A 55,376-nucleotide genomic window follows, 5' to 3' on the forward strand; every position below is an offset into this window, starting at 1 on the left:
CGCGTCGAAGCCGGGCACTCCCGATGGAGGCCCGGCTTCGACGCGTGGTCTGCTCGGGCAGGGCGGAGCCCGCGCGTCACGGGCTCGCGGAGGTCGGCTGCCGGGAAGTCGTACGCATCTGTGTCAGACACCAGGGCCGTCGTGCCGGCCGGCTCTCACCACGTCGGTCACACGTCGGTCTGGGGCCTTCAGGTCAGAAGGTGTAAGGGGCGAACCGCCGGACGGGTTTGACGATGCGGGCGAGGTGGCGATTGAGCTCGGCTCGTTCGTCATCGTTCATCAGATCGACGGCGTTGCCGAGGGTCTTCACTGAAAGCCGCTCCATGAACGGGGCGAGGAAGCGCTCCAGATCTGCAGGTGCATCCATCACCGTGCGCACGTACGCCTGGTATCGCACGGACTGTGACCGCATCTCTTCCAACTCGACAGGATCGGCGTTTTCGGCGCGCTCCCGCTCCTCCTCGCTGAACGGGCGACCGTCGAGGTGATACCACCTCTTGGTCTCGCGCAGACGCTTGTAGTCCGCGTCGCAGAGCAGGACGACGACTTCCGGTCGGGCTTGGGTCGTAGGCATACGAGTGCTCCTCACAGGAGTGGGGTGGGTGGAAACATCAATGGTCCGGAGAAGCGCCGGTTTGCCCAACCGGCGATCACCGGCTATGTTGCGCTGCTTTCCGGTCAGCGGCGGCGGCTGGAATCCTTCACGGGGCTATGCACCAGCGGTGTGCTGGGTGCCGACGACCTTTGGCGCCCAGTGCCTCGGCTGGATGCGCCGGAGCGACTTTCAGGCAGAGCAGGCAGGTGTGCTCTGCGTCGCAGCCGCCAGACGAGGACGTCGCTGACGGAGGTTGCAGTGCCCAGCTCGCGTCGCCGGGCGGCGTCGGTCAGCAGAGCCGCCGGGTCATGACCGGCCCTGCGGGCCTCGTCGAGGGTGGAGGCCAGGGCGGGCCAGCCCGATTCTTCCTGGACCCTGGTGGCCAGGTCCGGCAGCACCTGGTGGAGAAGGTCGGCTTGCCGTTGCCGGACGCGCGGGGCCAGGCGTTGGCCTCGCTGGCGGAGGACGGACATGGGGTGGGCTGCGGCGGCTTGGTAGGCGACGCGGAGGTGTTCACTGGCCTTCCGGGCTGCGTCGGCTTGTTGACTGTGGCGCTTCTTGGCGTGCCAGTTCGACGCGGCAACGGCGAGGAAGAACGCCATGTCGATGAGCATGGCGGTGGTAGCACCGTCCTCCCCCCGACCGAGGGCTGGCCCGCTGTGGACGAGATCGCGGGCCGCTTGGCGCAGGGCGTGGTCGCCCCCGCGTACGGCCTTGACATGGGAGCGGCTGGCCCGCTCGAACGTGAAGGCGGCCTCCCGGAGTTCGGCGCGGGTGCGAGCGGCGGAGGTCTTGGCGAGCGCGTCCAGGATCTCACCCGCCGCGGCGATCTGAGCCGCCGCTGTGCCGTCCTCACCGCGATCGATGATCAACAGGGCCTGCCAGGCGGCCGCAGAGGCCCTGCGCCGCGCGAACGCGGGGCCTGTCACGTCCGGCAGGGCCGGCTGCCCCGGCCGGGCGCCATCCGCGGAGGCGGCAGCCTCCCTGGGCGGGATCCAGCGTTCACGGATGCGGGGCAGGGATAGATCGGGTGCGAGAGTGGAGCCCGCGTAGAACACCGGCTCCCTGTCACCATTGCGGTCATGGGGCAGCGCGACCTTGTAGCCGAGCAGGTCGCCCGAGGGCGCGATGCGCTTGCGGATCAGCAGTCCGGCGGCGGCCAGCCGGTCGAAGAACTCTTCATCGCCCGCAGCGCCGGCCACGGCGCGCCGTACGTTCTCCCGCAGCTCGTCGCGTGCCGGACGGTCCCGCCCCTCGCGTTCGGCCTTGTGCCGCTCGGCGCTGGTGGCCCGCTTGGCAGCGGTGCCGTCCCCGGGCGCGACCTGGTGCAGGCCGAGTTCCTTCTCGACCAGGCGGCACTCGGCTTGGGCGCGTTTACCTGAGCGGTGGTGGCTGGGGCGGAGGCCGTCTTCGCGGACCAGGGTGGCGATGATGTGGATGTGGTCGTCGGCGTGCCGGACAGCTGCCCAGCGGCAGCCGGCACCGTCGCCGGGGTCAATGCCGGTGGCGGCGACCACACGGCGGGCGATGTCGCCCCACTGCTCGTCGGACAGCAGCGGGTCGTCCGGGGCAGCGCGTACCGAACAGTGCCAGACGTGCTTGTCGGGCCGCTGGCCTGCGTCGAGCAGGGACAGGGGCTGGTCGAGGAGGTGCTGAAGGTCCCTCTTCGTGACGGACGCGTCGCGGCCGGGGTCGGGGGCCATGCCGTCGAAGGAGGCGGCCAGGTGCGGGTCGACGTGCTCCTCGCGGGTGCCCTTGCCGTACAGGTAGTGAAGAAGCCCGAGGGTGTTGCTGCCCTGCTGGTGGATCCGGGGAATCAAGCCGCCTGTACCTCCTGCCCGCCGGTGATCCTGTCGGCTGCCCGTTGGACGGCCCGTGCGGCGTCCTGCAGGTTGGTCAGGGCGGCGGCGAAGTGAGGTGCCTCGGCACCGGAGTTGAGTGCCTTGGCCACCTGGTTGACGTTGCTGCCCGCCCAGCCGAGCTGACGGCGCACACCGAACAGGGCAGTCAGGACGTCCCGCTCGGTGGCGATGACTGCCGCGGTGCGGGACTGGTCGCGGGCAGCGGCCAGGGCGGAGTGAGCCAGGAACCCGGCCACGCTCATGCCGACGTGGTCGGCGCCGGACTGGATGATGGCGAGTTCCTGGTCGTTTAGGCGGACGCTGTGGGCAGGACGCTGCTTCTTGTCACGCCGACGCGACTTACCTCTTCTGGCCGTTTCCTTCGGGCTGACCTTGCCTGGTTGCGGTCCGCCCTCGGTCGCAGCCTTCCCGCCCGGAGCCCCCTGGCGCCGGACGGGACCCGCAGCCTCCGGCGCGGGGTCGGGTTCGGGCGCTTCCCCTGCGGGGGAGTGTCCGGACCTCCAACTTGCTCCCGACGGGGCGGGGGCGGTCGGCAGGGATTCCTCGCGGGACGTGGGGTCATCGTGGTGCGGGGTGTGCATGGGGCCCTTCGGTCGGGGTCTGGTTGGGAGTGCTGGTGCTGCGGGGATCAGCGGGACGGAGCACCGGCTGCTGCTTTGAGCTGGGCCTTGAACTCGCGGACGACTCGTCCGACGCCGTCGCTGGAGACGGTGTAGCCGACGGTGCGCAGGGCGTCTTCGACCCGGTCGCGGCCGACGCTGCCGGTCTCCTCGTAGATGCGGCGAGCGTGTTTGAGGATGACCTCGTCAGAGGCGCGGGCTTTGCTGGCGTCGCCGTTCTTCCGGGCAGCCGCCTTCCGATCACGCTTGCCCGACACGCTGCCCGCGCTGGTGCCCGTGAGCGCCGGGCTGTCTTCGGCTTCTGCCCGTGTGGGCAGCCCGGGCACCGGGCGGGCAGCCGGAGGCATCTCCTCGTCACCCGGATCTGATGGGTGCTGGCGGGCAGCGTCCTCTGCCCGCGGCAGGGCTTCCGGGCGGCCGGAGCGCGGGCGGCTGTGCCCGGACTCACGGGCGGGGGACGAGGCCGGAATCTGCCAGCGCGGCGGCAGCGTGATGGAGGCGAGGCCGAGAGCCTGCTTGCGGGTGGCGAGCTTGCGCAGCAGTAGCTCGTCCTGGCGCGGATCCCCGTCGACGCCGGCCCGCTCCAGCGCCTCGTGCAGGCGTTCCGTCAGACGCCGCTCCCGCCGCTTTCCGCGCTGTCGGTCGGTCATCGACTCGGCGCGCAGGATCAGGGCGACGGCTTCGCTCAGCGCGCGCTCGCGGATGAGCCGGGCGGCATCGGCGTCCTGGTCGGCGATGCCGAGCCGGGCCAGGAGGCGTTCGCGTGCCTGACGGACGAGGACGGCAGCCAGGCCGCGTGAGGCGGCGTCGGGGGCGCGGTGGCGCAGCTCGATGCCCATGGCTAGGTGCCACAGCATCGCGGCCATGACCGGGCCGACGAAGGCCCGCACGGTGCCGCCGACCAGCCCGGACTCGGCGTAGGCGGGCAGAACCTGTACTGCGGTGATGACCCAGGTGAGGGTACCGGGCAGGCCGGGAGCCTGCTTCGGGCCGTTGAGGTTCTGCCGGGCCATCAGGGCGGTGGCGAACAGGGCCAGCTCGGCGGCGGCGAACATCGCGACGCGCTCGGCAGTGCCGCCCATGTCGAGGTAGTCGGCGGCGAACCGCCAGCTGGTGTCCGCGCTGTACGCGGTGCAGCCGAGGGCGGCCACGGCCGCGACCGGCACTGCGACAGTCCCGCGCCAGCGATTGGTCTGATGCTGCCGGCGGCGCTGCTGGCGGATCAGCCACCCGGCGAGCAGGACGAGCAGCACGGGCGGGATGAGGAGCGCCACGGTCATCACCGGGGAGGTGGCCCAGTCGGGGAGGAGCGGCGGGCCGCTGATCCGTATGGCGAGGGGGACGGGGCTGTGAGGAGGCAGGAGAGGGCTCCAAGGCGTCGAGGATTGAGGGCGAAGGGCGAAGGGCGAATCGACGGAGCGCTGAGCAACCGCCTATGCGAGAGGCTGGCGCGGGTAGGGCTGGTGTCAGCGCGGGTGACGCGGCGGGCCCGGCCAAGAGAGGGCGCTGAGGCGGCCAGTCAGGCGGCGGGGACTGTGCGGCGTCGTCGGTCGGGGCCGTCGAGGATGACGCGCTCCGTCATCTCGGCGAGGCGGGAGGCGACGCGGTCACCGAGGGTGACGCGCAGCTGCTCCATAGGAAGGTTGGTGGTGACGAGGGTGGGGAGCATGTGCTCGTACCGGTGGTTGATGAGCCGGTAGGTCAGCTCCTCGGTCCATTCGCTGGTCTTGGCCGCGCCGAGGTCGTCCAGGAACAGCAGCGGGCAGCGCGCCAGGGTCTGCAGGTCACGCTCGGCGTCGTGGCCGGCGCGGGGGCGCAGACGCGCGTGGAAGTCGGCGGTGGTGGTCGCTTCCCAGCGCAGACGGACCCCTTGGGCGAGCAGGGTTCGGATGGCGCCGTACGCCTGGTACGTCTTGCCGGTGCCTGTGGGGCCGGCGATCAGCAGCGACGGGCCTTCGGCGATGCCCGGCCCGCCGGGGCCGGGGCGTCCGGCGCGGGCGATCTCGTCGGCCCAGGCGGTGACCTTCGGGTGGTCGGCCAGGGCTCGGCGGTAGCGGGCGGGGATCCTGGCGTCGGCGAGTTCCAGCGCGGTGACGGGCTCGGCGTGCCCTTCCTCGACGGCGGCGGTGGCGAGGTCGATGCCGCGACTGGCAAGGATGCCGTTGAGCCGGTCGGCCAGCGGGCCGACCCGGTGGGGCTCGCGGGTGAGGGTGGCGGTCAGAGGTCACCTCCGTAGGCGGCTTCGACATCGGCGGGGTTTGTCCACGCCCTGTGGACAACCAGCGCGGTGGGGGCCGCGTTCATGGCCTCGTGCACGAGGCTCGGCAGAGTGCTGGGATGCAGGCCCTTGGCGCGGTGCCGTTCCAGGCCGGCCCGGATGTGGGCGGGGGCGATGCCCTCGCCGAGCAGCTTGCGCACCTCACGAGCGAGATGGCTCAGGACGTCCTTGGGCGGACGGTGTGTGCAAGCGGCGGCGTACTCGGCGATGAGCTCGTTGGCCGAGACGGCGTGGGGTGCGGGGGCGCTCGCGCCCCCCGAAGGGGTATTTCCTAGATCCATGATCCTAGGTCCTAGATCCGGATGCTGAGGCGTCACCGCTCCCTCACTGAGCCCTCCTCGCTGCCTCACGGAGGGCTCACTGAAATTGCTCTGACCTGCTATTTCTTCATCGGTGACCGGATTCACCGCAGGCTCGCGTATTCGCCCGGAGCCCTCACGGAGGGCTCCGTGAGGCTGCGGTGCGGGCTCCGTGACGCCCACTCCCGCAGCCGACGCATCGACGCTAGGCGCGGTGCGAGCCTGCGTGTCGTGGTGCGTGCAGGCTGGAAGACGGCTCGCGCTGGGGCGATTGATCTTCTGATGCTGCCGCCAGGTGACGATGTGCAGGTAGCGCTTGTCGCCCGGACCCTTGTAGCGGCATATCAGCCCCGCGTCGGCGAGCTGGGCGAGGTCGTGCTCGACAGCGCCAGGCGTATGTTCCGGGCGCAGGACCCACAACTGCCCGGCGATGATCGCGGCGTGGTCGCGGTGGCGCCCCTGATCGTCAGCCTGGGTGAGCAGGCCGAAGAAGGTGCGCTCTGCGGTCAACGAGACGGCGGCCAGAGACTCGGAGACGAAGGCTTCCGGCTTGATGGTGCGGATTCGTGCCAAGAGGGGCGGTCCTCACTCGGTGGCCGGTGGACTGGGTCCCACCGTTCACCGTCGGTCGGGGGCGGGTCGGGCGTGAAGCGCCCTGGAATGCCTGGCCGTTGACGCGGGAGCGTTGATGGCCGCTCGCGCTTTCCGGGGTGTCGTCAACATAGCCACACCCAGGTCACGCAAGTCCAGCCCTATCCGGCGCAATCTCTCACGGCAGAAACGCCGCTGGAAATCGCGTCGGCGAGGGCGGTGCGAAAAAGGTAGGGCACGATCGGCGGTTGACCAAATAGTTGCCCCGCATCCCAAGCCAGAAGGGTCACATCGGCAAGCCGTTGACGTCCTGCGAGCGACGAAGCTACAACACAACACCCCACGTCAGAGAGGCTCTCTGGTGTCGGGGCCCGTTCGGGGGTCCGACCTAGCGCAGCACCCCGACCACCGCGCTCACCGATTGAGCGCGGCGCAACATAGCCGACGATCGCCGGTTAACCAAACCGGCGAATGCGCGCTACAACTGGAGTCATGGCAGCACGATCGCTGGAAATAGGGCCCGCAGGAATGCTGGCGGCTCGCACCATCGAAATTCTTCGCGCGGAACGCGACCTTGGGAAGTGCCAACTCGCCGCACGGTATACCGATTTGGGGCGTCCTATGTCCAACACGATGCTGTCCCGCATCGAACTCGCCAAGCGGCGATGCGATATCGACGACCTCGTCGCCATCGCCGCAGCCCTGCAGGTGTCACCCGCTGCCCTCCTCAGGGGCCGGGTGCCGCCTGAGCCGCCCACGCAGCCCTCCCCAACCTCCCGACCAGGAGCCGCCCTCTTGCACCGATCCACGCCCGCGCCCGTGCCCCACAGGCCGTCTGACGCCCCTCCGCCCCGCCTCTACCGCCCTGAGGAGATCGCCGACACCCTCGGCTGCTCGGCCTGGTGGGTCAAGGACCGCGCGCGACGGCGCCTGATACCGCATATCCGGGTCAGCCGCGCCTACCGCTTCACCGCCGAGCACCTCGCCGAGATCATCCACCTCTACGAGGAGCGGCCGGCCCAGCCTGCGCAGGCAGTCGCATGGGTGACCGAGCCGCTCTCCGAGCCCGGTGCGCAGACCGGCTCCGGGCAACCTCGCCGCCCTGTCGTTGCGCCGGCGACTCGTCTGCGGGCCCGCCCGCCGCGTCGACAGCAGCAATACGGCACTGTCGCGTGACCCGATCGAATCTGCCGTAGCCGAAGAAAGGAAGAGAGGGGCAGCGGAACTTGGGTTTCGCGGAGAAGCGCGGAAACTACTGGCGCGGCCGCTACAAGGTCGCGCCCGGCAAGCACAACACGGTCGTTGACGAGAACGGCAAGGCGATCAGGTTCGCCACCAAGGGCGAAGCCCAACGGGCAGCGGCCGAGGCCGAGAACAAGTTCCGGCGCGGCGACTGGCGCGACCCGGCCCTCGGCCAGGAGACCTTCGGAGAGTACGCGAACCGCTGGTACGAGGCCCAGGACCTGGCGGCCTCGACCATGCAGAACTACAAGCGCCACATCGAGGAGCACCTGCTCCCCGACTTCGAGGACAAGGCGCTCGCCGGCATCCTGCGCACGGACGTCGACCTGTGGGAGAAGAAGGAGAAGGCCCTCTATGCCGCCTCCAGCGTCAAGACCTGGCGCTCGACGCTCCACCTGATCTTCGAGGACGCGATCGACGAGGGCTTGATCACGTCCAACCCGGCTGCTCGCCGGCGCGGGCGGGGTAAGCGCGCGGGCCGCTCCCGAGACCGTGGTCCGGAGAAGGTGGTCACCGACGCGCTCGGCCTCCTGCTGACCGCCGAGCGCGCTGCCCTGCTCTCCGGCCGCGACGACGAGTTCGTCGCCGTGGTCCTCAAGGGGTACACGGGCATGCGCTGGGGCGAGATCGTCGGCTTGGAGACCGCGTTCGTCCGCCCTGGAGCCGTCCGGGTCGAGTGGCAGCTGTACGAGCTCGACACGGGGGAGCTGGTGCGCTGCCCGCCGAAGGACGACAGCTACCGCACCATCGACTCGATGGACTGGCTGTCGGCGCTGGTCGCCAACCACATCGCCCGCACGAAGCCCAAGCCATGCCCCTGCCACGGCAAGACCTACGTCTTCCGAGGACAGGGCGCGGCCCGTACCGGGGGCCACCAGGGCGCGAAGCTCGTCGACGTCGCCCGCCGTGCCGACGTCTCGACCGGCACGGTGTCCAACGTGCTCAACCACCCCAAACGCGTCACCGAGGCCACGCGAGAGAAGGTCGAGCAGGCCATCGCGGACCTGGGGTTCGTGCTGGGCGGCGTCGTGCCGGAGCATGCCGCCCACTGGCGCAGGAATGGCTTCGCGACCTGGCTGTTCACCCCGGCGGTCTCCGGCTGGTACCCGAAGAAGGCACCACAAGAGCCGCGGCCCGTGCCCCTACTCGGCGAGCCTTGGCCCGGTGTCCCGGCACGCGGTCGGGGGGCCAGCGAACGGGCCGACGCCTGCTGGCTCCCGATAGCCAAGGGACTCACGCCCCACGGCCTCCGCCACACCCACCGGACGATGATGGAGGATCTGGGAACCGAGAAGGTGCTCATGGACGAACGCATGGGACACATCGACGGCTCGGTCTCGGCGCGCTACGCCCACGTCACCCCAGGCATGCGCAAGCGCCTCAAGCTGGGGCTGACCGAGCAGTGGGAGGCAGCACTCGACGCGCGTTTGGCCATGAGCGCCACGTCACCAGTGCGCGTACTGAGTGCTCTCCTGCGGGCACATGAGGTGTCACGGGTGTCCGTCAAGTCGTAGCGAGCAAAGACCTGTGCCTTCCGGCGACCCCTTCCGGAGGGCACGTCCATGTCCATGATGCCTCCGCGAGGAAGCATCGTCACCGCGCGGCAGCCGCCCTCCTCCAGACTCTGCTGTGTCTCACGAGACACAGCAGAGCCGCTCTGGCTTGGTCATCGTGAGACGGGGGCGATGTGCTGAGCGCTGACACGCCTGCGTCATGAGCTGAGTTTGGATACTCAGGACGAACGGAGCCAACGGCGCTATCAATGAGCCATGCGAGCATCACGCCCCGGTCCTGCTTCACCGTCCGCTGACCCTGAGCAACTCCCCGACCTTGTCATCCTCGTTCATGGCACCTTCTCCACCGCCGACGGTGAAAGGGGGGACCGGTGGTGGCAGCGAGACAGCCCAAACTGGCGATGGCTCCAAGAACACCTACCGGCGGACATCGCTCTGCCCGACGAATCTGTCCGACTGTTCCGATGGGACGGCGCGAATAGCCAGGTTAGCCGACTGCATGCAGCTAATAGATTGCTGGCGCTCATGCTGAAACTTGAAAATGAAGGACGCAATTACCACCTGGTCGGCCATAGTCATGGCGGTTCGGTAATCTGGGAGGCTCTGGTCAGTGCCGAAGTTACACGTAATCACGGCAAGGTTTATGCGGAACTGCGCCGGGCCTTGAACGATCCTGAAGTCTTATCAGGTGGCCAACCGATCATCCCGCCCCGGCGCGACGAGTACGACCCTTGGTGGGTGAGGTACAAGACTCGGGATCTTCCTGACTCGGCCGAGTATGAAGCCATTCGGTCGGCGATAAAATTGCAAGGTTTGCGAAGTTGGACGACCGTCGGAACCCCATTCATGCGTTACATGCCGGTGCGCCGAGGGCTGCTTTCCCGTTGTCTGTCCCTCCAATCATCATCAGCCTGGCGCATCTTGGGCAAAGAGTACGTTGCTCTGATTCCGATGTTGCTGACGGCGCTTCCACTAGTACCTCTCGCTGCTGCTCTTTTCGGGGGGAACTGGGGCAGGGCGGTGCTAACTAGCGACACCGCCAATGCGTGGAGTGTTCCTTACGTCTTGTGCTGGCTGGTGACTTTCCGCTCGATGAGAGTCAGCGACTATAGTGATTCATTGTTAGTTCGCGAGCGGGCTGTACCTGGTGTCTTTCGTCGGTTCTCCGGGCGCTGGCTGGGCTTATGGTCGCCATCTGATGAAGCCATTAACGTGCTCTCGGCTCTGGCTCACCACCAGGTCAGGTATGAGCTGCTGTGGTCATCGGGCGCGCTGAGCGCCCGCCGAAAATTGGCGCGTCTCCCCAATCAGGTACCGCTACCGAATTTGACTATACCGGACCCAATTCGCACGATCACCCTGGTGCCGCACGTTCGGCGCACTTCTGTATTATCCGCAACCAAGCCAGTCGTCACTTGGGTAAATCGATGCATCGCGCCGTTGTGGACACGAAAGCTCGCCCGGACCTTGGCGCGCAGTGTCCAGGGATCTGACCTTCCTCGCACTGTTGCCGCCTATGTCTCACCCTGGCCGTTACCACTGGATCACGATTGCACCCACTTGGGCCTCCCTGTTCGCACCATTCGTGAAATCGATCGGGAGGTCACTGACTGCAACGCCATGCTCGCACCAAAGGCGCGCGAGCTACTGATTATTGCAGCATTGAAAGGCGTGCCGAAAGACGGTCAAGGTTCTGGCAGGTTCCTCATGGAGAGTGGCAGTGCGTTGGTGCACACCGAATACTTCAATAATCCGGATGTGCGCAGGCTAATTCTCCATCATATCTGCCAAACGCGGACTTCGGTTGACGGCTACTCGGCACCGGCAGACGACGAGTTAGAAATTTGGCTCACGCGGCACCTGGAGAGTACCCGAACCTGCTTCGCGGGTCTTTTGCAGCAGTCAATAGAGGCGCTGCGTGCGGATACGTTCCCAGTTGATGATTCAGTCATATGAGACACAGCAGAGCGTCCGGAGAACCGTCTCACTTCAGCAGTTACGACGATTGCCCAGTAGCGGGGCCAACGGGCCTGGCTCAATAGGTGCATGGAGACTGGTGAGCACTGGGCATACCGCGCGAGGCCGAAAGAGCTAGGCAACTCTGTCAGGCAGGTGGAGATCGTCCGGGTGGGCGGTCGCGGCAGGTCTGATTGGATTTATTGGTGGGCTCCCCTGGGACGTCGGCAGTGCTCGCCGATGAGGCGCAGGATCGTGTGCCGCACCTTGCGCAGGGCCAGGTAGCGGTGATGTTCCCTTTGGTGGGCGGGGTCGTTGCCAGGGGCTGGGGTGAAGGGAGCTGGAGGTAGGCGCACAGGAGGTCGCTGCAGGTCTGGCGCAGGCTGTTGTAGGGGGGGCGTCGTCGGCGAGGCCGGCCAAGGCGTGGACGCCACCGAGCCGGGCGGCAGGGGAGTCCGAGCCGAGTGTGGCGACGGCCACGGAGAAACGTTCGGTGTGGAGCCGGGTTGCTTCCCGGTGAGCACCGGCTTCGTCGACGCGCTGACGGCGGTAAGCAGCGACCAGGGCGACGAGTGCGCCGGCCCCGGCAACCGCGCCGAAGGAAAGCTCCACCAGGTCGAGCGCCTTGGCGTCGAGCTTTGCGGTGGTGTCGATCTCCTGGAATTGCAGCAGGTACACCCAGCCGTAGAAGACGCCGCCGGCCACCAGGACCGCGGTGACGCAGGTGACGACCGGGGCCGGCCGAGCCTCCACAGCCGTAACTCCCGATTATCCGATGCCGAGTGCGGTCGCCGGTTGATTGTCATGAAGATGGAGACAAAGCATGGAGGTCCATGGCTGCGGGCTGACGCGACCGTACGGGGATCCGTGTGAAGCCGGGCCCGGGACAGCAGCGTAGGGGTTGAAGACCAGACGGCAGGCGCGACGGCCGATGGTATGGCGGGGCCAGGGGATGCGGCTCAGCGCAGATCAGGAACGTAGAGGCCAGCCGCCCGCCCGACGGTCACAAAGTCCATCCTCGACTGCAGCGGTGCTGGCTTCCACCCGGTCGCCTCCTGGATGAAGCCGCCCTTGTCTGCACCCGTGTCGTTCCATGCCTTGTCCATCACGAGCAGCCGAGCCCAGTTGATCGGCTCTCCGTTCTTGGCGTGCGTGGGGTGGGTGTAGTGGGTGAGGAAGTCTTCGGAGAGGACGTTCGGGGCGTGGGGTGCGGCCTCGAAGACCCCGCCGAAGGAGGGCTTGGTGACTGCCCAGAAGATGGGCACCTCACCCAGGCGGTACTTGTCGGGGTAGCGCTGGTGGTAGGTGACGGCGTACTGGTTGACCCACTTCCGCCACAGCGTGGCTGCGTCGGCCTCGTCGGGGAGGTAGTCGTCGGACATGGCGCTGCCGTCGGGTTCGGGGTAGAGAACGAGTTGGGTGGTCTGCGTGAAAGAGGGATTGCGGCGGCTGGTGAACGTCCATTCGGTGCCGGGCGGGTAGGGCTGGGTGGTGGTCTTGGTAGCTGGCATTGCCCTAGCCTCGCCGTTTCGGTTGGGGCGATGAGGTGTCGTTGAGGGGGAACTGCCGGGTGGCTGACGCGCTTTCGGTGTTTGGACATGGTGGAGACCCGGCGCGGTGGTCGGGTTCTCCAGGGTCCTTCGGGTCGTGGGCGGTCAGGGGCCTGCCGGTCAGCCGGCGGGACGGGGCAGTGCGGCGAGGCGATGGAAGGCCGTGGCCAGTTCGGTTCTCCAGGGCCAGGTCGCCGATATCCGCAAGCGCAGGCGTCGGCCGCCGCGGGTGAGGCGGGCGGCGACGTGCAGCAGTCGGTAGCGGAGCTTCTTCGGCTCGGCAGTGGCCAGCTCCCCGTCCAGCAGCAGAACGCGCGTCCAGGCCAGCAGATCGATCGCCGCGAGGCTGAGTTCGAGCCAGACGGCGTTGACGTTGAAGTCGCGGGAGGGGAAGCGGCCGAAGCCGGTGGTCTTGCCGCACCGGATGTGGTCCTCAACGCTGGCATGCCCGCGGTGACGGACCTCCAGGAACTGGGCGGATCCGCCCCCGGAGTAGGGGGTGTCGGTGAGAAACGCCTGATGGCGCAGGCCCTCGTCCTGATCGAACAGGGACAGCTGGGCTCCGGGGTGCGGCCGCTCGCGGCGCACGATGATGCGGGTGCCGGTCGGATAGCCGGCCAGGTCGATCATGCCGGTCAGCTCGGCGACCTCGGCACCGTCACGCAGCGTCCCGTCCTGGTCCAGGGCGGGATACCAGAGGCGGTCGGGCATGGTCCGGACAGCTCGGCGGACCGGCTCGGTGATGGCGTATCCGACTGAATAGAAGGTACGGATTCCTCGTTTCCCCAGGTCGCGGACGTGAGCGAGGAAGGCTTTCGCGGATCCGGCACTGTCGGCGCGGATGAGGATGTCGGTGCCGTGCCGGTGAGCGTCGGGGATTTGCGCGAGCGCTTGGTCGAGCACCGTGATGTGATCGGCGGCAGTGTTGGCTCCGGAGTTCCCGGGCCGCAGCCGCCCCGATACGGCCTCGCCGGTGTTCGCGAGGAAACACAGCAGCGGGTGGAAGCCGAAGCCGCCCTTGTAGGTGGGTGCGGCCTGCTCCTTATCGGAGTGGCAGGTCACCAGCGTGGCGTCGAGGTCCAGAACCAGGCCGGGAAGTTCTCGTCCGCCGGCCCGAGCAGCAGGTATGCCCTCGCCGGTCTCGGCGGCCTGCATCCAGGCGACTTCCCGGGCCGAACCGCGGGCCGTCCGCAGCGCGGCGAGTACAGCCTCGTCGGTGTCGGCGAGCAACCGCCAAGCCGTGGGCGTGGAGGCGACCGGGCCGAACACCCCTGCCTGGTCCCGCAGCACGGCCAGATCCGCGATCGCCTCACCACCGTCGGCGAGCATCACCGCAAGGTCCGTGGCGACCCGGCCCGGATCATGCCCGGTCCCGCGCGGCCGAAGCGGCCTGAGAGCGGCGGAGTACGCGGCGGTCAGCCCGGTGGCATCAGCGAGATCCGCCAGCAACCGTGCCCCGGCATGCCCGACCACCCCCGAACCATCGGCACTGACATGGACCCTGGGACGCAACCCGATACCCTGCACGTAGAAAGTGCCCTCCGCCTGGACCGACAGAACCCCTCAGCAAGGTTCATCGTCCCAGGTCAGGAAGGCACTTTCGCGTTTCCGCCCCCAGGCCACGCGTACCCAAGTGAAACGGCGAGGCTAGTTTGCTGCTCTTTTGGTTCGGTCGGGGCCGGAATTGAGGGATTGGGCGCCCATGAGACGTCGCAGATCTGCGACAGATCCTTCACGTTGCCTCTACGTGGTCGCATGATGCCTCGAGAACTTCGATCACTCCTGGGGGACCCATGCGCCGCACCACTGCTGCCACCGTTCTGCTCGCCGCGCTGCTGGCCGCAGGCTGCTCGAACGGAGACGACGGCGGAGGGGACGAGAAAGTGGAAGCCACGTCGTCCGCGTCCGCGCCGTCGGCCTCGGGGAAACTGGCCGGCGTGTGGGGGCCGAAGCTCTCCGAGGCGACCGACGGCACGGACGCCGTGTGCAACGAGGTGGGCGACCAGGCGTGCGCGGAGCACCTCACGGATATCGCTCTGGTGGTCGGGGACCTGGAGCTCGCGGTGAACGAGGCGGGCGGCAGCTCCTCGTATCCGCGGACGGTGGCGGAGCTCGAGAAGGTGGATGCCGCGGTGGACGCGTACAGCGACCACGAGTGCCTGAACGACGAGAACGCGGGCATCAAAGGGTCGCCGTGTCCGGATGACGCGCAGACGATCCTGACCGGGGGTCAGACGCTGGTGCTCGCCTTGCAGGCCGACGAAGGTGTCTCGTAGCAAGTGCGGGGAAGCTCGGCTGCCGTGGGGGAGCGACCGCCCTCACCGCCTTCGTGCCTCAGTTCTCGCCTTGATGGGACCGGTCTTCGAAATCACCTCGCAGTACATCGACAACGACGTGACCGCCCACCGGGAGCGGCTCATCCAGGCCCGGATCGACTTCATCGACATGGCTTGCAAGAGCATCACCACGTGATCTAGGAAGATGTAGCTCGTCTGGCTCGACAGGGACGGTGTGATGTCTGAGGCGAGCAGCAAGGCTTCCTCTTGGCTGGTTCGCGCTCTTTGGGCCCGCTGCGCAGGGCTACGATCTATGCAGCAGCCCGTGACCGACTGGGGGTCGGATATACACATGGCCTGCTGTTGTTGGCACGAGTGAGGGGGCGCCTTGGCAACGCTGGGCCACTTGAAGGAACGCACGGTTGGCTTTTACGAGGTAGTCGTCCTCAAGGACGGCGAAGCCCGACGAATCCCCGAGCAGATGGACTGGGACGGCACCCTCTCGGATCTCGCCCAAGCACCCGTCGCAGCCCGTACTTTCGAAGCAGACTCACAAATGGTGGGAACTATCGCCACCTACGACATGCAGGACCATCTCCTCCTGCATCGCGTGAAGGATGCCGGCGAGTGGTTGTCTGTCATGAACTTCGATACGGGAACCTTGCGCGAGCTGGAGCAGTCTGCGCATGAGGGCTACCTGGACACGTCGGTGATCTGTTTCCTGCCCTTCGGCAACGTTGTAGGCATCATGCAGGGAGGCGTGTCGGCGCCTTCGCACAAGGCGCTGGAGACCTGGCTCAACGGGATCCAGATCTTCCCTGGTGCACAGCTGCAGATTCGCCCTGTGGTGACGCACTCAGAGGTGGAGAAGCTGAAGAGCGCCTCTGGCGCAAGCAGGGTGGAAGTGAAGATCATGGCCAACAAGATGGGTGCTCTGAGCGGCCGTCGCGGTGGCTTGGCCCGAACGCTCCAGGTAGCTGGAGAGTCGTACGGGGAGATCAGCGTAACCATGATCATCTCAGTCCCCAAGAAGAAAGAACTCAAGGAGCACCGCGAGCATCTTCTGGCTGACCTGGAGGAGATCTCCGATGTGGTGACCGGTGCCGAGCGCGCCCGGGCTCGACTGGTCTTCTCCGAGCCGGGCGGGCCGGAGCAAACCCGACTAGTCGAGCTGGTAGAGCACAGCATTACGGCCAAAAGGCGCGTACCGGCCACAGACGGAGAAGGTAGGTCAATCCGGATCATGTCAGCGGTGGATGCCATCCTGGGAGCAGCGGTCGAGCATGAGGATGCATTGCGACTCGCAGTGGATGCCGGGGGTTCGTGACCTGGGCATAGACGAGGGGGGCCTGTGGAGGAACGCGACACCATCGCGGATCGTTGGGCAGAACATCTTTGGATCGACTACCTCGTAGCAGCGCTCATACTGGGCGTGCATGTTCTGGTGATCCGCGCAACCGAGTCAGGAGACTGGCTGTCGTGGATCGACTCCTCGCAGCGGACCGGCCTGTACGCTGCGGCTGCTGGTGTGGTGTCAGCAATCGGCGGATTGAGTGCCATCGCGATCTCCATCTACACCGCGGCGAACGGTGAGCGCCTCCGAGCTGTGCGCCGCCATCATCAGGACGACCTTCGGCGAAGTTGGCGCAGTTTGCTGTGCAGCACTGCGTTGGTATGCACTCTGCTATTGAGCGCGCTATCACTCGACAGAGATAAGGATCCCGTATCCGCACGGTTCATCTTCGAATTCGCCATGAGCTTTGCAGCGCTGCGCTTTAGCCGTCTCATCTGGCTGTTCGACAGCATGATGCGGGTATCAGATGCGGATTCGGCTGAGCCTGACCCGGTCGCCACTCCGGTACGCGACCCTGATTGGCTGCGCCGGCGCCAGAACACGCCGTAAGCCAAAGTCTTCGTTTCCTGGTGGCGGAACCGCTCGCAGCAGCTCCCACAGCGGAGGTGATCCAGACGCCCACACAGCCAGCGTCTGGCGGTCGACGACGTGCAGTCGCTGCTACCTCGCGAAGGCCACGGCCGGGCCGGTCACCCGTCCGTTGGTGACGATGACCGCGACGTCGGCGCCGTGAACCTGGTGGGCGGTTCCGTTGAGGACCTGGAGGTCGGGTGTGCCGACTGGTGAGCCGTGGGTGCCGTTGCGGCGGTGCTTGCACTGGATCACCCAGCGCCGCCCGTACGGGTCGGTGGCTTTCACGTCGGCGTCGAGGTTGCCGCGGCCGCCGACCCTCTGGGCATCCTGGCAGCCGTCGCGTTGCATCAGGGCCAGTATGGCGTCCTCGAAGCGGCGGTGGTGCAGCGCGTCGAGCTGCGCCAGTCCAAAGCGCAGGCCCTGCGCCCACACCGCCTTCCATCGGGCCTGCTGCTGCCGGTGGTGAAGCCAGCTGGCGCCCGCGAAGACGGTGAGGCCCGGACGGCGACGAGGACCCACCAGTGAGGCGCAGCCAGTTGACCGCCATCACCGCCAGCCCGATACCGGCCGCCGTCACCGCGGCGAAGACGAGCAGCTGCGCGTCGCGCTGCTGCTGTCGTCGGATGGGCCGCTGGGTGCGCCGCTGCACCCGCCGTCGCCGGGGCACCGCTACCACCGGATTGGGTAGGACACCGTCGGACGGGGCTGCGGTGCCCGGGCGGCGGGGGCGTGATCGAAGCGGATCGGGTACTGGACCGTGGACTGCGGCCGCGGAACACCCCTCACAACGCCCCATGTTGGCACGCCGCTCTGAAAGTACGTCAAAACATCGCTACTCTCGGCGATCAAGGAAGGGGGACGGGCCAGGTCAGACGTGTTGAGGGTCATGTCGGTTGCAGGTCCGTGAGAGCGAGTCGCGGGCGGCCTGGCGGCGGCGCACCGGGCCTCAGGGTCGCGAACCGGCAGGCGAGGGGCCTCGGCGAGGTCGCCCTCGCTTGTTCGGGAGACGTTCAGGGCCGGGTGTTCTTCCCCTCGGCATTTCCGCCGCCGACGCCTGCGGGGGCTTGGCGGCGCGTTGCGGCGCCGACTTCGTCGTGGACGGAGCTGTGTCTTGCTTCTGCGGAGGAGGGGCAGGCCGTGTCCGTTGCTCGGAACGCGCCGACCGCTGCTTGCGCGACGCCGGTTCCGGCCGGTCCGGTGATGGCCGTGTTCCAGGTAGATGCGCCCCGCGTCAGTGATCTCCGCCTGCCACTTCCCATCCTGCTTGGGCATGGCGATCGTCGTACCGACTGTGATCGGCCTCGCACACCGTAGGGATGACCCTTTCCCAGCGTGAGTGGCAAAGAGCGGCTGGACGTCGGAGGGCCGCTCGCTGGGGGCCGCCGGGAGCCCGTTTCTGGAAGTTGGCTCCCAACCGGCTCCCAACACGAGGCCCCAAAGCAAATCAAGCCCGGTGCTGATCTCTCAGCACCGGGCCTGACCTGGTGTTTCTCTGTCGGGGTGGCGGGATTTGAACCCACGACCTCTTCGTCCCGAACGAAGCGCGCTACCAAGCTGCGCCACACCCCGATTGTCGCTGCTCGTCGCGGCGACGTCGTTTACTTTAGCCCACCGCTCGCCGGAGACGAAATCCGATTCAGCGGCGGCCGCGGAGCAGGGACGGGCGGATGTGGTCCAGGGCCACGAGGAGGGCGGCGAGGGCGTAGAGGGCGAGGCCGACGAGGAGGGCGTTGCCGAGGACGCTCTTGTAGCCGTGCTGGTCGACGTCCAGGAAGGGGTAGAGGTAGCGGCCCTGTGTGCCGGGCGGGAGGAGTTCGCCGCGGGCCAGGGAGAAGGCCAGGTAGGCCAGGGGGTAGAGGAGCCACGCGGGAGGCTGGCCCTGGTGCAGTCGGCCGGGGGTGGTGAAGAGGAGCCAGTCGAGGGCCGCGGCCACCGGCACCGCCGTGTGCAGGATGTGGGTCGCGGCGGTCTGCCAGCCGGTGCCGGCGCCGTCGGGGGTGGCGAAGGGGCTCGTCGGGTTGGTCAGGAGGGTGTGGTGGACGAGGGCGGCCGCGACGACGTAGAAGAGGGTCGCGCCGGTGAGGGAGGCCGGCAGGGGGTGGTGGGCGGACCATGCGCACTGGGCGGAGGCCAGCATCACCAGGGCCAGCAGGATGCCGCTCTGGGTCGTGAAGTGACTCAGGGTGTTGGTGAGTGGTCCGCCTGTGAGCAGGGCCAGTGCCACTCCGGTCAGGGCCAGCAGGGCGATGAGGGCGCGGAAGGCGGCGACCGGGCGGCGGCGTACGGGGAGCAGTACCGCCCGGGGCGGGACCACGCTCGGCAGCACGACGGCGCGGGCCGGGATCGGGGGGAGGTCCGGGAGGTCCCTGGGTATCGGTGCTGTCATGGGCTCACGGTAGACAGACCGGACATAGCGGGCTATGTGGGTGGGCTGTGTGGGTTACTCGGGCCGGTCCCGGTCTCCCTTCCGGTCGGGTCCCCTGGTCCTGGTCCTGGTCCTGGACCCGGTCCCAGGTCCCAGGTCCCAGTCCCGACCTCTTCCGCTCCTGTGGTCAGTGGTCGCGACCCACCAGGGTCAGCAGGGTTGCCTCCGGTGGGCAGGCGAAGCGGACCGGGGTGTAGCGGCTGGTGCCGCAGCCGGCCGAGACGTGGAGGTAGGACGTGCGGCCTTCCGACGTGTGCGTGGAGAGGCCCTTCACGCGGTCCGTGTCCAGGTCGCAGTTGGTGACCAGGGCGCCGTAGAAGGGGATGCACAGCTGGCCGCCGTGCGTGTGGCCGGCCAGGATCAGGGGGTAGGCGTCGGCCGCGTAGGCGTCCAGGACGCGCAGGTACGGCGCGTGGACCACGCCCATCGAGAAGTCCGCCGTGCCCGACGGGCCGCCCGCCACCTCGGCGTACCGGTCCCGCTTGATGTGCGGGTCGTCCAGTCCCGTCAGCTCGACCGACACGCCCTCGATCTTGAGGGTGCCGCGGGTGTTCGTGAGGTTCTGCCAGCCCGCGGCGTCGAAGCCGTCGCGCAGGTCCTCCCACGGGTTGTGGACGGCGTCCACGACGGGCGCGTTGCCGTTCAGGCCGTGGCGGCCCTGGACCTTCTCGAGCAGGTAGCGGGCGGGGTTGCGCGGCTTAGGGCCGTAGTAGTCGTTGGAGCCGAAGACGTAGGCACCCGGGAACTCCATGAGGGGGCCCAGGGCGTCCAGGACCTCGGGGACACCCTCCGGGTCGGACAGGTTGTCGCCGGTGTTGATCACGAAGTCGGGGCGCAGCCCGGCCAGCGAACGCAGCCAGCGCTGCTTCTTGCGCTGGCCGCCGACCATGTGGATGTCGGAGACCTGGAGCACGCGCAGCGGCCGCATACCGGGGGGCAGGACCGGGACCGTCACCCGTCGGAGGCGGAAGGAACGGGCCTCGAACCCCGCCGCGTAGGCCAGGCCGGCGGCGCCAACCGCCGTGATGGACAGGGGTACTCCGTATCGCGCGCGCATACGTCCATCGTGTCAGAAGCGGAGGGCTGGGGCCGACCGCGGTTCACCGGGGGCCGGCCGGGGCCGTCTTGCCGCGGGCCGCGCAAATCGACGGGCGCTCTGCTTCCCGTACCTGCGACAATCAGGTCCATGACCACGCTCAAGTCGAAGCTGCACGACGACCTCAATGCCGCGATCAAGGAGCGGGACGAGCTGCGCTCGTCGACGCTCCGGCTGACCCTCGCCGCGATCACCAAGGAGGAGGTCGCGGGGAAGGAGAAGCGTGAGCTCTCCGACGACGAGGTGCAGAAGGTGATCACCCGCGAGGCGAAGAAGCGCCGTGAGGCCGCCGAGGCCTTCGCCCAGGGTGGCCGGGCCGAGAGCGCGGAGCGGGAGAAGGCGGAGGGCGAGGTGCTCGCCGCCTACCTGCCGAAGCAGCTGTCGGACGAGGAGCTGACCGCGATCGTCGCCCAGGCCGTCGAGGAGGCGAAGGCGGCCGGCGCCGAGGGGCCGCGGGCCATGGGCGCCGTGATGAAGATCGTGAACCCGAAGGTGGCCGGGCAGGCCGAGGGCGGTCGGGTCGCCGCCCTGGTCAAGAAGCTGCTGGCCGGCTGAACCGCCTGCCAGGACGGTCACGACGTCCTGCACGGGGTCTCGTAGTGGTACGCGAGGGCTCGTGAACGGGAGGTTCGTGAACGGGTGAGGGCCCGCTCCGCCTGTCGTGCGGAGCGGGCCCTCACCCGTTGGTGTCGGCAGGACTGGTCGTCAGCTGTTCGTCAGCTGTTCGTCAGTCGCGTCCGCCGGGGCCGTTGCCCGCGCCCTGGAACCAGTTGCCGGGGAAGCCGCCGCCGTTGTCCGAGCCGCCGTTGCCGTTGCCGGCGCCGCCGTCGGACAGGCCGGCGATGAAGCCCTCGTCGTCGCCGTTGTCCCCGCCGCCGGGCTTGTTGTCGTCGCGGCCCTTGTCCTTGTCCTTGTTCTTGTTCTTTCCCTTGTCCTTGTTCTTGTCGCCGTCCGGGATGTCGACGAGGTTGAACGAGGGCGCGTCCTTGCCCGACAGGGCGCCGGTCATGGCGTCCTTCCAGATCGGGCCGGGGACCGCGCCACCGAAGACGAGGTCGTGGTGGACGCCGCCGATCGTGATGTTCTTCATCTCGACCTTCTGGGTGGCGCTGCCGACCCAGACGGCGCCCGACATGTTCGGCGTGTAGCCGACGAACCAGGCGTTCTTGCGCTCGTCGGTCGTACCCGTCTTGCCCGCGTTGTCGCGGTCGCTCAGACCGGCTTCCTTACCCGTACCGGAGTCGACCACGCCGCGCAGCAGGGTGTTCACGCTGTCCGCGGTCTTCTCGGACATGGCCCGCGAGCACGTCGACTTCGGGACCTCGAGCGACTTCTGCTCGCCTCCGACCTTCTGCGTGATCGACTCGATCGCGACCGGCGTGCAGTACATGCCGCGCGAGGCGAAGGTCGCGTAGGCGCTCGCCATGGTCAGCGGGGACATACCGACCGAGCCGAGGGCGAGGGCGGAGGGGTTCTGCGGCAGCTTGTCGCCGTTGCCCTGGTGGACGTGGAGCTTGTCCGCCATGGTCGAGACCGGGCACAGTCCGATGTCGGAGAGCATCTGCACGAAGTAGGTGTTGACCGACTTGGCCATCGCCTCCTTCAGCCGGTACGGGCCGACCTCCGACTCGTTCTCGTTCTCGACGCGGTAGCCCGAGTCGTTGATCCAGGGCTTGTCGCAGGTCTGGATCGGGCTCGGGTAGTCCATGTCGTACGGCGACGAGTACTCCTTCGTCGCCGGCACGTTCTCCTCCAGGGCCGCGGCCGCCAGGAACGGCTTGAACGTCGAACCCGTCGGGAATCCGTAGTTGGAGCCGCCGTAGGCCGCGTCGACCGAGTAGTTGTACTCCGTCTCGTCCTTGCCGTAGCCGTACGGCTTCGACTGGCCCATGCCGACGATCCTGCCGGTGCCCGGCTCCACCATCGTGAGCGCCGCGGCCACCGAGTCCGCCTTGTAGACGTGGTTCTTCAGGGAGTCGTTCACCGACTCCTGGGCCTGCGGGTCGAGGGTCGTACGGATGGTCAGGCCGCCCTGGTTCCAGACCTTGGACCGGTCCTTGCGGGTCTTGCCGAAGACCGGGTCGCTGAGGAACACCTCGCGCACGTAGTCGCAGAAGAAGCTCGCGCTGTTCACGGCCGTGATGCAGCCGTTGTTGGGTTTGCTGACCTTCAGGCCGAGCGGCGCCTGCTTCGCCTCGGCGGCCTCCGCCTGCGAGATGTCGCCGACCTGGGCCATGCGGGTCAGGACGGTGTTGCGCCGCTTGGTGGCCTCCGCCTCGTCGTTGACCGGGTCGTAGCGGCTGGGCGACTGGACGATGCCGGCCAGGAGGGCGGACTCCTGGATGTTGAGGTCCTTGGCGTGCTTGGAGAAGTAGCGCTGGGAGGCCGCCTCGACGCCGTAGGCCTGCTGGCCGAAGAAGGTGATGTTCAGGTAGTTCTCGAGGATCTTCTTCTTGCCCAGCTCCTCCTCGACCTGGATCGCGAGCTTCAGCTCCTGGATCTTGCGGCCGATGGTCTGCTGGGTGGCCTGCGCGACCTTGGTCGGGTCGTCGCCCGCCTCCTCCACGAAGACGTTCTTGACGTACTGCTGGGTGAGCGTGGACGCGCCCTCGGAGACCTCGCCGCTGCGTGCGTTCTTGTTGAGCGCGCGCAGGACGCCCTTGAGGTCGATCGCGCCGTGCTCGTAGAAGCGCGAGTCCTCGATCGCCACGATCGCCTTCTGCATGTACGGCGAGATGTTCTTGAGGTCGACCACCGTACGGTCGCGCGAGTAGACCGTGGCGATGGTGTCGCCCTTGGTGTCGAGGATGGTGGTGCGCTGGCTCAGCGGGGGAGTCTTCAGGTTGGCCGGCAGGGCGTCGAAGCCCTCCACCGACCCCTTGGCGGCCAGCCCCAGCGCGCCCACGGCGGGCATCGCGATGCCGGCCAGCACTGCTCCCGCGAGCACACTGACACCGAGGAACTTGGCGGCCTGCTGCGTTGGCGACAGACCGCCGCCCGAGCGCTTCTTTGGCATGGAGGCAGCCTACGTTCTCATTCGCCGGACACGCGTATATGCCTTGGCCTAAGCTGCACCCAACTGTCACAGCAGTGAGGCCACGTATCAATACGTCCGGCGACCCCGAATCGTTCCGGATCCGCTTGATTTTTTTCTGAGAGGCGCCTCGCTGGGGGCGTGATGGGAGCGCGCCGGCGCGTGCCGCGGCGTGTGGGGCGCGTGTCCGAATCCGCCTTGTGTGTCAATCGGTGTCCGTTGTGGTGCAGTGGAGATGACCGGAATGCCGGGATGGTCACGCATGTCGCCAGCTCACTCCCCCGGGTGATCTGCCGCTTACCCATAGTCCGTTCGGGCCATTCAAGATTGGGCCCGAAGGGGGTGTTGCGCTGTGCCCACCTTCCGTAACGTCCTCAACTGGCGGCGGTGAATATGCCGCTGCCGCCGTGGGGGAGCCTCGATTCGGGAGAGGACGGCGCCGGTATGGGCTGGGTAACCGACTGGAGTGCGCAGGCCGCCTGCCGCACTACCGATCCGGACGAACTGTTCGTTCAGGGAGCAGCGCAGAACAGGGCCAAGGCGGTGTGCACCGGATGTCCGGTGCGGACCGAATGCCTGGCCGACGCGCTCGACAACCGCGTCGAGTTCGGCGTGTGGGGAGGGATGACGGAGCGGGAGCGGCGCGCGCTGCTGCGCAGGCGGCCCACCGTGACCTCCTGGCGCCGACTGCTGGAGACGGCGCGGACGGAGTACGAGCGGGGGGCCGGCATCGTGGCCCTCGACGACGACGAGATCTACGAGAACTACGCGGCCGTGGGGTGAGTTCGGGGAGCCCGGAGAGCCCGGAGAGCCCGGGGAGTTCGGAGAACCTGGAGGGTCAGGAGAGTTCGGAGAGCCTGCAAGCCTTCTGAGACGGAGTCTTCCGAGCCCGGCAGCCAGGCAGCCCGTGAGTTCGTGAGCCCGTGCGCTCGTCGAGCCCGTCAGCTCGCTGCGTCCGCGGCCCTGCGAGCCGGAGCTTCCTTGCTGGCCCTTTCGAGCCGGAAGTACACGAGCCCGAAGCCTCGCAATCGCTCAGGCGCCCGGCTCGGGCAGCTCGGGCAGGCTGGTCGCCAGGCGTGTGCCGACGTCCCGCAGTCCCGCGAGGTCGTGCACGTCGCCGGGCAGCGCGGCCACCTCGGTGACCGCCACCTCGGGATGACGCGCGGTGAAGCGGTCCCGTGTGCGCTGCTCGCGGGCGAGCAGGTGCATGCGCTCCGCGTGCAGCCTCAGCAGACCGGCCGCGAGTGCGTCGACGGACCGCGCCGTCGCGGCGTCCGGTGCGCTCGCCCGTGTGCCTGCAGACGTGTCCGCCGCCGCGCCGGGAGCCTCGGGAGTGGGCGTCTCGGACGCAGCCTCGGCCCTGGGCGTCTCGGACGTAAGTGTCTCTGGCGTGGGTGCCTCGGAAGTGGTCGTCTCCGGGGAGGGTGCGGGGGCGGAGCCGGGAGCGGCGTCGGGAGTGGCGCCGGACGTGGGCTCGGCCGAATCTGAACTGCCGTACGTGTCGGGAGAGTTACGAACTCCAGCTTTCCCGCCGTCCTGATCCACAATGCGGGGATCCTCAAGATTTTCCGCGGCGGCGAGGGCACGCTCGGCCGACAGCCGGTCGGCGCCGCTGCCGTGCACCCGGTTGAGCACCAGGCCGGCGAGCGGCATGTCCTCGGCCGCCAGCCGCTGGACGAAGTACGCGGCCTCGCGCAGCGCGTCCCGCTCCGGGGCGGCGACCACCAGGAACGCCGTCCCGGGCGCCTGCAGCAGCTTGTACGTCGCGTCCGCGCGGGTACGGAAGCCGCCGAACATGGAGTCCATCGCGGCCACGAAGGTCTGCACGTCCTTCAGGAACGCTCCGCCCAGCACCTTCCCCAGGACGCCGGTCATCATCGACATCCCGACGTTCAGGAACTTCATGCCGGCGCGGCCGCCGACCTTCGCGGGGGCCAGCAGGACCCGGATCAGCTTTCCGTCGAGGAAGGAACCGAGACGCTTGGGGGCGTCCAGGAAGTCCAGCGCCGAGCGGGACGGCGGCGTGTCGACGACGATGAGGTCCCACTCGTCCTTCGACCGCAGCTGGCCCAGCTTCTCCATCGCCATGTACTCCTGCGTGCCCGCGAAGCCCGCCGAGAGAGACTGGTAGAAGGGGTTGCCCAGGATCGCCGCCGCGCGGTCGGCATCCGCGTGCGCCTCGACGATCTCGTCGAAGGTGCGCTTCATGTCGAGCATCATGGCGTGCAGCTCGCCGCCCGCCGAGTCGTCGACGCCCTTCACCCGGCGCGGCGTGTTGTCGAGCGAGTCGATGCCCATCGACTGGGCGAGCCGCCGTGCCGGGTCGATGGTGAGCACGACCACCTTGCGGCCGCGCTCGGCCGCGCGCAGACCCAGGGCCGCCGCGGTGGTCGTCTTGCCTACCCCGCCCGACCCGCAGCACACCACGATGCGCGTCTGCGGGTCGTCCAGCAGCGGATCGACGTCGAGCACCCGCGCGGGGGCCAGTCGCCGGGCGCCCTCCTGGTGCCGGGCCGGGCCACCGCTCGTGCGCTTCCCTGCTTCCGGGCTCATGCGATCCCTGCTTCCGGGCTCATGCGATCCCCTGCTTCCGCAGCTCGGTGGCGAGTTCGTACAGGCCCGCCAGGTCCATGCCCTCGGTGAGCAGCGGCAGCTCGTTGAGCGGCAGGTCCAGGTCGGTCAGGACGGTCCGCTGCTCCTGCTCCAGCGCGTACCGCTCGCCGTACTCCCCGGCCTGCGCGAGGAGCGGGTCCACCAGCCGCTCCGCGTGCCCGCCGCGCCGTGCGCCACCGAGCCCGGCACCGGACAGGGACCGGGCGAGCGCCGTACGCGGGGTGCTCCGCACGCGTTCCAGGTCGGTGGCGTCCAGCACCTGGGGCCGGACCATGTTGACGACGACCCTGCCCACCGGCAGCCGCGCCGCCCGCAGCTCGGCGATGCCGTCGGCCGTCTCCTGGACCGGCATCTCCTCCAGCAGCGTCACGAGGTGCACGGCGGTCTCCCGGGACTTCAGCACGCGCATCACGGCCTGGGCCTGATTGTGTATCGGTCCGACCTTCGCGAGCCCGGCCACCTCGTCGTTGACGTTGAGGAAGCGCGTGATGCGTCCCGTCGGCGGGGCGTCCATGACGACGTAGTCGTACGCGAACCGCCCGTGCCGGTCCTTGCGGCGCACCGCCTCGCACGCCTTGCCGGTCAGCAGCACGTCCCTGACGCCGGGCGCGACGGTGGTCGCGAAATCTATCGCCCCGAGCTTCTTCAGGGCCCGGCCGGCGCTGCCCAGCTTGTAGAACATCTGGAGGTAGTCCAGCAGGGCCAGTTCGGCGTCGATGGCGAGGGCGTACACCTCCCCGCCGCCGGGAGCGACGGCGATCTTCCGCTCCTCATAGGGCAGCGCCTCCGTCTCGAAGAGCTGCGCGATGCCCTGGCGGCCCTCGACCTCGACGAGAAGCGCACGCTTCCCCTCGGTGGCCAGGGCCAGCGCTAGGGCCGCGGCCACCGTGGTCTTGCCGGTTCCGCCCTTGCCACTGACGACCTGGAGCCTGCTCACGTATTCGAGCGTAACCAGTTCGGGCCGCGAGTACGCCGGAGGCTGTGGACAACCTCGTCACGGACGGGCCGCGGGGGCGCCCCGGGCAACGGCTAGAGTCGGCCGCATGACCAAGTGGGAATACGCAACCGTGCCGCTGCTCGTCCATGCCACGAAGCAGATTCTGGACACCTGGGGCGAGGACGGCTGGGAGCTCGTCCAGGTCGTGCCCGGGCCGAACAACCCCGAGCAGCTCGTGGCCTACCTGAAGCGGGAGAAGCAGGCATGAGCGCCGTCGACGCCAGGCTCGCCGAGCTGGGACTGACGCTGCCCGAGGTCGTCCCGCCGCTGGCCGCCTACCAGCCGGCCGTGCAGTCGGGTCCGTACGTCTACACCTCCGGCCAGCTGCCGATGGTGGAGGGCAAACTCGCGGTCACCGGCAAGGTGGGTGCCGAGGTCACGGCGGAGGAGGCCAAGGAGCTGGCACGCACCTGCGCGCTGAACGCCCTGGCCGCAGTCAAGTCCGTCGCCGGTGACCTCGACCGCGTCGCACGCGTGGTCAAGGTCGTCGGCTTTGTCGCGTCCGCGACCGACTTCACCGGTCAGCCCGGTGTGATCAACGGCGCCAGCGAACTCCTCGGCGAGGTCCTCGGCGACAAGGGCGTCCACGCCCGCAGCGCGGTCGGCGTGGCGGTTCTCCCGCTGGACGCACCGGTCGAGGTCGAGGTCCAGGTGGAGCTCGTCCAGGCCTAGGACCTGGTCAGGCGTGCCCAGAGGGCGCAGTGCAGGCGCACTGGCAGGCGCAGCCCGAGTGTGCCCGGGCGGGTACGGCGGTCTCTCGGTTGCGGGCCTGCTTCCCGCGCGCGTGGAGGCTGCGGGTGGTGGGGGCACAGGGGTGTAGGGGCATTGAGGGCCGGCGTCGCGCCGCGCGGGTGCGTTGCCGGGGCGGCAACAAACCTCGCCCCCCCCGGCCTCCGCCCCCGCAGGATCGGTGCCGGTGCCCCGTACGGCGCGGGAGCCCGGCCCTTGGCCGGAGCGGTCCCGGAGCGTCCCGGGGCCGTAGCGACCGTACGTGCCAGGAGGAGCCATGCCGCAGCCGCCCACGACCGACCGGACCGAAGCCCAGTCCGACCCCCGGGCGGGTCAGTCCGACGCCCGGGCGGGTCAGCCCGACGGCTGGTCCGCCCAGTCCGCCCCGCCCGCCTCGTCCGCCCGGTCTGCTCGGTCGGTCTCCGAGCCCGTCTCCCGGTCCGTCCACCGTCTGGTGCCCTCGCCCGCCGGCCGCGTCCACCTGGTGGAGCAGGGCAGCGGGCCGCTGGTTCTGCTCGTGCACGGCTTTCCCGAGTCCTGGTACTCCTGGCGCCGCCAGCTCCCCGCGCTGGCCGCCGCCGGTTTCCGGGCCGCCGCCATCGACGTGCGCGGATACGGGCGCTCCTCGCGGCCGGACGACGTGGCGGCGTACCGGATGCTGGACCTGGTGGCGGACAACGTCGCCGTCGTGGAGGCGCTGGGCGAGCGTTCCGCCGTGGTCGTCGGCCACGACTGGGGCGCGACCGTCGCCGCGCACTCCGCGCTGCTGCGGCCCGACGTGTTCCGCGCGGTGGGCCTGCTGAGCGTGCCGTACACCCCGCCCGGCGGTCCGCGGCCCAGCGACGTGTTCGCCGGCATGAGCGATCCCGCCGGGCCCTTCGCCGGGCAGGAGTTCTACGTCTCGTACTTCCAGGAGCCCGGCCGCGCCGAGGCGGAGATCGAGCCCGACGTACGCGGCTGGCTCGCCGGGTTCTACGCCGCGCTGTCCGCCGACACCATGCCGGCGCCCGAGGCGCCCGACCCGCACTTCGTCGCTCCCGGCGGCAGGCTGCGCGACCGCTTCCCGGCCGACGGGCGGCTGCCGGCCTGGCTCACCGAGGAGGAGCTGGACGTCTACGCGGGAGAGTTCGAGCGCACCGGCCTGACCGGCGCCCTCAACCGCTACCGCAACATGGACCGCGACTGGGCCGACCTGGCCGCACACGCGGGTGCGCCGGTCACCCAGCCCGCCCTGTTCCTCGGCGGTGCCCTGGACGCCTCCACCACCTGGCTGTCCGACGCCATCGAGGCGTACCCGACGACCCTGCCCGGTCTGAGCGCCTCGCACCTCCTCGACGGCTGCGGGCACTGGCTCCAGCAGGAGCGGCCGGAGGAGACCAACCGGCTGCTCACCGAGTGGCTGGCCACCCTGCCCGGCTGAGGTCCGCCTTCCCCCCTGTGCATCTCTCCCGTACGTCTCGTGCGTCTCTCCCGTATGTCTCTCCCGTTCGTCTCTTCCCCGGGGGCCACTCGAACATCCGCCCGTCACCGGATAGCCTCCGGCCATGGCGAGAGGTCAGGCGAACGGGCAGGCGAACCGGCACGCGGACGGCCGGTCAGGCGGTCCCGCGAACGGCCAGTGGTACCCGCCGGAGTGGCCGGACCGCATCCGCGCGCTGGCGGCCGGGACCCTCACCCCCGTCACGCCCAGGCGCGCGGCCACCGTCATGCTCCTGAAGGACACCGCCACGGGCACCCGTACCGCACCCGCCGTCCACATGCTGCGGCGCCGCACCTCGATGGCGTTCGCCGGAGGCGCGTACGCCTATCCCGGCGGCGGCGTCGACCCGCGCGACGACGACCGCGACATCGGCTGGGCGGGCCCCACGCGCGCGTGGTGGGCGGACCGGCTCGGTGTCGACGAGGCCGGCGCCCAGGCCATCGTCTGCGCGGCCGTACGGGAGACCTTCGAGGAGGCCGGAGTGCTCCTCGCCGGGCCGACCGGTGACACGGTGGCCGGCGACACGACCGGTGCCGACTGGGAGGCGGACCGCGCCGCCCTGGTCGCCCGCGAGCTGTCGTTCGCCGAGTTCCTGGACCGCCGGGGCCTCGTCCTGCGCTCCGACCTGCTGGGTGCCTGGGCCCGCTGGATCACCCCGGAGTTCGAGGCACGGCGCTACGACACGTGGTTCTTCGTGGCCGTCCTCCCCGCGGGGCAGCGCACCCGCAACGCCTCCACGGAGGCCGACCGCACGGTGTGGATCGCGCCGGCGGAGGCGGCGGCCGGGTACGACCGGGGCGAGCTGCTGATGATGCCGCCGACCGTGGCCACCCTGCGCAGCCTCGCGGCGTGCCGTACGGCGGCCGAGGCGCTGGCGGCGGCGCCGGGACGGGACCTGACGCCCGTGCTGGCACGGGCCAGTCTCTCCGGCGACGAGGTCGTCCTCTCCTGGCCGGGGCACGACGAGTTCACCAAGCACGTCCCGAACACGGCACCGGAACCGGCGATGCCGGAGACCCCGGCGACGCCTGCAGCCCCGTCCGGCTCCCCTGTCGCGCCGGATGCGGGCTCCGGTCCTGACACGGCCTCCGGTCCTGACACGGGCTCCGGTACCGGCCCCCGGTCCGTTCCGGGGGCCGACACCCGTCCCGATCGCCCCGACGGCCTCGATCGTCCCGATCGCCGTCCCGACTCCGACCCGACCGGGAGCACCTCCGCATGACGGACGCAGCAGCACTGCCCGGCCGGCCGAGGGGCGGCGTGCTCTCGGGGCCCGCCACCGCGCGCGCGGTGAACGTTCTCGCTCCGAACGCCTCGCCGATGACCCTGGACGGCACGAACACCTGGATCCTCGCCGAACCCGACTCCGACCTGGCCGTCGTCGTCGACCCGGGCCCGCTGGACGACACGCACCTGCGGCGTGTCGTCGACGCGGCCGAACGGGCGGGCAAGCGTGTCGCGCTGACCCTCCTGACGCACGGCCACCCGGACCACGCGGAGGGCGCCGCACGCTTCGCCGAGCTGACGCGCACGAAGGTACGGGCTCTGGACCCGGCGCTGCGGCTGGGGGACGAGGGGTTGGCCGCCGGTGACGTGATCGGGGTCGGCGGCCTGGAGCTGAGGGTCGTACCGACGCCCGGGCACACGGCCGACTCCCTGTGCTTCCACCTGCCCGCCGACGGGGCGGTCCTGACGGGAGACACCGTCCTGGGGCGCGGCACGACGGTGGTGGCCCACCCGGACGGCCGCCTCGGCGACTACCTGGACTCGCTGCGCAGGCTGAGGTCGCTCACGGCCGACGACGGCGTGCACACGGTGCTTCCGGGCCACGGGCCCGTCCTGGAAGACGCGCAGGGTGTCGTGGAGTACTACCTCGCTCACCGCGCCCACCGCCTGGCCCAGGTGGAGACGGCGGTGGAGGACGGCCACCGGACGCCCGAGGAGGTCGTCGCCCACGTGTACGCGGACGTCGACCGCTCCCTGTGGCCCGCGGCGGAACTCTCGGTGCGGGCGCAGCTGGAGTACCTGGGCGAGCACGGGCTCATCCAGCAGCCCGACTGACGGCTGACCGCCCGGCGGGCCTTGCCGACGGCGTGACGGCTCGACGGCGTGACGGCTCGACGGCGTGACGGCTCGACGGCCTGAGGGCTCGACGGCGTGACGGCTCGACGGGGTCCGTCAGCGGGAGCGCTTGGCCAGCCGCTCGACGTCCAGCAGGATCACCGCGCGGGCCTCCAGGCGGAGCCAGCCTCGCTGGGCGAAGTCCGCCAGCGCCTTGTTGACCGTCTCGCGGGACGCGCCGACCAACTGGGCCAGCTCCTCCTGCGTCAGGTCGTGCACGACGTGGATGCCCTCCTCGGACTGCACGCCGAAGCGGCGCGAGAGGTCAAGCAGGGCGCGGGCGACACGCCCGGGGACGTCCGAGAAGACCAGGTCCGACATGGCGTCGTTGGTCTTGCGCAGGCGGCGGGCGACGGCACGCAGCAGGGCGGTGGCCACCTCGGGGCGGACGTTCAGCCAGGGCTGGAGGTCGCCGTGGCCGAGGGCGAGGAGCTTGACCTCGGTCAGCGCCGTGCCGGTGGCGGTGCGCGGGCCCGGGTCGAAGAGCGACAGCTCGCCGATCAGCTCGCTGGGGCCGACGACGGCCAGCATGTTCTCGCGCCCGTCGGGGGACGTGCGGTGGAGCTTGACCTTGCCTTCCGTGACCACGTAGAGGCGGTCTCCGGGGTCCCCCTCGTGGAACAGGGTGTCGCCGCGGGCGAGGGTCACCTCACTCATGGAGGCGCGGAGCTCCGCGGATTGCTCGTCGTCGAGCGCCGCGAAGAGCGGGTTGCGCCGCAGAACGTCGTCCACGAGTTCTCTCCTTGTCGACCGGCTCAGAGGATCTTGTTCCCCCGGTGTACCAGGGGTCCGTGGTGCCCATTTTGCCGGACAGTCCAAACAGTGTGATCTGTCACAAGGATGCCGCACTGGTGTCCCGGGTTACGCGGCAGGGGTCCAATTGGACGCCGATCTTCGCGGTCCGGGGCGGATGTCGGTGCCGGGCCGTAGGCTGGCCGGGTGTCCAAATCGCCGGTGAGAGCACAGGCCCAGGGGGCCGTGCGAGTGACTGTACGCCGCGATTCCGCTGTGGGCGAACAGGGCCCCGATGGCGGTAGGGAACCGGCGAAAGCGACAAAGCGGTCGACACCTGCCAAGAGGGTGACCGCGGAGAAGGAAGCCGTGACGAAGAAGGCCACGACCACTGCCGGGAAAGCCGAGAGGGCCGGGAAAGCCGAGAAGGCCGAGAGGGCCGAGAAGGCGGCGCCCGCCAAGAAGGCCACCCCCACAAAGAAGACCGCCCCCGCCAAGAAGCGCGCCCCCGCGAAGAAGGCCGCGAGTGCAGGGACGGCCGCCGCGAAGACTCAGGGCAAGGCCGCCGGGAGGGCTGCGGGGAAGGCCGCGCCCCTCAAGAAGCAGGTTCCCGCCAAGAAGCCCGCCGTCGCGCCGAAGAAGGCGGCCGCGGCCGTCAAGGGCGTCGCCCCGGCGAAGACGGTGGCTGCGCGGCCGCCGCGCGGCGAGTCCCGCACCGCCCTGGTCCGCCGCGCCCGACGGATCAACCGCGAACTCGCCGAGGTCTACCCGTACGCCCACCCGGAGCTGGACTTCGAGAACCCGTTCCAGCTGGTCGTGGCGACGGTGCTGTCCGCCCAGACCACCGACCTGCGCGTCAACCAGACGACGCCGGCCCTCTTCGCCAAGTACCCCACCCCGGAGGACCTGGCCGCCGCCAACCCGGAGGAGGTCGAGGAGATCCTCCGCCCGACCGGCTTCTTCCGGGCGAAGACCAAGTCCGTCATAGGGCTGTCCAAGGCCTTGGCGGAGGACTTCGGCGGCGAGGTCCCCGGCCGCCTCGAAGACCTCGTGAAGCTGCCCGGAGTCGGCCGCAAGACCGCCTTCGTGGTGCTCGGCAACGCGTTCGGCCGTCCCGGCATCACCGTGGACACGCACTTCCAGCGCCTGGTGCGCCGCTGGCGGTGGACCGAGGCGACCGACCCGGACAAGATCGAGGCCGCCGTGGGCGCGCTCTTCCCGAAGAGCGACTGGACGGACCTCTCCCACCACGTGATCTGGCACGGCCGCCGTATCTGCCACGCCCGCAAGCCGGCCTGCGGTGCCTGCCCCGTCGCCCCGCTCTGCCCCGCCTACGGGGAGGGGGAGACGGACCCGGAGAAGGCGAAGAAGCTGCTGAAGTACGAGAAAGGCGGCTTCCCCGGCCAGCGGCTGAATCCGCCGCGGTCCTATCTGGAGGCGGGCGGCAAACCGGCGCCGCCGCTGGGGGCCGGGTGACGGAACGATCTCGGGGGGCTCGGGCGTTGGAGTCGGCAGGACGGGGGTGCGGATGACAGGGGCGAGCGGCACGCGGGGTGCGGTGCTCAGCAAGGAGGGCCTGCCCGGCTGGCTGGACCCGGTGGTGCGGGCGGTCGAGACGGTGCGGCCCACCCAGCTCAGCCGCTTCCTGCCACCGGCGGACGGCGCCGGTCGCCAGTCCGCCGTCCTGATCCTCTTCGGCGACGGCACACGCGGGGACCTCGGTGCCGGCGGCGCCGGCACTCCCGGGGGCTTCGGCGACGGTGCCCGCCGGGACCTCGGCGACGGTGCCCGCCGGGACTTCGGCGACGGCGTGGGCCGGGGCCGGGAGGAGCCGGGCCGCGGCCCGGAGCTGCTGCTGATGGAGCGCGCCGGTTCCCTGCGCTCCCATCCCGGCCAGCCGGCCTTCCCGGGCGGTGCCCTCGACCCCGAGGACGGCGACCCGTGCGGTGACGGGCCCCTGCGGGCGGCACTGCGCGAGGCCGAGGAGGAGACCGGCCTCGACCCGGCCGGCGTGCAGCTCTTCGGGGTCCTGCCCAAGCTCTACATCCCGGTCAGCGGCTTCGTCGTCACCCCGGTGCTGGCCTGGTGGCGCGAGCCCAGCCCGGTCGGTGTCGTCGATCCGGCCGAGACCGCGCGGGTCTTCACGGTCCCCGTGGCGGATCTCACGGACCCGGCCAACAGGGTGACCACCATCCACCCCAGCGGCCACCGGGGCCCGGCATTTCTGGTCGAATCGGCGCTCGTGTGGGGCTTCACGGCCGGCATCATCGACCGGCTGCTGCACTTCGCGGGCTGGGAGCAGCCCTGGGACCGGGAGAAGCAGGTCCCGCTGGACTGGCGCGCATGACAGGCTGGCCTGCGTACCGAAGACGACAAGACGAGGCCTGAATCAGTGAACGTGCTGGACATCCTGTTGCTGCTGGCCGCCGTCTGGTTCGCGATCGTCGGGTTCCGGCAGGGCTTCGTCGTCGGCATCCTGTCGGTGATCGGCTTCCTCGGCGGGGGCCTCGTCGCCGTCTACCTGCTGCCGGTCGTCTGGGACGCGCTGACGGACAACGCCGAGGTGAGCACGACCGCCGCCGTGGTCGCGGTCGTCATCGTCATCGTGTGCGCCTCCGTCGGCCAGGCCCTGACGACCCATCTGGGCAACAAGCTGCGCCGTCACATCACCTGGTCCCCGGCCCGCGCCCTGGACGCCACCGGCGGCGCCCTGGTCAACGTCCTTGCCATGCTCCTGGTCGCCTGGCTGCTGGGCACCGCCCTCGCGCGCACCACGATGCCCACGGTCGGCAAGGAGGTGCGGCAGTCCACGGTGCTCGCGGGCGTGCAGGAGGTGCTGCCGGCGGGGGCCGACACCTGGTTCGAGAGCTTCACCTCGGTCCTCGCGGAGGACGGCCTCCCGCAGGTCTTCAACCCGTTCACCGACGAGTCGAGCCCCGAGGTGCCCGCGCCCGACCCGGCGCTGGCGAGCAGTCAGGTGGCCGTCACCGCCAAGCGTTCCATCGTCAAGGTCATGGGCACCGCCCCCGACTGCGGCAAGGTCCTGGAGGGCACCGGCTTCGTCTTCGACGACCGCCGCGTCATGACCAACGCCCACGTGGTGGGCGGCGTCGACGAGCCCACGGTCCAGATAGGCGGCGAGGGCCCGAAGTACGACGCGACGGTCGTCCTCTACGACTGGCAGCGCGACATCGCCGTACTGGACGTACCGGAACTCGACGCTCCCGCGCTGCGGTTCGCGGACGACGACGCGAGCCGCAACGACGGCGCGATCGTCGCGGGGTTCCCGGAGAACGGGGCGTACGACGTCCGCGCGGCGCGTGTACGCGGGCGCATCACGGCCAACGGCCCGGACATCTACCACCGCGACTCCGTCCGCCGCGACGTCTACTCGCTGTACGCGACCGTCCGTCAGGGCAACTCCGGCGGGCCTCTGCTGACGCCCCAGGGAGAGGTCTACGGCGTGGTCTTCGCCAAGTCTCTGGACGACCCGGAGACGGGGTACGCGCTCACCGCGGACGAGATCCGCGAGGACATCGGCAAGGGCCGCACCGCCAGCCAGCAGGTGGACAGCGACAGCTGCGCCCTTTAGACGGACGGCGGCGGCCGCATACGTGCCGGACGCGCCAGGCCGCCACGGTGCATGCCTGGCGCGGGAGATCGCCACGGTGCCTGCCTGGCGCGGGAGATCGCCACGGTGCCTGCCTGGCGCGGCAGGTCACCACGGTGCCTGCCGGGCGCGGCGGCCGTGGTGCCTTGGCCGCCGCGGCGGGGCGGTAGCGGCGGTGGGCGCGGTGGGTGTCAGGTCCGTGGATGGCGCAGACGTACGGAGACCCAGCGGGCCCGGCGGCGCAGGATGTGTGGAATACCCACCCGCAGATCCGCACCCGCCAGTTGCGGGGTGCCGCCTCGTCGGTGGGTGCTGCTCACGCCGCTCGTGGAGCGGCCGTCGCGTGCTACGTCACTGTAGTCGTGCGTCCAGCCCATACCCGGACGTGTGCCCCCGCCCCAAGGTCGATAACCGCTCTCCGGGCCCCCAATTGGCGTATGCGCGGGGCAAGTGGCCGTTGACAGGACAAGCGTTCCGGTTCGGATACCGGATGCGCCCGTTCGGTCACCGGACGACACCGAACGTCACCGGACGACACCGGACGCCATGAACGTCACCGAACCATCACCTGTCGGGCTCGGGGTCCTTCAGCCAGTTGATCAGTTCCGTCGAGAAGGCGACCGGGTCCTCTTCGTGCGGGAAGTGCCCGAGGCCGTCGAACAGCCGCCAGCGGTACGGCGCTTCGACGTACTGCCCGGACCCGGCCGCGCTGCGCGTACGCATCACGGGGTCCAGGGAGCCGTGCAGGTGCAGGGTCGGCACACGGACCGGGCGCTTCATACGACGGTAGAACTGGATGCCGTCCGGGCGTGCCAGCGACCGCACCAGCCAGCGGTACGGCTCGACGGAGCAGTGCGCTGTGGAGGGGATGCACATGGCGCGGCGGTACGCCGACACCGCCTCGTCGTCCAGCAGCTTCGGCCCGGCCCAGTCGTGGAGCAGCCGGCCGACCAGCGCGCCGTCGTCCGCGGTCAGTTGACGCTCCGGGACCCACGGCCGCTGGAAGCCCCAGATGTAGGAGCCCGCCCGGCTCTGGCGCACGTCGCCGAGCATGGCCGAACGCCAGCGCCGGGGATGCGGCATGGAGGAGACCGCCAGCCGCCGCACGAGCTTGGGCCGCATCGCTGCGGCCGTCCAGGCCAGGTAGCCGCCGAGGTCGTGGCCCACCAGCGCGGCGTCCGGCTCGCCGAGCGAGCGGACCACGCCGGTGATGTCGAGCGCGAGACCGGCCGGGTCGTAACCGCGCGGGGTGCGGTCGCTGCCGCCCACGCCGCGCAGGTCCATCGCGACCGCGCGGAAACCCGCGTCGGCGAGTGCCGCCAGCTGGTGCCGCCAGGTCCACCAGTACTGCGGGAATCCGTGCAGCAGCAGCACCAGCGGCCCGTCGCCCAGCTCGGCGATGTGGAAACGGGCGCCGTTGGCCGCGACGTCCCGGTGGATCACCTCGCGCCCGCCGGGGACGTCCAGGCGCACGACCGACGTGGGGTGCTGCGCCGGGGAGGAATGCCCCGAGGGGGAGGAGGATTGGCCCGAAGGGGTGGTGGAGCCCGTCATGAGGACGAGCGTGCCACAGCCTCGATGGCTTCGGGGGACCGGTCCGCCGGCAGTTCCGGACGCGGGTGCGGCTTGGCGTTCTGCAGGACGCCCGCCGACTCCTTCACCGATGCGGCGACCTTCTGCGGGCCGCGCCCCTTCTTGGCCTTCTTCATGAAGACCACGCCGATCAGCGCCAGGAGGCCGGCGACGAGGACGTTGGCGGCGAAGGACAGCAGGAAGCAGACCGCGAGGTTCCAGCCGCTCCAGGTCTCGATGCCGTAGGCCAGGGCGAAGCTCAGCATCGGCAGCGAGAAGAGCAGGACCAGGCCCGCGGCGGACAGTGCGCCGCCGCTCGTCGCCCCGCGCTTGACGTCCTTCCGCAACTGGGCCTTGGCCAGTGCGATCTCGTCGTGCACGAGCGCCGACATTTCGGTGGTCGCCGAGGCGAACAGCTGGCCGATGCTGCGTTCGGTGCCGACCGGGCTGCCGTCGGGTGCGCTCATCGCGGTCTCCCTCTTCTGCTGGCTCATCTGCGTACGGTTCCGTGGCGTCGCGTAGTCCCCGGTCCGGCCGGTTCCGGTCCGGTCCGGGTTCGGTCCGAGTGCGAACGGTCCCGTCTTTTGTACCGTCTCGTCAGATCATGCCGGACCGCCGCCCTCCTCGCCTGCCCCGCCCGTCACTTCGGCAAGCCGTGCGGACTTCATCTCCTCGGCGATCCGGCGGTGCTCGGCGGCCTTCTTCTCGTAGACGGCGGCCATGCGCAGGTGGTACTCGGGATCGTCCTCCTCGTAGATGTCCGGGATACCGCTGAGGTCGTCGTCGCGCTCCTCCTCCGCGACCATCCCCCGGTACTTCGCGTTCCGTACCTTCAGCAGCACCGTCGCCAGCGCCGCCGCGATGAGGGAGCCGGTCAGGACGGCGGCCTTGACCTGGTCCGTCATCGCCCCCTCGCCCTCGAAGGCCAGCTCGCCGATGAGCAGCGAGACGGTGAACCCGATGCCGGCCAGGGTCGCCACCGCGAACACGTCGGCCCACTGGAGGTCGTCGCTGAGCGAGGCGCGGGTGAAGCGCGCGGTCAGCCAGGTGCCGCCGAAGATGCCCAGCGTCTTGCCGACGACGAGACCGAGCACCACGCCGAGCGTCTCCGGCTTGGTGAACACATCGGCCAGCGCCCCGCCGGAGACGGCCACTCCGGCGCTGAACAGCGCGAACAGCGGCACGGCCAGCCCCGCCGACAGCGGGCGCACGAGGTGCTCGATGTGCTCACCGGGGGAGTGCTCCTCGCCCTCGCGGACGTGGCAGCGCAGCATCAGGCCCATCGCGACACCGGCGATGGTGGCGTGGATGCCGCTGTTGTACATCAGCCCCCAGATCACGAGGCCGAGCGGGACGTACACGTACCAGCCCCGCACCCCGGCCCGGAGCAGCAGCCAGAAGACCACCAGGCCGGCGACCGCGCCGCCGAGCGCGGCGAAGTTGAGGCCGTCCGTGAAGAAGACTGCGATGATCAGGATGGCGAACAGGTCGTCGACGACGGCGAGCGTCAGCAGGAAGGCGCGCAGCGCGCTCGGCAGCGACGTGCCGATGACGGCGAGCACGGCGAGCGCGAAGGCGATGTCGGTGGCGGTGGGCACGGCCCAGCCGGCCAGGGAGCCTCCGCCGGCGGTGTTGGTGACGGTGTAGACGAGCGCCGGTACGGCCATGCCGCACAGCGCGGCCACCACCGGCAGCGCGGCGGCCCTGGGGTCCTTGAGGTCACCGGCGACCAGTTCGCGCTTCAGCTCGATGCCGGCGACGAAGAAGAAGACCGCGAGGAGGCCGTCGGCGGCCCAGTGCGCGACCGAGAGGTCCAGTCCGAGGAACCCGGGGCCGAAGTGGAAGTGGCTGACGCTCTCGTAGCTGTCCTGCAGCGCCGGTATGTTCGCCCAGAGCAGGGCCGCGATCGCGGCGGCGAGCAGCAGGACGCCGCCGACGGTTTCTGTGCGCAGCGCGTCCGCGAGGTAGGTCCGCTCCGGGAGGGACAGCCGGCCGAGGGCCTTGCGGGGGGTGCGGGGCGCGGTCACGAGGGGAACCTCCGGTCTCTGGGCAGCACGGAACACGTGCCGACCAGACTTCCCGGCGCACCATGAGGGTCCTGACGAATCTCCTACGTCCTGCCAGCTTACCCGGGCCCTGGGTGTCACACAGGGCGAGGGCACCCGGCTGTCACACAGGGCGAGGGCACCCGGCGCGTGCGCGACGCCGGGTGCCCTCGATGTGGCGGTGGCTGCGGTGGCTGCCTGGGCAGTCCTCGCCGTAGCCGGCTCAGTCCTCGCTGGGGGCCGCCGGGAGCTTCGACTGGATGAGGTCCATGACCGTCGAGTCCGTCAGGGTCGTGACGTCCCCGAGCTGGCGGTTCTCCGCCACGTCGCGCAGCAGGCGCCGCATGATCTTGCCGGAGCGGGTCTTCGGCAGCTCCGCCACCGGCAGGATCCGCTGGGGCTTGGCGATCGGGCCGAGCGTGGCACCGACGTGGTTGCGCAGCTCGGCGACCAGGTCCTCGCTCTCGGCGGCCGTACCGCGCAGGATCACGAAGGCCACGATGGCCTGCCCGGTCGTCTCGTCCGCCGCACCGACCACGGCGGCCTCGGCGACCGACGGGTGGGAGACGAGGGCCGACTCGACCTCGGTGGTGGAGATGTTGTGGCCGGAGACGAGCATCACGTCGTCGACCCGGCCCAGCAGCCAGATGTCGCCGTCGTCGTCCTTCTTCGCGCCGTCGCCGGCGAAGTACTTGCCCTCGAACCGCGACCAGTACGTGTCGATGAACCGCTGGTCGTCGCCCCAGATGGTGCGCAGCATGGACGGCCACGGCTCGGTGAGGACCAGGTAGCCGCCCCCGCCGTTCGGCACCTCGTTCGCCTCGTCGTCGACGACGGTGGCGGCGATGCCGGGCAGCGGGCGCTGGGCGGAGCCCGGCTTCGCGTCGGTCACGCCCGGCAGCGGGGAGATCATCATCGCGCCGGTCTCGGTCTGCCACCAGGTGTCCACGACCGGGGTGGCGTCGGCGCCGATCGTCTTCCGGTACCAGATCCAGGCCTCCGGGTTGATCGGTTCACCGACCGAGCCGAGGACCCGCAGGGAGGACAGGTCGAACTTCGCGGGGATGTCGTCGCCCCACTTCATGAACGTCCGGATCGCGGTGGGCGCGGTGTAGAGGGTCGTCACGCCGTACTTCTGCACGATCTCCCAGAACCGGCCCTGGTGCGGGGTGTCCGGGGTGCCCTCGTACATGACCTGCGTCGCGCCGTTGGCGAGCGGGCCGTAGACGATGTAGGAGTGCCCGGTGACCCAGCCGACGTCGGCGGTGCACCAGTAGACGTCCGTCTCCGGCTTGAGGTCGAAGACGGCCCAGTGGGTGTACGCCGTCTGCGTGAGGTAGCCGCCGGAGGTGTGCAGGATGCCCTTGGGCTTGCCGGTCGTACCGGACGTGTACAGGATGAACAGCGGGTGCTCCGCGTCGAAGGCCTCCGGCGTGTGCTCGGCGGACTGCCGGTCGACGGTCTCGTGCCACCACTTGTCACGGGAGTCGTCCCAGGCGACCTCCCGGCCGGTGCGGCGGACGACGAGCACGTGCTCGACGATGCCGGCGCGCTCGACGGCCTCGTCGACGGCGGGCTTGAGCGCGGAGGGCTTGCCCCGGCGGTAACCGCCGTCGGAGGTGATGACGACGCGGGCGTCGGCGTCCTGGATGCGGGTGGCGAGCGCGTCGGAGGAGAAGCCGCCGAAGACCACCGAGTGGGCGGCGCCGATCCGGGCGCAGGCCAGCATCGCGATCGCCGTCTCCGGGATCATCGGCATGTAGACGGCGACCCGGTCGCCCTTCTGCACACCCAGCTCCAGCAGGGCGTTGGCGGCCCTGGAGACCTCGTCCTTGAGGGCGGCGTAGGTGAGGGCGCGGCTGTCGCCGGGCTCGCCCTCGAAGTGGATGGCGACACGGTCGCCGTGTCCGGCCTCGACGTGGCGGTCGACGCAGTTGTACGCGACGTTGAGCTTGCCGTCCTGGAACCACTTGGCGAACGGCGGGTTCGACCAGTCGAGCGTCTCGGTCGGCTCCTCGGCCCAGGTCAGCCGCCGGGCCTGCTCGGCCCAGAAACCGAGCCGGTCGGCCTTGGCCTGTTCGTACGCCTCCGCCGTGACGTTGGCGTTCGCGGCCAGGTCGGCGGGGGGTGCGAACCTGCGTTCTTCCTTGAGCAGGTTGGCCAAGGATTCGTTGCTCACGACATCTCCCTTTCTCAGGGTTGTCCGTTGTGTCCCAGGCCACAGCTCATCAGACCCGGGGGGTCGGTGACAAGGGTCGACGGGCAACTGGTTTAGACCTGTCGCGGTTCCTTTCTGCGGCCCCGTCACCCGTACCCACGGACGTGAGGCGCGCCCAGTTCATGCTCTGTAACGCCTGTCACACACTCGGATCTCGCGTCTGTCCGACACGCCGGTGCGCGGCATCGGACAGGCGCCGCGCACCGGTGGCCGCCGGGAGCGGACGGCCGGGTGTGACGTCATGGGGGGGGCTGGGCGTGAGGGGAAGGCCGAGTGTGACGTCATGGGAGGCCGGGCGGGAGGGGAGGGTGGGTGCTCCGGCCCGGCGCCGGTGTCAGGCGGTGAGGTCGGTCTCCAGCACCCGCCGGAACACGGGCTCCCCGTCGTCCCCGGCGAGCAGATACGCCTGGGCCTCGCCGACGTGGAAGTACATGCCGTGCAGCTCCAGCCGGTCGGCCCCGTCCGCGGCCGCCAGTGCCCGGGCCACCGACTCGTGGGCCCGCAGATGCTCCAGCTGCTGGACGACGTTGGCCAGGCAGAGCCGCTCGGCGGTGTCGGCGTGGCCTCGTCCGGCCAGCCGGGGCCCACCGGTACCGTCCTCCGCCCCGGGGACGCGCTCCAGGCTCGGCAGCCCGTGCCGCAGCCAGCGCTTGAGCGGGGTCTGCACACCGCCGGGCTCGGCGCTGAGCAGGGCCTGCATGGCTCCGCAGCCGGAGTGCCCGCACACGGTGATGGACCGCACCTTCAGCACGTCCACCGCGTACTCGATGGCGGCGGCCACGGAGTCGTCGCCGCTCTCCTCGCCGGGCAGCGGCACGAAGTTGCCCACATTGCGCACGACGAAGAGGTCGCCGGGGCCGCTGGAGGTGATCATCGACGTGACCACGCGGGAGTCGGCGCAGGTCAGGAAGAGCTGGGAGGGTTGCTGCCCCTCCCGTGCCAGCCGGGCCAGCTCGCCGCGCACGTGCGGGGCGGTGTTGCGCTGGAAGGCGCTGATGCCGCGCGCCAGATCGGTGGGGCTGGTCCCGGAGGTCCCTGCGGCCCCGGGGGAGCCGCCGGTGCTGCTGGTGGCTCCGGCCCCGGTGCCGTCGGCCCGGTGCGGCGAGTCGGTGTCGGGCGGGGGCGCGGCCGATGGGCGTGCGCACTGGTGGTTGCGCCAGGCCGTCCAGGGGCGGCAGCGGCAGCCGTCGCCCTCGGCCGGCTCGGAGATACGGGTGCCGGGGCGGCGACCGGTGATGTCGACGGATCCGCCCTGCGCGGTGTGTGTCTTCTGCCAGTCCTGCAGCGTCTCGTACGCCGCGTGGTCCATGAACGACCCGTCCAATTCCACGACCGCGTCCGCCCCGTGCGGCACCTGGTGCAGGACGCGGCTGAGCCGTGGCACGGCGAGGAAGGTCAACTGGCCGCGCACGTGCACGTGGTGGACGCCGTCGGTCTCGTCGTGGGTGATCCGGGTCCGGGTCAGGCGGTGCAGGGCGACGCCGACGGCGACCGCGATGCCGAGGGCCACGCCCTCCAGGACGCCGAAGAAGACCACACCGCCGGTGGTGACGGCGTAGACCAGCACCTCGCGGTGGCGGGTCACCGTACGGATGTGGTTCAGCGAGACCATCTTGAGGCCGACGGCCATGACCAGGGCGGCGAGTGAGGCGAGCGGGATCAGCTCCAGGGCTGGGACCAGGAGCAGGGCGGCGACGACGACCAGACCGCCGTGCAGCATCGTGGAGTTGCGGCTGACGGCGCCGGCCGCCACGTTGGCCGAACTGCGCACGGCCACTCCGGCGATGGGCAGCCCGCCGAGCGATCCGGAGACGATGTTGGCGGCGCCCTGCCCGAGCAGTTCGCGGTCGAGGTCGGAGCGCTGGACGCGGCCGGTCAGGCCGGGACGGGCGGCGACCAGCTTGTCCACGGCGACGGCGCCCAGCAGGGACTGCACGCTGCACACCAGCGTGGTGGTGAGGACGGCGGCCACCAGGCCGAGCACGGGCCCGTCGGGCAGTGCTGCCAGGGCGTGGCTGCTCCACGAGGGCAGGTCCACCTTGGGCAGGCGCAGCCCCGCGAAGGCGGCGAGGGCGGTGGCGGCGGCGACGGCGATCAGCGCGGCGGGCAGTTTGCCCAGCAGTCTCCCGACCCGGCCCGGCACGCGCGGCCAGAGCGTCAGCAGGGTCAGGGTCAGCACGCTCACCGCGACGTCGGCGGGGTGCAGGTTCGCCAGCTGGGCGGGGAGGGCGACCAGGTTGTCCGGCACCGCACTCTGCGGGGTGCCGCCGAGGACGATGTGCAGCTGGGCGACGGCGATGGTGACACCGATGCCGGCGAGCATGCCGTGCACGATGGCGGGGCTGACGGCAAGCGCGGAGCGCGCCACGCGCAGGCAGCCCAGGCCGAGTTGGGCGAGCCCGGCGAGAACGGTGATGGCGCAGGTCGTACGCCATCCGTACTGCTGGATGAGGTCGGCGGTGACCACGGTGAGTCCGGCGGCCGGGCCGCTGACCTGGAGCGGGCAGCCGCCGATCCACCCGGCGACGATCCCGCCCACCGCGGCTGCGACGAGACCGGCCTGGAGGGGCGCTCCGGTGGCGAGGGCGATGCCCAGGGAGAGGGGGAGGGCGATCAGGAAGACCGCGATCGAGGCGGACACGTCGGCGCCCGCGATACGGAAGCGCCGGGGGCCACCGGGCGGCGGACTGTGGGGTGGGTGGACGTGCTTGGTCCGGGCCGAATCGGCGCGGGCGGGGACGCAGGCTGACATGGGTCCGTCTCCTAGAACTCTGATTGCGCTCGGAACTCTGGTTGCGCTCGGTGATCAGAGATTGCTCTCAGTAAATAGAGAGTAATTCAGAGTAAAGAAGAGGCATAGACTTTTCGCGCGAATGGAGTAACGCTCCGCGTGTTCGGGTGAACGAAGCATTTCATCGGCTTGTCGTACTAATTCCTTCTTCTTTTCGTGTCACTTTGACGGCGCTGACGGCACGTTCCGGCTCAGCACCCGACATCGCCACGTCGGCGTTTGGCCCGAGAGAAGGAAGAAGGTGGGCGGACATGGCCGCCACCCGCACAACGACCCCCCGCAGGACGGCCGCGCGCGCCGTGGTCGCCGTGGTCTGCGCCGCGTCGCTCGCCGGTTGTGCGACCGACAGCGGCACGGGCACCGGCGAAGGGACGCACGGCCCGCAGAAAGAGAAGGGGGAAGCGGCGCCGGCACCCAAGAACGCGGTCCGGCTGATCGGTGACGGTTCCACCGCGTACACCGGGGCCCAGCCGCACCTGCCCCGGGCCGAGCGGCTCAAGCCCGGCGAGAAGCCTCCGCAGTTCGTGGTGTTCTCGTGGGACGGCGCGGGAGAGGACAGTCAGAAACTGTTCTCCCACTTCCGCGAAGTGGCCAAGGAGAACAACGCCACGATGACGTACTTCCTCAGCGGCGTGTACATGCTGCCGAAGGAGAAGCGGGACCTGTACAAACCGCCCCAGCACTCTCCGGGACGCTCCGACATCGGCTTCAACGACGAGCAGGGCATCACCGACACCGTCAAACAGCTGCGCCAGGCGTGGCTGGAGGGCAACGAGATCGGCACCCACTTCAACGGCCACTTCTGCGGTGCCGGCGGCGGTGTGGGCGAGTGGTCCGTCGAGGAGTGGAAGGAGGAGATCAGCCAGGCCAAGCAGTTCGTGAAGACCTGGAAGACCAACACCGGGCTGAAGAACGCGGCACCCCTGCCCTTCGACTACGACAAGGAGCTGATCGGAGCCCGCACCCCGTGCCTCGAAGGCCAGAAGAACTTCGTCAAGGCCGCGAGCGAGATGGGCTTCCGCTACGACAGCAGCGGCGTGAACAACCAGGTCTGGCCCTCGAAGAAGGAGGGCATGTGGGACCTGTCCATGCAGCTCGTGCCGTTCCCCGGGCACTCCTACGAGCAGCTCACCATGGACTACAACTACATGGTCAACCAGTCCGGCACCGCCACCCAGGGGGACCCCGGCAAGCGGGAGTTCTGGGGCGACCAGATGCGTGACAGTCTGCTGAAGGGCTTCCAGCGGGCCTACGACGGCAACCGCGCGCCCCTGATCATCGGCAACCACTTCGAGTCGTGGAACGGCGGCACCTACATGCGCGCCGTCGAGGAGGTCGTCGAGACGGTCTGCAACAAGAAGGAGGTGCGCTGCGTCTCCTTCCGGCAACTCGCCGACTGGCTGGACGCCCAGGACCCGAAGGTCCTGAAGCAACTGCGCACGCTCGGCGTCGGCGAGGCCCCCGAGAAGGGCTGGAACTCCTTCCTGTCGGCCGCACCCGCCCCCGCGCCCAAGGGAGTGCCCGGGGCGCCGGCCGACAAGAAGTAGGGCCGGCCGTTCCAAAGAGGGGATCAGGGTGACCCCCTGGTGACCCCGGAGAGGTCTCAGGGGAAGCCAAGGTGGCCCCGGGACCGGTCACGCAGGGGCGGCGGCCTCCTCACCGAGGACAAAACCGGGGTCGACCTGCGCCGCCAGGTCGGCCCCGGTGCGCTCGTTGCCCCAGCTCTGGGCGTTCTTGAGGTGGAAGTGGACCATCTGCCGCGTGTAGCGCCGCCAGTCCCGCAGCGCGTAGGTCCCGTCGACGGCCGTGTGCAGGATGCGCAGCGCGCGGGCGTTGACGTCCTCCAGGAGCTCGAACCGGGACGGGCGCCCCTTCTCCATGGCGCGCACCCAGTCCGAGTGCCCGACGGTGACCAGCAGGTCCTCACCGACCTGCTCGTGCAGGAAGTCGAGGTCGTCCTGGCCCTGGACCTTGTTGCCGACGACCTTCAGTGCGACGCCGAAGTCGCGGGCGTACTCCTTGTACTGGCGGTAGACCGAGACTCCCTTCCTGGTCGGCTCGGCCACGAGGACGGTGAGGTCGAAGCGGGTGAACATGCCCGAGGCGAACGAGTCCGACCCCGCGGTCATGTCCACCACGACGTACTCGTCGGGTCCGTCCACCAGGTGGTTGAGGCACAGCTCCACCGCGCCCGTCTTGGAGTGGTAGCAGGCGACGCCCAGGTCGGCGTCGGTGAAGGGGCCGGTGACCATCAAACGGACGGTCCCGCCGTCGAGTTCCACCGGGCGTGCGCAGGCGGCGTAGATGGGATTGTCCTCGCACACCCGCAGCAGGCGCGAGCCCTCGCCGGGCGGGGTCGTCTTGATCATCGTCTGGGCGGAGGGAACACGCGGGTTGGTGCCGCGCAGATGGTCCTTGATCAGCCCGAGGTGCTCACCCAGCGCGGGCAGCCCGGCCGCCTCCGCCTCGTCGAGCCCCAGTGCGGCGCCCAGGTGCTGGTTGATGTCGGCGTCGATGGCGACGACGGGCGCGCCGGTGGCGGCGAGATGGCGGACGAACAGGGAGGACAGGGTGGTCTTGCCGCTGCCGCCCTTCCCGACGAAAGCAATTTTCATGTTCACCAAGCGTAGTGTCGTGGTAGCTGTAGGTGGCAGCGGAGTCCGGTGATACGTGAAGAAGACCACTCAATCGTGGGGCGCGCCGCCCGGGTGCGTAGGGTCTTACTCATGAGTACGACAGGCGCGACCGCCGATCCGCTCGCGGCCCTGGGCGCCCTGCCCGGCGTGGCCGAGTCCGTGGAGTCCGTACGCAAGGCCGTGGACCGGGTCTACGGCCACCGGATCATGCGGCGCCGCAGCAACGAGATCACCTCCGAGGCGGCGCTGCGCGGTGCCCGGGGGTCGGCGGCGCTGTCCGGGGCGGACTGGGCCCTGGAGGAGGTGCGCCGGCGCACCGACTTCAGCGGCGACGACGAGGCCCGCGCGGTGGGCGCCGCGCTGCGGCTGACGGCCGAGGCGGGGCAACTGCTGTCCGTGTGGCGGCAGTCGCCGCTGCGGGTGCTGGCCCGGCTGCATCTCGTGGCGGCCGCCGACAAGGCCGACGAGGTGGGACGGCCCCGCCAGGCGGGCGAGCCGGTCGACGAACCGCTCCTCGCGCTGCCCCTGCCCGAGGCCGCGGAGGCGCACGGCCGGCTGGACGGTCTGGCCGCGCTGCTCATGGCGGGCGGTTCCGCGCCGGCGCTGGTGACGGCCGCCGTCGTGCACGGCGAGCTCCTGGCGCTGCGCCCCTTCACCTCCCACAACGGCCTGGTCGCGCGCGCGGCGGAGCGCATCGTCCTGGTCGGCAGCGGTCTGGACCCCAAGTCGGTCTGCCCGGCCGAGGTCGGCTACGCCGAACTGGGCCCGGCCGCCTACCTCGAGGCACTCGACGGCTACGCCTCCGGAACCCCGGAGGGCATGGCGGCCTGGATCGCCCACTGCGGCAGCGCGGTGACACTCGGCGCCCGCGAGTCCACGGCGGTCTGCGAGGCGCTCCAGCGCGGGGCGGCGTAGCGGGGCGGCGCAGGCGAACAGCACGCGCGCGGGGCCCCGGACACGCGTCAGGACGACAGAGGTGCGGCGGTACGAGCACTCGTACCGCCGCTGGCATGTCCACCGGGTTACCAGGCGTCCTCGGTATGTCGCCCATCAGGTCGGGAACTTCGCCCGTCACCTGGTGCGGCTGGCCCGTAATCGACGGGTCGACGTCGCGTGGGTGCCCGGTGTCCATGCTCGGTCCGTGGGGCCAAATGCGTGTTAAAGGTGATCCTTTCGGATGTCCTCGGTCTCGCGGGCCGTTGTCTCCTTTGTACTCCTGGCCCGGGGCAAGCGGAAGTGCCGACCGCAGTTCTTTGCTTTCGCACTCGTACGCGGGTGGTGAGGCAGGGGCGATGAGGCTCGGGCGTGGGGAAGGCGCAGGTGCACGCGGTGCCGTGTGTGCAGACGGCCGGTCGGGGCCGGTTCAGGCCGCCGTGGCCGACCGCCGCCGGCTCGCGTACCAGACGAGGCCGGCGGTGGCCGCCGCCGCACCGACCGCGGCGGCGGCGACCAGTGCCGGGCGCGGTGGTACGGAGAGTCCGCGGATCCGCCGCTTGAGCCGTACCGGCCGGTGGAAGTCGAGAATCGGCCACTCGCGCGCGAGAGCCTCCCGGCGCAGCGCCCGGTCCGGGTTCACCGCGTGGGGGTGGCCGACCGCCTCCAGCATGGGCAGGTCGGTCGCCGAGTCGCTGTAGGCGTAGCAGCGTGAGAGGTCGTACCCCTCGGACGCGGCCAGCTCCCGGACGGCTTCCGCTTTCGTCGGGCCGTACGCGTAGTACTCCACCTCCCCGGTGAAACACCCGTCGTCGCCCACGATCATGCGGGTCGCGACCACCCGGTCCGCCCCCAGCAGCTCGCCGATCGGCTCGACGACCTCGGCGCCCGACGTGGAGACGATCACGACGTCGCGGCCCGCCGTGTGGTGCTCCTCGATCAGGGAGGCGGCCTCGTCGTAGATGATCGGGTCGATGAGGTCGTGCAGCGTCTCGGCGACCAGTTCCTTGACCAGTTGGACGTTCCAGCCGCGGCACAGCGCGGACAGGTACTCGCGCATCCGCTCCATCTGGTCGTGGTCGGCCCCACCGGCGAGGAAGACGAACTGGGCATATGCGGTACGCAACACAGCCCTGCGGTTGATCAGTCCGCCTTGGTAGAACGACTTGCTGAACGTGAGCGTGCTCGACTTCGCAATGACCGTCTTGTCCAGGTCGAAGAAGGCCGCTGTGCGAGGCATGGAGTGGGGCACGGAGTGGTGCAAGGAGCGGTTTTCCACGCCCCCGAGCATAGGCGCAGCCCATTCGGCGTAAGGTGTGGCGCGTGGGTTTGCCTGAGAGGGCTCTCGGGTACACCATGGAAGTCACGGATCGTTCGCGACCGTGCTAACCCGGTCCGACTCCTCCCCCCCCGAGTCGGCCGTGGAGACGACCCCCGCTCTCCCCCCCGGCGGGGGTCGTCGCATGTCCGGGTGGGTTTTCTGGTTCCGGTCGTGATCAGGTTCCGTGCCGTGCCGGTGCGGGACCGGCGGGCTGTCGCCGCGCCATCTGTCGCACAGAGTAGTCAAATTGTCGCTCTCGGCCTGCGGTGAAAACCGGCCCGTGGGCCCCCAGAAGCCGCCCCGAAGCCGCCCCGGGAGTCGCCCCGGAGCCGCCCCGGAGTCCCACTGAAGGCTGACCTGAGACCGTTCTGGCGCTGTTCTGTCCACTGCTTTGCGGGCCGCTCCGCGGACAGTTCCGCGAGCGTCGTACACAGGCATGGAACGGGGTGGACGTGAGTCACCGGTATGGGTGACGGCGATTTTCACAACCACCAAAGTGTCCACAGTTTTGGACCAAGATCCACACGATTTCCCGGACCGCTGCACCGTGATTCCCATGCGCCCGGGCCGCGCCGAGTCGACGGCCGGATCTGTTCGCCGGGCGCGCGTTGTCGGCACGGCCGCGAACCCGCGGCGAAACGGCCGCGAACCTCCGGCGAAACGGCCGCGGATTCGCGGCGAACGGGGAAGTGAAGCATGTCCGAAACCATCACCCACGATCCGCCGGCCGCCCCCGGAGGGCACCAGAGCGGACCTCTGATCATCACGGAGGACACCGAACTCCTCGACGACTTGTTGCGCCTGTGCGCAGCCGCAGGCGCAACACCGGAGGTGCACCACTCCGTGCCCGGGGCGATCGGGCACCGGGCCGGGGCGACCGGGCCTCCCGCCCCTCGTCTCCCGGCGACGTCCGCGCCGCGGGGCGGCTGGGACGCCGCGCCGCTCGTCCTCGTCGGAGACGACGCCGCGCGCCGCCTGCGGGGCGGCGCCCTGAGGAGACGAGGAGTGGTCCTCGTGGGCCGCGACCAGGACGACTCCGGCATCTGGCAGCGCGCCGTCGAGATCGGCGCCGACCACGTACTGATGCTCCCCGACGGCGAGCAGTGGCTGGTCGACCGCATCGCCGACGTCACCGAGGGTGTGGGCCGCCCGGCTCTCACCGTGGGTGTCATCGGCGGCCGGGGCGGGGCCGGAGCCTCCACCCTGGCGTGCGCGCTGGCCGTCACCTCCGCACGGGAGGGGATGCGCAGCCTGCTGGTCGACGCGGATCCGCTGGGCGGCGGTCTCGACGTGCTCCTGGGCGGCGAGACCGCCGACGGACTCAGGTGGCCGGCGTTCGCCGCCTCCCGCGGGCGGGTCGGCGGCGGCGCCCTGGAGGAGTCGCTGCCCGAGCTCCATTCGCTGCGCGTGCTCAGCTGGGACCGGAGCGACTGCGTCGCCGTGCCGCCACCTGCCGTCCGCGCGGTGCTCGCGGCAGCCCGGCGCAGGGGCGGCACGGTCGTGGTCGACCTGCCGCGCCGGATCGACGACGGAGTGGCCGAGGTACTCGCACAACTCGACGTCGGTCTCCTGGTCGTCCCCGCCGAACTGCGGGCCGTCGCGGCGGCGGGCCGGGTGGCCACGGCGGTCGGCATGGTCCTGCGCGACCTCCGAGCAGTGGTGCGGGGACCCTACGCCTCAGGGCTCGACGACCGGGAAGTGGCCGGGCTGCTCGGGTTGCCCCTGGCCGGTGAGGTGCCGGTCGAGTCCGGGCTTCTGCGCGCCACGGAGAACAGGCGTCCGCCGGGCACGTCGGCGCGCGGTCCGTTGGCGCGCTTCTGCCGGGAGTTCTGGGATCGGGCGCTGGTCGAGACGGACAGGACGGTGTGAGGCGATGCGGGTGACGATGCCCGACGCGGGTGCGCACGGCCGCACGGTGGCAGGGGCAAGGGCGGCAGGGGCAAGGACAGGGGTCGGGACGACGGCAGGGGCCGGGCCTCGCGCTGGAGCAGGTGCCGGGGCGTGGCGCGGGCCGGTGGACGGGTCGGCGGGCGTGGCGGGCCGGGCGAGGGCAGAGAGCCTGGGCGTCGGAGACCCGGAGGCGGCGGCGCCCCATGCCCCCGAGACCGGGACGGTGCCCCGGTGGGCCTTTCGGGCGGAGCGGCGAGAGGCCGCCCCGGCGACCGCCGCCGCCCGGCTGCCTTTGCCCACGTCTGCAGGAGAACACCCGGCACCGGCTCCGGGGCTGCTCGACGGCGTACGGCGGTGGCTCGCCGCGAGCGGTGCGGAGCCGACGCCCGCGCGGGTGGCGCAGGCCCTGCGTGAGCAGGGTCGGGTGCTCGGCGACGCCGAGATCCTGGGCGCCGCCGAACAGCTCAGGTCGGAACTGGTCGGCAGCGGGCCACTGGAGCCGCTGCTCGCCGACGAGTCGGTGACCGATGTGCTGGTGTCCGCGCCAAACCGGGTCTGGGTCGACCGGGGCGGCGGTCTCGAGCTCGCGCCGGTCTCCTTTCCGGACGCCGGCGCGGTACGGAGACTCGCACAGCGCCTGGCCACCGTCGCCGGACGTCGGCTCGACGACGCCCGGCCGTGGGTGGACGCCAGGCTGCCCGACGGCACCCGGCTGCACGCCGTACTGCCACCCGTCGCCGTCGGCTGTGCCTGCCTGTCGCTCCGGGTGGTCCGGCCCCGGGCGTTCACGCTGGAGGAGCTCACGGCGGCGGGCACGGTGCCGCCCGGCGGTGACCGGGTGCTGCGGGCGCTGTTGCGGGCCCGGCTGTCGTTCGTGGTCAGTGGGGGCACCGGCAGCGGCAAGACGACGCTGCTCAGCGCCTTGCTCGGGCTCGTCGGACCGGACGAGCGCATCGTGCTGGCCGAGGACTCGGCGGAGCTGCGGCCGGACCACCCGCACGTCGTCCGTCTGGAATCAAGACCCGCCAACCAGGAGGGCGCGGGCCTGGTCACCCTCGAGGACCTGGTGCGGCAGGCACTGCGGATGCGGCCGGACCGGCTGGTCGTGGGCGAGGTCCGCGGACCCGAGGTCGTCAACCTGCTCGCCGCTCTGAACACCGGCCACGAGGGCGGGTGCGGCACGGTGCACGCCAACGCCGCCGCCGACGTCCCGGCCCGACTCGAGGCGCTCGGCACGGCCGCCGGACTGGATCGTGCGGCCCTGCACAGCCAGCTCGCCGCGGCCCTCTCGGTCGTCCTCCACCTGGTCCGCGACCGTGCCGGACGACGCCGGATCGCCGAGGTGCACGTACTGGAGCGGGATCCGGCGGGGCTGGTTCGGACCGTGCCGGCGCTGCGGTGGGGCACGGAGTCCTTCGTGGCCGAGCACGGCTGGGAGCGCCTGCGGGAGCTGCTGCGCGGCGGGGAGTTCGCGGAGCGGTCCGTCGGCGGAGAGGCGGAGAGGTGACGGGGACTTCGTGGATCGGTGAGCTGTCGACGGGCGTGGCCCTGGCGTGCGTCGGGTCGGCCGCATGGCTGGCGGGCGGTTGGCACTCCGCGGTGCGAAGGGCGCGGGCTGTACTCGCCGAGCGGGGTACCGGCGGTGCGGGGCCCGGGGACGGGACCCGGCCGCCCGTGGAACGCCGGGTGACGGACGCCCTGCGGCGCGTCCGGAGCGGGCTGCGTCCGGAGTGGTGGTCGCCGGCCGCCGGACTCGCCCTGGCGCTGCTGGGGAGCTCGGTGCTGCCGGCCCTCGCGGGGGCGGCCGGAGTGCCGGTGCTGCGGCGGACGCGGCTGGCCGCGCGGGAGAGACGGGCACGGGAACACCGGCAGGACGCGGTGATCGGGCTCTGCGGGGCCCTCGCCGGGGAGGTCCGGGCAGGGCGACAGCCCGGCGAGGCGTTGCTGTGCGCCGCGCGGGACTCCGGCGGGCTCGGGGACGCGCAGGCCGCGGTCCTGGCGGCGGCCCGCTTCGGCGGGGACGTCCCCGGGGCGCTCGCCGCGGCTGCGCGGCAACCGGGGGCCGAGGGGCTGGGAGGCCTCGGCGCCTGCTGGCGGGTGGCAGTCGACCAGGGTGCGGGACTGGCCGCCGGACTCGACCGGCTGGAGGCCGCGCTCCGGGCCGAACGCGACCAGCGCTCCGACCTGCGGGCCCAGCTGTCGGGCGCCCGGGCCACGGCGCTGATGCTGGCCTGCCTGCCGGTCCTCGGTCTGCTGCTGGGGGTCGCCCTCGGGTCCGACCCGCTGCATGTGCTGCTGCACACCGGAGCCGGGCTGGGCTGTCTGCTGGCAGGCGGGGTCCTGGAGGGGCTGGGCGTCTGGTGGGTGACACGGATCGTCCGTGGAGCGGAGGCGGCGTCATGACCGGTGAGGTTGTCCACAGGCTGGGGGCAGTACTGGGGACGGTGCTCGCCGCCGTGTGGCTGGCGCGGATCCTGGGAGTCGCCCGACGGGAGCGTGCGATGCGCGGACGGCTCACCGGGCTGCTGGCGCCCGCACCGGCCCGTCAGCCCCCTCGGCGCGCACAGAACGCGCAGAACGCACAGAGGTGTGCCGTCGTCCGTCAGTGGCTGCCGCTGCTGGGCCCGGTGGGTGTCGGGTGGGCCGTGATCGGAGGGGTCCCGGGCTTCGTGCTGGGGCTGGTGGGCGCGGCCGTGCTGTGGCGGTGGCGGTTCCGACGTGGCGGCGCCGGTGTGCCGGCCGACCGGGCCGACGCCGCCAAGGCCGCTCGGCAGCTGCCCCTCGCGGCCGATCTGCTGGCGGCCTGCATCGCGGCGGGCGCGAGCCCGGTGGTCGCGGCGCGGGCGGTGGGTGAGGCCCTGGACGGTCCGGTCGGGGAGGCGCTGGGCCGTGGCGCCGCGGAGGTGCGGCTCGGGGGAGAGCCGGACGGCGCGTGGAGCGGGCTGGCCGCGATCCCGGGTGCGGGTCCGCTGGCGCGGTTGCTGGAGCGGGCCGATGTGTCGGGCCTGCCCGCAGCCGGCCCGGCCGCCCGACTCGCCGCCCAGGCCCGTGCCGACTGGGCCCGCGCGACGACGGTCCGGGCCCGCCGGGCGGCCGTGATGGTCACGGCGCCGGTGGGTCTGTGCTTCCTGCCCGCGTTCATCGCGGTGGGCGTACTGCCGGTGGTCATCGGGCTGGCCGCCGGAGCACTGGGAGACGGGGGAGGCGGCGGCTGACAGGACGGAACGCAGCGGCACACAGGCGCGGCCAACGAGTGACCGCCGAGGACGAGCGGAGAGCAGGCAGCACATGAGCAGGCAGCAGATGAGCAGGCGGCAGATGAGCAGGCAGACAGCGGGCATGCCGGCAACGAGCAGGTCGTCGACGACCATGCCGGCAACGAGCAAGCGAGCGCAACGGGCAAGCGAGCAAGCGGGTAACCGGGGCGGCGGACAAAACCGAGCCGGCGGACAACCGCGCGGACAACACCGAGCCGGCGGACAACCGAGTCGGCGTGCAGTCGAACCGGCAGGCAGTCGAGCAGTGGCACGGGATCTCACGGGGGTTGCGATGAATCAGGTGGTACGGGCCCGGCTGCGTGCCCTGGCGTGCGGCGCTTGGACGGCCCTGCGGCGGCAGGCGGTGCAGCGGGACGCGGGAATGGTTACTTCCGAGTACGCGATGGGAATCGTCGCGGCGGTGGCGTTCGCCGTGGTCCTGTACAAGGTCGTGACGAGCGGTGCGGTCAGCGCGGAGCTGCAGGGCATCGTCAAGCGGGCCCTCGATGCGGGGATGTGAGCGGGCGGCGGGGCCGCAGCCGAGAACGGCGGGCGCAGGGGCGATCCGCCCGGCACGCGCCGGCCGCTGTCGCCCGGACCGGGGCTTCGTGACGGCGGAGACAGCGGTGGTGCTGCCGGTGTTGGTGGCGTTCGCGATGGCGCTGGTGTGGGGGCTGCTCGTGATGGCCGCTCAGATCCAGTGCGTGGACGCCGCGCGGACGGGTGCCCGGGCGGCGGCGCGCCAGGACCCGGACGACGCGGTCCTGGCCGTGGCTCGCGAGGCGGCGCCGGGCGGGGCCCGGGTCACGGTCGGCCGGGAGGCTGAACTGGTGCGTGTGGTCGTGGTGGCCGAGCCACCGCTGCTGCACGGGCTGCCCTTCGAGGTACGGGCCGAGGCCGTGGCCTCGGCGGAGCAGGCCGTGGGGACGGACCAGCCGGTGGGCGCGGCGGTGGGAGCGGCACAGGCGGTGGGAGCGGAGAAGTCGGTGGGAGCGGCACAAGTGGCGGGAGCGGACTCGTGAGGGGGCGTGCTGACTGCGGCCGGTCAGCCGAACGGAGCAACGGCGGTCGCCTCAGTTCCGCCCCGGGCCCCGCGCCCGTCTCTGGCCCCGCTCCCGCCCTTGGAGGCCCCGCATCCGCCCCTGGCCCCGGGCCCGCCCCTGGCC

At 70.5% G+C, this 55,376-nt stretch carries 47 protein-coding genes, 1 tRNA gene and 3 pseudogenes; 27 read left to right on the forward strand and 24 right to left on the reverse strand.

Annotated elements, in window-relative coordinates; genetic code table 11:
- Positions 1 to 193: 193 nt before the first annotated feature.
- The 6 genes from HZS56_RS07525 to HZS56_RS07550 form a co-directional block, all read right to left on the reverse strand.
- Complete coding sequence (locus tag HZS56_RS07525; protein WP_216719904.1) at positions 194 to 574, reverse strand: hypothetical protein; 381 nt, start codon at positions 572 to 574, stop codon at positions 194 to 196.
- Between the two features lie 104 nt (positions 575 to 678).
- Entirely contained in the window at positions 679 to 2,415 is a 1,737-nt protein-coding gene (locus tag HZS56_RS07530; protein ID WP_216719905.1) for a relaxase/mobilization nuclease domain-containing protein, read from the reverse strand.
- The gene (gene mobC, locus HZS56_RS39195; RefSeq protein WP_030404903.1) at positions 2,412 to 2,699 is read right to left on the reverse strand and encodes a plasmid mobilization relaxosome protein MobC; all 288 of its coding nucleotides are present in this window, start codon (positions 2,697 to 2,699) and stop codon (positions 2,412 to 2,414) included. Before mobC ends, HZS56_RS07530 begins: the two co-directional genes overlap by 4 nt.
- Before the next feature lie 386 nt (positions 2,700 to 3,085).
- Complete coding sequence (locus HZS56_RS07540; RefSeq protein WP_216719907.1) at positions 3,086 to 4,357, reverse strand: hypothetical protein; 1,272 nt, start codon at positions 4,355 to 4,357, stop codon at positions 3,086 to 3,088.
- A 239-nt stretch (positions 4,358 to 4,596) separates the two neighbouring features.
- Positions 4,597 to 5,298 (reverse strand): ATP-binding protein, encoded by a 702-nt coding sequence (locus HZS56_RS07545; protein WP_216719944.1) that lies wholly within the window; start codon positions 5,296 to 5,298, stop codon positions 4,597 to 4,599.
- On the reverse strand, positions 5,295 to 6,227 hold the full coding sequence (locus tag HZS56_RS07550; protein WP_216719908.1) for a hypothetical protein: 933 nt from the start codon (positions 6,225 to 6,227) through the stop codon (positions 5,295 to 5,297). Before HZS56_RS07550 ends, HZS56_RS07545 begins: the two co-directional genes overlap by 4 nt.
- Positions 6,228 to 6,737: 510 nt before the next feature.
- Between HZS56_RS07550 and HZS56_RS07555 the strand changes: the two are divergent.
- The 5 genes and pseudogenes from HZS56_RS07555 to HZS56_RS07575 form a co-directional block, all read left to right on the forward strand.
- Positions 6,738 to 6,980 (forward strand): annotated as a pseudogene (locus HZS56_RS07555) (helix-turn-helix domain-containing protein); the annotation flags it as partial.
- Positions 6,981 to 7,040: 60 nt separating this feature from the next.
- Positions 7,041 to 7,421: a helix-turn-helix domain-containing protein gene (locus HZS56_RS07560; protein ID WP_216719945.1), complete on the forward strand. Its 381-nt coding sequence runs from the start codon at positions 7,041 to 7,043 to the stop codon at positions 7,419 to 7,421.
- Between the two features lie 50 nt (positions 7,422 to 7,471).
- Positions 7,472 to 9,001 carry a LacI family DNA-binding transcriptional regulator gene (locus tag HZS56_RS07565; RefSeq protein ID WP_216719909.1) on the forward strand — a complete coding sequence of 510 codons (1,530 nt, stop codon included), beginning with the start codon at positions 7,472 to 7,474 and terminating at the stop codon, positions 8,999 to 9,001.
- A 525-nt stretch (positions 9,002 to 9,526) separates the two neighbouring features.
- Positions 9,527 to 10,957 carry a hypothetical protein gene (locus HZS56_RS07570; RefSeq protein ID WP_216719910.1) on the forward strand — a complete coding sequence of 477 codons (1,431 nt, stop codon included), beginning with the start codon at positions 9,527 to 9,529 and terminating at the stop codon, positions 10,955 to 10,957.
- 516 nt (positions 10,958 to 11,473) lie between these two features.
- Entirely contained in the window at positions 11,474 to 11,830 is a 357-nt protein-coding gene (locus tag HZS56_RS07575) for a hypothetical protein (RefSeq protein ID WP_216719911.1), read from the forward strand.
- An 86-nt stretch (positions 11,831 to 11,916) separates the two neighbouring features.
- Here the strand turns inward: HZS56_RS07575 and HZS56_RS07580 are convergent, their stop codons facing one another.
- Both HZS56_RS07580 and HZS56_RS07585 read right to left on the reverse strand, forming a co-directional pair.
- Positions 11,917 to 12,468, reverse strand: coding sequence for a hypothetical protein (locus HZS56_RS07580; RefSeq protein WP_216719950.1), 552 nt, complete (start codon positions 12,466 to 12,468; stop codon positions 11,917 to 11,919).
- A gap of 159 nt (positions 12,469 to 12,627) precedes the next feature.
- A complete protein-coding gene (locus HZS56_RS07585; RefSeq protein WP_216719912.1) occupies positions 12,628 to 14,034 on the reverse strand; it encodes an IS1380 family transposase in 1,407 nt (468 codons plus the stop codon).
- Positions 14,035 to 14,300: 266 nt separating this feature from the next.
- Between HZS56_RS07585 and HZS56_RS07590 the strand changes: the two genes are divergently transcribed.
- From HZS56_RS07590 to HZS56_RS07600, 4 genes are all read left to right on the forward strand, one after another.
- Positions 14,301 to 14,783: a hypothetical protein gene (locus tag HZS56_RS07590; RefSeq protein WP_216719913.1), complete on the forward strand. Its 483-nt coding sequence runs from the start codon at positions 14,301 to 14,303 to the stop codon at positions 14,781 to 14,783.
- 73 nt (positions 14,784 to 14,856) lie between these two features.
- Positions 14,857 to 14,979 (forward strand): hypothetical protein, encoded by a 123-nt coding sequence (locus tag HZS56_RS38695; RefSeq protein ID WP_301542992.1) that lies wholly within the window; start codon positions 14,857 to 14,859, stop codon positions 14,977 to 14,979.
- 210 nt (positions 14,980 to 15,189) lie between these two features.
- On the forward strand, positions 15,190 to 16,110 hold the full coding sequence (locus tag HZS56_RS07595; protein ID WP_253913880.1) for a hypothetical protein: 921 nt from the start codon (positions 15,190 to 15,192) through the stop codon (positions 16,108 to 16,110).
- A gap of 24 nt (positions 16,111 to 16,134) precedes the next feature.
- The gene (locus HZS56_RS07600; protein ID WP_216719914.1) at positions 16,135 to 16,686 is read left to right on the forward strand and encodes a hypothetical protein; all 552 of its coding nucleotides are present in this window, start codon (positions 16,135 to 16,137) and stop codon (positions 16,684 to 16,686) included.
- Here HZS56_RS07600 and HZS56_RS07605 read toward each other — a convergent pair.
- From HZS56_RS07605 to HZS56_RS07620, 4 genes and pseudogenes are all read right to left on the reverse strand, one after another.
- Positions 16,600 to 17,359, reverse strand: a pseudogene (locus tag HZS56_RS07605) (restriction endonuclease). The gene HZS56_RS07600 and the pseudogene HZS56_RS07605 sit on opposite strands and share 87 nt — an antisense overlap.
- Before the next feature lie 846 nt (positions 17,360 to 18,205).
- Positions 18,206 to 18,279 (reverse strand) — tRNA-Pro (locus tag HZS56_RS07610).
- A 67-nt stretch (positions 18,280 to 18,346) separates the two neighbouring features.
- A complete protein-coding gene (locus HZS56_RS07615; protein ID WP_216719915.1) occupies positions 18,347 to 19,096 on the reverse strand; it encodes a Pr6Pr family membrane protein in 750 nt (249 codons plus the stop codon).
- Positions 19,097 to 19,262: 166 nt separating this feature from the next.
- Positions 19,263 to 20,192, reverse strand: a complete 930-nt coding sequence (locus HZS56_RS07620) for a metallophosphoesterase (protein WP_216719916.1) — start codon at positions 20,190 to 20,192, stop codon at positions 19,263 to 19,265.
- A gap of 129 nt (positions 20,193 to 20,321) precedes the next feature.
- On the opposite strand from HZS56_RS07620, the gene HZS56_RS07625 reads away from it, so the two are divergent.
- Positions 20,322 to 20,786 (forward strand): GatB/YqeY domain-containing protein, encoded by a 465-nt coding sequence (locus HZS56_RS07625; protein WP_216719917.1) that lies wholly within the window; start codon positions 20,322 to 20,324, stop codon positions 20,784 to 20,786.
- Positions 20,787 to 20,958: 172 nt separating this feature from the next.
- On the opposite strand, the gene HZS56_RS07630 is transcribed toward HZS56_RS07625, so the two are convergent.
- On the reverse strand, positions 20,959 to 23,247 hold the full coding sequence (locus tag HZS56_RS07630; protein ID WP_216719918.1) for a transglycosylase domain-containing protein: 2,289 nt from the start codon (positions 23,245 to 23,247) through the stop codon (positions 20,959 to 20,961).
- Positions 23,248 to 23,709: 462 nt separating this feature from the next.
- Between HZS56_RS07630 and wblA the strand changes: the two genes are divergently transcribed.
- The gene (gene wblA, locus HZS56_RS07635; protein WP_216719919.1) at positions 23,710 to 24,048 is read left to right on the forward strand and encodes a transcriptional regulator WblA; all 339 of its coding nucleotides are present in this window, start codon (positions 23,710 to 23,712) and stop codon (positions 24,046 to 24,048) included.
- A 249-nt stretch (positions 24,049 to 24,297) separates the two neighbouring features.
- On the opposite strand, the gene bagB is transcribed toward wblA, so the two are convergent.
- On the reverse strand, positions 24,298 to 25,818 hold the full coding sequence (bagB, locus tag HZS56_RS07640) for an ATPase BagB (protein WP_216719920.1): 1,521 nt from the start codon (positions 25,816 to 25,818) through the stop codon (positions 24,298 to 24,300).
- A 19-nt stretch (positions 25,819 to 25,837) separates the two neighbouring features.
- Complete coding sequence (gene bagA, locus HZS56_RS07645) at positions 25,838 to 26,815, reverse strand: ATPase BagA (RefSeq protein WP_216719921.1); 978 nt, start codon at positions 26,813 to 26,815, stop codon at positions 25,838 to 25,840.
- 106 nt (positions 26,816 to 26,921) lie between these two features.
- On the opposite strand from bagA, the gene sp36 reads away from it, so the two are divergent.
- From sp36 to HZS56_RS07670, 5 genes and pseudogenes are all read left to right on the forward strand, one after another.
- The gene (gene sp36, locus HZS56_RS07650) at positions 26,922 to 27,083 is read left to right on the forward strand and encodes a Sp36 family protein (protein ID WP_003975360.1); all 162 of its coding nucleotides are present in this window, start codon (positions 26,922 to 26,924) and stop codon (positions 27,081 to 27,083) included.
- Positions 27,080 to 27,547 carry a RidA family protein gene (locus HZS56_RS07655; protein WP_216719922.1) on the forward strand — a complete coding sequence of 156 codons (468 nt, stop codon included), beginning with the start codon at positions 27,080 to 27,082 and terminating at the stop codon, positions 27,545 to 27,547. Before sp36 ends, HZS56_RS07655 begins: the two co-directional genes overlap by 4 nt.
- Before the next feature lie 334 nt (positions 27,548 to 27,881).
- Complete coding sequence (locus HZS56_RS07660; RefSeq protein WP_253913881.1) at positions 27,882 to 29,024, forward strand: alpha/beta fold hydrolase; 1,143 nt, start codon at positions 27,882 to 27,884, stop codon at positions 29,022 to 29,024.
- Between the two features lie 124 nt (positions 29,025 to 29,148).
- A pseudogene (locus HZS56_RS07665) lies at positions 29,149 to 30,090 on the forward strand (NUDIX hydrolase); the annotation flags it as partial.
- A 212-nt stretch (positions 30,091 to 30,302) separates the two neighbouring features.
- Complete coding sequence (locus tag HZS56_RS07670) at positions 30,303 to 31,145, forward strand: MBL fold metallo-hydrolase (protein WP_216719923.1); 843 nt, start codon at positions 30,303 to 30,305, stop codon at positions 31,143 to 31,145.
- A 117-nt stretch (positions 31,146 to 31,262) separates the two neighbouring features.
- On the opposite strand, the gene HZS56_RS07675 is transcribed toward HZS56_RS07670, so the two are convergent.
- Positions 31,263 to 31,937 carry a Crp/Fnr family transcriptional regulator gene (locus HZS56_RS07675; protein WP_003975365.1) on the reverse strand — a complete coding sequence of 225 codons (675 nt, stop codon included), beginning with the start codon at positions 31,935 to 31,937 and terminating at the stop codon, positions 31,263 to 31,265.
- A 369-nt stretch (positions 31,938 to 32,306) separates the two neighbouring features.
- Between HZS56_RS07675 and nth the strand changes: the two genes are divergently transcribed.
- Genes nth through HZS56_RS07690 form a run of 3 tightly spaced genes read left to right on the forward strand, consistent with a single transcriptional unit; the run spans position 32,307 to position 35,529 of the window.
- Positions 32,307 to 33,413 (forward strand): endonuclease III, encoded by a 1,107-nt coding sequence (gene nth / locus HZS56_RS38050; RefSeq protein WP_308408018.1) that lies wholly within the window; start codon positions 32,307 to 32,309, stop codon positions 33,411 to 33,413.
- 52 nt (positions 33,414 to 33,465) lie between these two features.
- Positions 33,466 to 34,284, forward strand: coding sequence for an NUDIX hydrolase (locus HZS56_RS07685; RefSeq protein WP_216719925.1), 819 nt, complete (start codon positions 33,466 to 33,468; stop codon positions 34,282 to 34,284).
- Positions 34,285 to 34,329: 45 nt separating this feature from the next.
- Positions 34,330 to 35,529, forward strand: a complete 1,200-nt coding sequence (locus HZS56_RS07690; protein ID WP_216719926.1) for a MarP family serine protease — start codon at positions 34,330 to 34,332, stop codon at positions 35,527 to 35,529.
- A gap of 209 nt (positions 35,530 to 35,738) precedes the next feature.
- On the opposite strand, the gene HZS56_RS38055 is transcribed toward HZS56_RS07690, so the two are convergent.
- From HZS56_RS38055 to HZS56_RS07715, 6 genes are all read right to left on the reverse strand, one after another.
- Positions 35,739 to 35,924 (reverse strand): hypothetical protein, encoded by a 186-nt coding sequence (locus HZS56_RS38055; protein ID WP_253913882.1) that lies wholly within the window; start codon positions 35,922 to 35,924, stop codon positions 35,739 to 35,741.
- A gap of 187 nt (positions 35,925 to 36,111) precedes the next feature.
- The gene (locus HZS56_RS07695) at positions 36,112 to 37,101 is read right to left on the reverse strand and encodes an alpha/beta fold hydrolase (protein WP_216719927.1); all 990 of its coding nucleotides are present in this window, start codon (positions 37,099 to 37,101) and stop codon (positions 36,112 to 36,114) included.
- Positions 37,098 to 37,586, reverse strand: a complete 489-nt coding sequence (locus tag HZS56_RS07700) for a phage holin family protein (protein WP_216719948.1) — start codon at positions 37,584 to 37,586, stop codon at positions 37,098 to 37,100. Before HZS56_RS07700 ends, HZS56_RS07695 begins: the two co-directional genes overlap by 4 nt.
- A gap of 135 nt (positions 37,587 to 37,721) precedes the next feature.
- Entirely contained in the window at positions 37,722 to 39,146 is a 1,425-nt protein-coding gene (nhaA, locus tag HZS56_RS07705) for a Na+/H+ antiporter NhaA (RefSeq protein ID WP_216719928.1), read from the reverse strand.
- A 241-nt stretch (positions 39,147 to 39,387) separates the two neighbouring features.
- Positions 39,388 to 41,343 (reverse strand): acetate--CoA ligase, encoded by a 1,956-nt coding sequence (gene acs / locus HZS56_RS07710; protein ID WP_216719929.1) that lies wholly within the window; start codon positions 41,341 to 41,343, stop codon positions 39,388 to 39,390.
- A gap of 373 nt (positions 41,344 to 41,716) precedes the next feature.
- Positions 41,717 to 44,134, reverse strand: coding sequence for a bifunctional SulP family inorganic anion transporter/carbonic anhydrase (locus HZS56_RS07715; RefSeq protein ID WP_216719930.1), 2,418 nt, complete (start codon positions 44,132 to 44,134; stop codon positions 41,717 to 41,719).
- A gap of 290 nt (positions 44,135 to 44,424) precedes the next feature.
- Between HZS56_RS07715 and HZS56_RS07720 the strand changes: the two genes are divergently transcribed.
- On the forward strand, positions 44,425 to 45,720 hold the full coding sequence (locus HZS56_RS07720) for a polysaccharide deacetylase family protein (RefSeq protein WP_216719931.1): 1,296 nt from the start codon (positions 44,425 to 44,427) through the stop codon (positions 45,718 to 45,720).
- Positions 45,721 to 45,807: 87 nt separating this feature from the next.
- On the opposite strand, the gene HZS56_RS07725 is transcribed toward HZS56_RS07720, so the two are convergent.
- Complete coding sequence (locus HZS56_RS07725) at positions 45,808 to 46,788, reverse strand: ATP-binding protein (RefSeq protein WP_216719932.1); 981 nt, start codon at positions 46,786 to 46,788, stop codon at positions 45,808 to 45,810.
- Positions 46,789 to 46,899: 111 nt separating this feature from the next.
- On the opposite strand from HZS56_RS07725, the gene HZS56_RS07730 reads away from it, so the two are divergent.
- Entirely contained in the window at positions 46,900 to 47,724 is an 825-nt protein-coding gene (locus tag HZS56_RS07730) for a Fic family protein (RefSeq protein WP_216719933.1), read from the forward strand.
- Positions 47,725 to 48,172: 448 nt separating this feature from the next.
- On the opposite strand, the gene HZS56_RS07735 is transcribed toward HZS56_RS07730, so the two are convergent.
- On the reverse strand, positions 48,173 to 49,033 hold the full coding sequence (locus HZS56_RS07735) for an HAD family hydrolase (RefSeq protein WP_216719934.1): 861 nt from the start codon (positions 49,031 to 49,033) through the stop codon (positions 48,173 to 48,175).
- A 726-nt stretch (positions 49,034 to 49,759) separates the two neighbouring features.
- Between HZS56_RS07735 and ssd the strand changes: the two genes are divergently transcribed.
- The 6 genes from ssd (at position 49,760) to HZS56_RS07765 (ending at position 55,232) form a co-directional block, all read left to right on the forward strand.
- Positions 49,760 to 50,932 carry a septum site-determining protein Ssd gene (gene ssd / locus HZS56_RS07740; protein ID WP_216719935.1) on the forward strand — a complete coding sequence of 391 codons (1,173 nt, stop codon included), beginning with the start codon at positions 49,760 to 49,762 and terminating at the stop codon, positions 50,930 to 50,932.
- A 313-nt stretch (positions 50,933 to 51,245) separates the two neighbouring features.
- Positions 51,246 to 52,460 (forward strand): TadA family conjugal transfer-associated ATPase, encoded by a 1,215-nt coding sequence (locus HZS56_RS07745; RefSeq protein WP_253913883.1) that lies wholly within the window; start codon positions 51,246 to 51,248, stop codon positions 52,458 to 52,460.
- Positions 52,457 to 53,356: a type II secretion system F family protein gene (locus tag HZS56_RS07750; RefSeq protein ID WP_216719936.1), complete on the forward strand. Its 900-nt coding sequence runs from the start codon at positions 52,457 to 52,459 to the stop codon at positions 53,354 to 53,356. The genes HZS56_RS07745 and HZS56_RS07750 overlap by 4 nt, the downstream gene beginning before the upstream one ends.
- A complete protein-coding gene (locus HZS56_RS07755) occupies positions 53,353 to 54,168 on the forward strand; it encodes a type II secretion system F family protein (RefSeq protein ID WP_216719937.1) in 816 nt (271 codons plus the stop codon). The genes HZS56_RS07750 and HZS56_RS07755 overlap by 4 nt, the downstream gene beginning before the upstream one ends.
- Before the next feature lie 334 nt (positions 54,169 to 54,502).
- Positions 54,503 to 54,730 (forward strand): DUF4244 domain-containing protein, encoded by a 228-nt coding sequence (locus HZS56_RS07760; protein WP_216719938.1) that lies wholly within the window; start codon positions 54,503 to 54,505, stop codon positions 54,728 to 54,730.
- An 88-nt stretch (positions 54,731 to 54,818) separates the two neighbouring features.
- Complete coding sequence (locus HZS56_RS07765; RefSeq protein WP_374201100.1) at positions 54,819 to 55,232, forward strand: TadE family type IV pilus minor pilin; 414 nt, start codon at positions 54,819 to 54,821, stop codon at positions 55,230 to 55,232.
- Positions 55,233 to 55,376: the final 144 nt, after the last annotated feature.

The sequence above is a fragment of the Streptomyces mayonensis genome (assembly GCF_018982965.1).
GTDB lineage: Bacteria > Actinomycetota > Actinomycetes > Streptomycetales > Streptomycetaceae > Streptomyces > Streptomyces mayonensis.

What these genes read in the sequence shown, in the direction of transcription:
- HZS56_RS07525 (WP_216719904.1), bottom strand. Translation starts at nt 574, where the DNA reads ATGCCTACGACCCAAGCCCGACCGGAAGTCGTCGTCCTGCTCTGCGAC.
- mobC (WP_030404903.1), bottom strand. Translation starts at nt 2,699, where the DNA reads ATGAGCGTGGCCGGGTTCCTGGCTCACTCCGCCCTGGCCGCTGCCCGC.
- HZS56_RS07540 (WP_216719907.1), bottom strand. Translation starts at nt 4,357, where the DNA reads ATGACCGTGGCGCTCCTCATCCCGCCCGTGCTGCTCGTCCTGCTCGCC.
- HZS56_RS07570 (WP_216719910.1), top strand. Translation starts at nt 9,527, where the DNA reads ATGCTGAAACTTGAAAATGAAGGACGCAATTACCACCTGGTCGGCCAT.
- HZS56_RS07580 (WP_216719950.1), bottom strand. Translation starts at nt 12,468, where the DNA reads ATGCCAGCTACCAAGACCACCACCCAGCCCTACCCGCCCGGCACCGAA.
- HZS56_RS07590 (WP_216719913.1), top strand. Translation starts at nt 14,301, where the DNA reads ATGCGCCGCACCACTGCTGCCACCGTTCTGCTCGCCGCGCTGCTGGCC.
- HZS56_RS38695 (WP_301542992.1), top strand. Translation starts at nt 14,857, where the DNA reads ATGGGACCGGTCTTCGAAATCACCTCGCAGTACATCGACAACGACGTG.
- HZS56_RS07615 (WP_216719915.1), bottom strand. Translation starts at nt 19,096, where the DNA reads ATGACAGCACCGATACCCAGGGACCTCCCGGACCTCCCCCCGATCCCG.
- HZS56_RS07620 (WP_216719916.1), bottom strand. Translation starts at nt 20,192, where the DNA reads ATGCGCGCGCGATACGGAGTACCCCTGTCCATCACGGCGGTTGGCGCC.
- HZS56_RS07625 (WP_216719917.1), top strand. Translation starts at nt 20,322, where the DNA reads ATGACCACGCTCAAGTCGAAGCTGCACGACGACCTCAATGCCGCGATC.
- HZS56_RS07630 (WP_216719918.1), bottom strand. Translation starts at nt 23,247, where the DNA reads ATGCCAAAGAAGCGCTCGGGCGGCGGTCTGTCGCCAACGCAGCAGGCC.
- wblA (WP_216719919.1), top strand. Translation starts at nt 23,710, where the DNA reads ATGGGCTGGGTAACCGACTGGAGTGCGCAGGCCGCCTGCCGCACTACC.
- bagB (WP_216719920.1), bottom strand. Translation starts at nt 25,818, where the DNA reads ATGAGCCCGGAAGCAGGGAAGCGCACGAGCGGTGGCCCGGCCCGGCAC.
- sp36 (WP_003975360.1), top strand. Translation starts at nt 26,922, where the DNA reads ATGACCAAGTGGGAATACGCAACCGTGCCGCTGCTCGTCCATGCCACG.
- HZS56_RS07655 (WP_216719922.1), top strand. Translation starts at nt 27,080, where the DNA reads ATGAGCGCCGTCGACGCCAGGCTCGCCGAGCTGGGACTGACGCTGCCC.
- HZS56_RS07660 (WP_253913881.1), top strand. Translation starts at nt 27,882, where the DNA reads ATGCCGCAGCCGCCCACGACCGACCGGACCGAAGCCCAGTCCGACCCC.
- HZS56_RS07670 (WP_216719923.1), top strand. Translation starts at nt 30,303, where the DNA reads ATGACGGACGCAGCAGCACTGCCCGGCCGGCCGAGGGGCGGCGTGCTC.
- HZS56_RS07685 (WP_216719925.1), top strand. Translation starts at nt 33,466, where the DNA reads ATGACAGGGGCGAGCGGCACGCGGGGTGCGGTGCTCAGCAAGGAGGGC.
- HZS56_RS38055 (WP_253913882.1), bottom strand. Translation starts at nt 35,924, where the DNA reads ATGGGCTGGACGCACGACTACAGTGACGTAGCACGCGACGGCCGCTCC.
- HZS56_RS07695 (WP_216719927.1), bottom strand. Translation starts at nt 37,101, where the DNA reads ATGACGGGCTCCACCACCCCTTCGGGCCAATCCTCCTCCCCCTCGGGG.
- HZS56_RS07700 (WP_216719948.1), bottom strand. Translation starts at nt 37,586, where the DNA reads ATGAGCGCACCCGACGGCAGCCCGGTCGGCACCGAACGCAGCATCGGC.
- HZS56_RS07715 (WP_216719930.1), bottom strand. Translation starts at nt 44,134, where the DNA reads ATGTCAGCCTGCGTCCCCGCCCGCGCCGATTCGGCCCGGACCAAGCAC.
- HZS56_RS07720 (WP_216719931.1), top strand. Translation starts at nt 44,425, where the DNA reads ATGGCCGCCACCCGCACAACGACCCCCCGCAGGACGGCCGCGCGCGCC.
- HZS56_RS07725 (WP_216719932.1), bottom strand. Translation starts at nt 46,788, where the DNA reads ATGAAAATTGCTTTCGTCGGGAAGGGCGGCAGCGGCAAGACCACCCTG.
- HZS56_RS07730 (WP_216719933.1), top strand. Translation starts at nt 46,900, where the DNA reads ATGAGTACGACAGGCGCGACCGCCGATCCGCTCGCGGCCCTGGGCGCC.
- HZS56_RS07735 (WP_216719934.1), bottom strand. Translation starts at nt 49,033, where the DNA reads ATGCTCGGGGGCGTGGAAAACCGCTCCTTGCACCACTCCGTGCCCCAC.
- ssd (WP_216719935.1), top strand. Translation starts at nt 49,760, where the DNA reads ATGTCCGAAACCATCACCCACGATCCGCCGGCCGCCCCCGGAGGGCAC.
- HZS56_RS07755 (WP_216719937.1), top strand. Translation starts at nt 53,353, where the DNA reads ATGACCGGTGAGGTTGTCCACAGGCTGGGGGCAGTACTGGGGACGGTG.
- HZS56_RS07760 (WP_216719938.1), top strand. Translation starts at nt 54,503, where the DNA reads ATGAATCAGGTGGTACGGGCCCGGCTGCGTGCCCTGGCGTGCGGCGCT.